Origin of the sequence: Paenibacillus sp. OK003, from assembly GCF_900109515.1 — a bacterium.
Classification (GTDB): domain Bacteria; phylum Bacillota; class Bacilli; order Paenibacillales; family Paenibacillaceae; genus Paenibacillus; species Paenibacillus marchantiae.
In genome coordinates this window covers 1-57,671 of record NZ_FOBD01000028.1, presented here as the reverse complement: position 1 = coordinate 57,671, position 57,671 = coordinate 1, and the positions used below count along the sequence as shown (strand labels likewise).

At 47.3% G+C, this 57,671-nt stretch carries 47 protein-coding genes, 1 tRNA gene and 2 other annotated features; of the genes, 46 read left to right on the top strand and 2 right to left on the bottom strand.

Going from position 1 to position 57,671, the window contains the following annotated elements:
• The first annotated feature begins 181 nt into the window (after window positions 1-181).
• Window positions 182-4,171, top strand: a complete 3,990-nt coding sequence (locus BMW94_RS28520) for a S8 family serine peptidase (RefSeq protein WP_091001995.1) — start codon at window positions 182-184, stop codon at window positions 4,169-4,171.
• A gap of 235 nt (window positions 4,172-4,406) precedes the next feature.
• On the opposite strand, the gene BMW94_RS28515 is transcribed toward BMW94_RS28520, so the two are convergent.
• Window positions 4,407-5,639 carry a CynX/NimT family MFS transporter gene (locus tag BMW94_RS28515; RefSeq protein ID WP_091001994.1) on the bottom strand — a complete coding sequence of 411 codons (1,233 nt, stop codon included), beginning with the start codon at window positions 5,637-5,639 and terminating at the stop codon, window positions 4,407-4,409.
• Between the two features lie 159 nt (window positions 5,640-5,798).
• Window positions 5,799-5,872 (bottom strand) — tRNA-Arg (locus tag BMW94_RS28510).
• Between the two features lie 325 nt (window positions 5,873-6,197).
• Here BMW94_RS28510 and BMW94_RS28505 point away from each other — a divergent pair.
• From BMW94_RS28505 to BMW94_RS28285, 45 genes are all read left to right on the top strand, one after another.
• On the top strand, window positions 6,198-7,040 hold the full coding sequence (locus tag BMW94_RS28505) for a hypothetical protein (protein WP_091001999.1): 843 nt from the start codon (window positions 6,198-6,200) through the stop codon (window positions 7,038-7,040).
• Between the two features lie 135 nt (window positions 7,041-7,175).
• Complete coding sequence (gene tig, locus BMW94_RS28500; protein ID WP_091001993.1) at window positions 7,176-8,516, top strand: trigger factor; 1,341 nt, start codon at window positions 7,176-7,178, stop codon at window positions 8,514-8,516.
• 376 nt (window positions 8,517-8,892) lie between these two features.
• On the top strand, window positions 8,893-9,483 hold the full coding sequence (gene clpP / locus BMW94_RS28495) for an ATP-dependent Clp endopeptidase proteolytic subunit ClpP (protein ID WP_091001992.1): 591 nt from the start codon (window positions 8,893-8,895) through the stop codon (window positions 9,481-9,483).
• Window positions 9,484-9,495: 12 nt separating this feature from the next.
• Window positions 9,496-10,749 (top strand): ATP-dependent protease ATP-binding subunit ClpX, encoded by a 1,254-nt coding sequence (gene clpX / locus BMW94_RS28490; protein ID WP_091001991.1) that lies wholly within the window; start codon window positions 9,496-9,498, stop codon window positions 10,747-10,749.
• A 123-nt stretch (window positions 10,750-10,872) separates the two neighbouring features.
• A complete protein-coding gene (gene ispG / locus BMW94_RS28485; protein WP_091001990.1) occupies window positions 10,873-11,970 on the top strand; it encodes a flavodoxin-dependent (E)-4-hydroxy-3-methylbut-2-enyl-diphosphate synthase in 1,098 nt (365 codons plus the stop codon).
• A gap of 169 nt (window positions 11,971-12,139) precedes the next feature.
• Window positions 12,140-13,897 carry an ATP-dependent protease LonB gene (lonB, locus tag BMW94_RS28480; protein WP_091001989.1) on the top strand — a complete coding sequence of 586 codons (1,758 nt, stop codon included), beginning with the start codon at window positions 12,140-12,142 and terminating at the stop codon, window positions 13,895-13,897.
• Between the two features lie 86 nt (window positions 13,898-13,983).
• Window positions 13,984-16,323 carry an endopeptidase La gene (lon, locus tag BMW94_RS28475; RefSeq protein WP_091001988.1) on the top strand — a complete coding sequence of 780 codons (2,340 nt, stop codon included), beginning with the start codon at window positions 13,984-13,986 and terminating at the stop codon, window positions 16,321-16,323.
• A gap of 156 nt (window positions 16,324-16,479) precedes the next feature.
• A complete protein-coding gene (yihA, locus tag BMW94_RS28470) occupies window positions 16,480-17,133 on the top strand; it encodes a ribosome biogenesis GTP-binding protein YihA/YsxC (protein WP_091001987.1) in 654 nt (217 codons plus the stop codon).
• Window positions 17,134-17,402: 269 nt separating this feature from the next.
• Complete coding sequence (locus BMW94_RS28465) at window positions 17,403-17,993, top strand: non-ribosomal peptide synthetase module (protein ID WP_091001986.1); 591 nt, start codon at window positions 17,403-17,405, stop codon at window positions 17,991-17,993.
• Between the two features lie 503 nt (window positions 17,994-18,496).
• Window positions 18,497-19,885 carry a glutamyl-tRNA reductase gene (gene hemA / locus BMW94_RS28460; RefSeq protein WP_091001985.1) on the top strand — a complete coding sequence of 463 codons (1,389 nt, stop codon included), beginning with the start codon at window positions 18,497-18,499 and terminating at the stop codon, window positions 19,883-19,885.
• 53 nt (window positions 19,886-19,938) lie between these two features.
• A complete protein-coding gene (ccsA, locus tag BMW94_RS28455) occupies window positions 19,939-20,727 on the top strand; it encodes a cytochrome c biogenesis protein CcsA (protein ID WP_091001998.1) in 789 nt (262 codons plus the stop codon).
• Window positions 20,728-20,731: 4 nt separating this feature from the next.
• Window positions 20,732-21,382: a precorrin-2 dehydrogenase/sirohydrochlorin ferrochelatase family protein gene (locus tag BMW94_RS28450; protein WP_091001984.1), complete on the top strand. Its 651-nt coding sequence runs from the start codon at window positions 20,732-20,734 to the stop codon at window positions 21,380-21,382.
• Window positions 21,383-21,384: 2 nt separating this feature from the next.
• Window positions 21,385-22,341, top strand: a complete 957-nt coding sequence (gene hemC, locus BMW94_RS28445; RefSeq protein ID WP_091001983.1) for a hydroxymethylbilane synthase — start codon at window positions 21,385-21,387, stop codon at window positions 22,339-22,341.
• Between the two features lie 4 nt (window positions 22,342-22,345).
• The gene (cobA, locus tag BMW94_RS28440; RefSeq protein ID WP_091001982.1) at window positions 22,346-23,908 is read left to right on the top strand and encodes a uroporphyrinogen-III C-methyltransferase; all 1,563 of its coding nucleotides are present in this window, start codon (window positions 22,346-22,348) and stop codon (window positions 23,906-23,908) included.
• Window positions 23,909-24,014: 106 nt separating this feature from the next.
• Window positions 24,015-25,016, top strand: a complete 1,002-nt coding sequence (gene hemB / locus BMW94_RS28435) for a porphobilinogen synthase (RefSeq protein WP_091001981.1) — start codon at window positions 24,015-24,017, stop codon at window positions 25,014-25,016.
• Window positions 25,017-25,038: 22 nt separating this feature from the next.
• On the top strand, window positions 25,039-26,343 hold the full coding sequence (gene hemL / locus BMW94_RS28430; protein WP_091001980.1) for a glutamate-1-semialdehyde 2,1-aminomutase: 1,305 nt from the start codon (window positions 25,039-25,041) through the stop codon (window positions 26,341-26,343).
• Window positions 26,340-27,245 (top strand): RluA family pseudouridine synthase, encoded by a 906-nt coding sequence (locus BMW94_RS28425; RefSeq protein ID WP_091001979.1) that lies wholly within the window; start codon window positions 26,340-26,342, stop codon window positions 27,243-27,245. The genes hemL and BMW94_RS28425 overlap by 4 nt, the downstream gene beginning before the upstream one ends.
• A 330-nt stretch (window positions 27,246-27,575) precedes the next feature.
• A complete protein-coding gene (locus BMW94_RS28420) occupies window positions 27,576-29,051 on the top strand; it encodes a LysM peptidoglycan-binding domain-containing protein (RefSeq protein ID WP_091001978.1) in 1,476 nt (491 codons plus the stop codon).
• 157 nt (window positions 29,052-29,208) lie between these two features.
• Window positions 29,209-29,488, top strand: a binding site (T-box leader).
• Window positions 29,489-29,546: 58 nt separating this feature from the next.
• Window positions 29,547-32,213, top strand: a complete 2,667-nt coding sequence (locus BMW94_RS28415; RefSeq protein WP_063568110.1) for a valine--tRNA ligase — start codon at window positions 29,547-29,549, stop codon at window positions 32,211-32,213.
• Window positions 32,214-32,290: 77 nt separating this feature from the next.
• Complete coding sequence (locus BMW94_RS28410) at window positions 32,291-33,667, top strand: bifunctional folylpolyglutamate synthase/dihydrofolate synthase (RefSeq protein WP_091001977.1); 1,377 nt, start codon at window positions 32,291-32,293, stop codon at window positions 33,665-33,667.
• 56 nt (window positions 33,668-33,723) lie between these two features.
• On the top strand, window positions 33,724-35,043 hold the full coding sequence (gene murC, locus BMW94_RS28405) for a UDP-N-acetylmuramate--L-alanine ligase (protein ID WP_254790401.1): 1,320 nt from the start codon (window positions 33,724-33,726) through the stop codon (window positions 35,041-35,043).
• A gap of 118 nt (window positions 35,044-35,161) precedes the next feature.
• On the top strand, window positions 35,162-36,361 hold the full coding sequence (locus BMW94_RS28400) for an SPOR domain-containing protein (protein ID WP_175480875.1): 1,200 nt from the start codon (window positions 35,162-35,164) through the stop codon (window positions 36,359-36,361).
• Window positions 36,362-36,506: 145 nt separating this feature from the next.
• A complete protein-coding gene (locus BMW94_RS28395; protein ID WP_091001974.1) occupies window positions 36,507-36,749 on the top strand; it encodes a DUF4321 domain-containing protein in 243 nt (80 codons plus the stop codon).
• A 92-nt stretch (window positions 36,750-36,841) separates the two neighbouring features.
• A complete protein-coding gene (locus tag BMW94_RS28390; protein ID WP_063568114.1) occupies window positions 36,842-37,453 on the top strand; it encodes a Maf family protein in 612 nt (203 codons plus the stop codon).
• A gap of 35 nt (window positions 37,454-37,488) precedes the next feature.
• Complete coding sequence (gene radC / locus BMW94_RS28385) at window positions 37,489-38,178, top strand: RadC family protein (protein ID WP_091001973.1); 690 nt, start codon at window positions 37,489-37,491, stop codon at window positions 38,176-38,178.
• Window positions 38,179-38,372: 194 nt separating this feature from the next.
• The gene (locus BMW94_RS28380; protein ID WP_090904373.1) at window positions 38,373-39,407 is read left to right on the top strand and encodes a rod shape-determining protein; all 1,035 of its coding nucleotides are present in this window, start codon (window positions 38,373-38,375) and stop codon (window positions 39,405-39,407) included.
• Between the two features lie 188 nt (window positions 39,408-39,595).
• Window positions 39,596-40,468, top strand: coding sequence for a rod shape-determining protein MreC (gene mreC, locus BMW94_RS28375; protein ID WP_091001972.1), 873 nt, complete (start codon window positions 39,596-39,598; stop codon window positions 40,466-40,468).
• Entirely contained in the window at window positions 40,468-41,001 is a 534-nt protein-coding gene (locus tag BMW94_RS28370; protein WP_091001971.1) for a rod shape-determining protein MreD, read from the top strand. The genes mreC and BMW94_RS28370 overlap by 1 nt, the downstream gene beginning before the upstream one ends.
• Window positions 41,002-41,074: 73 nt before the next feature.
• On the top strand, window positions 41,075-41,737 hold the full coding sequence (minC, locus tag BMW94_RS28365; protein WP_091001970.1) for a septum site-determining protein MinC: 663 nt from the start codon (window positions 41,075-41,077) through the stop codon (window positions 41,735-41,737).
• Between the two features lie 3 nt (window positions 41,738-41,740).
• Window positions 41,741-42,535, top strand: a complete 795-nt coding sequence (gene minD, locus BMW94_RS28360) for a septum site-determining protein MinD (protein WP_091001969.1) — start codon at window positions 41,741-41,743, stop codon at window positions 42,533-42,535.
• 226 nt (window positions 42,536-42,761) lie between these two features.
• Window positions 42,762-43,646, top strand: coding sequence for a M23 family metallopeptidase (locus BMW94_RS28355; RefSeq protein WP_175480874.1), 885 nt, complete (start codon window positions 42,762-42,764; stop codon window positions 43,644-43,646).
• A complete protein-coding gene (locus BMW94_RS28350) occupies window positions 43,639-44,499 on the top strand; it encodes a M50 family metallopeptidase (protein WP_091001967.1) in 861 nt (286 codons plus the stop codon). The genes BMW94_RS28355 and BMW94_RS28350 overlap by 8 nt, the downstream gene beginning before the upstream one ends.
• A 105-nt stretch (window positions 44,500-44,604) precedes the next feature.
• Window positions 44,605-45,855 (top strand): Rne/Rng family ribonuclease, encoded by a 1,251-nt coding sequence (locus BMW94_RS28345; protein WP_091001966.1) that lies wholly within the window; start codon window positions 44,605-44,607, stop codon window positions 45,853-45,855.
• A 56-nt stretch (window positions 45,856-45,911) separates the two neighbouring features.
• Window positions 45,912-45,996: a sequence feature (ribosomal protein L21 leader region), on the top strand.
• Window positions 45,997-46,010: 14 nt separating this feature from the next.
• Entirely contained in the window at window positions 46,011-46,322 is a 312-nt protein-coding gene (rplU, locus tag BMW94_RS28340) for a 50S ribosomal protein L21 (protein WP_062328098.1), read from the top strand.
• Between the two features lie 13 nt (window positions 46,323-46,335).
• Complete coding sequence (locus tag BMW94_RS28335) at window positions 46,336-46,665, top strand: ribosomal-processing cysteine protease Prp (protein WP_079347324.1); 330 nt, start codon at window positions 46,336-46,338, stop codon at window positions 46,663-46,665.
• Between the two features lie 23 nt (window positions 46,666-46,688).
• Window positions 46,689-47,000: a 50S ribosomal protein L27 gene (gene rpmA / locus BMW94_RS28330; RefSeq protein ID WP_024633959.1), complete on the top strand. Its 312-nt coding sequence runs from the start codon at window positions 46,689-46,691 to the stop codon at window positions 46,998-47,000.
• A gap of 151 nt (window positions 47,001-47,151) precedes the next feature.
• Window positions 47,152-47,889, top strand: a complete 738-nt coding sequence (locus BMW94_RS28325) for a Spo0B domain-containing protein (protein ID WP_091001965.1) — start codon at window positions 47,152-47,154, stop codon at window positions 47,887-47,889.
• A 17-nt stretch (window positions 47,890-47,906) separates the two neighbouring features.
• Window positions 47,907-49,217, top strand: coding sequence for a GTPase ObgE (obgE, locus tag BMW94_RS28320; protein ID WP_091001964.1), 1,311 nt, complete (start codon window positions 47,907-47,909; stop codon window positions 49,215-49,217).
• A gap of 228 nt (window positions 49,218-49,445) precedes the next feature.
• Window positions 49,446-49,883 (top strand): ACT domain-containing protein, encoded by a 438-nt coding sequence (locus tag BMW94_RS28315; protein WP_024633956.1) that lies wholly within the window; start codon window positions 49,446-49,448, stop codon window positions 49,881-49,883.
• A 95-nt stretch (window positions 49,884-49,978) separates the two neighbouring features.
• Window positions 49,979-51,265: a homoserine dehydrogenase gene (locus tag BMW94_RS28310; RefSeq protein ID WP_091001963.1), complete on the top strand. Its 1,287-nt coding sequence runs from the start codon at window positions 49,979-49,981 to the stop codon at window positions 51,263-51,265.
• A 119-nt stretch (window positions 51,266-51,384) separates the two neighbouring features.
• Entirely contained in the window at window positions 51,385-52,455 is a 1,071-nt protein-coding gene (gene thrC, locus BMW94_RS28305) for a threonine synthase (RefSeq protein WP_091001962.1), read from the top strand.
• Window positions 52,452-53,420, top strand: coding sequence for a homoserine kinase (thrB, locus tag BMW94_RS28300; protein WP_091001961.1), 969 nt, complete (start codon window positions 52,452-52,454; stop codon window positions 53,418-53,420). The genes thrC and thrB overlap by 4 nt, the downstream gene beginning before the upstream one ends.
• Entirely contained in the window at window positions 53,417-54,298 is an 882-nt protein-coding gene (gene pheA / locus BMW94_RS28295; protein ID WP_091001960.1) for a prephenate dehydratase, read from the top strand. Before thrB ends, pheA begins: the two co-directional genes overlap by 4 nt.
• A gap of 138 nt (window positions 54,299-54,436) precedes the next feature.
• Window positions 54,437-55,321 carry a branched-chain-amino-acid transaminase gene (ilvE, locus tag BMW94_RS28290; protein WP_091001997.1) on the top strand — a complete coding sequence of 295 codons (885 nt, stop codon included), beginning with the start codon at window positions 54,437-54,439 and terminating at the stop codon, window positions 55,319-55,321.
• Window positions 55,322-55,515: 194 nt separating this feature from the next.
• On the top strand, window positions 55,516-57,141 hold the full coding sequence (locus BMW94_RS28285) for a LysM peptidoglycan-binding domain-containing protein (protein WP_091001959.1): 1,626 nt from the start codon (window positions 55,516-55,518) through the stop codon (window positions 57,139-57,141).
• Window positions 57,142-57,671: the final 530 nt, after the last annotated feature.

Below are 57,671 nucleotides of genomic sequence, written 5' to 3'. Positions count from 1 at the left end.
ATTTTGATATCATATTTGTAATTATTTAGAAGGAAAATGTGCTATTTTAGTAGAATAATTTACCAAGGGTCAATCTTCTTGCAGATAGGGCGGTGAGTTGTCACAGGTATTGCAGTACTTGTCATAGCAGGACCCAAGCAATTGGTGAGGTATTTTTATATTGAGAAGGAGGGGCATAGCCTTGAATAAACGATTGATATCCATATTGTTAAGTATCCTAATGACTTTTTCTATCATCATGCCAGCGGCCGGAGCCGCTCCTGTAAGTGTCCAGCTTGAGAATTCGCTAAGCAAGGCCGAAGCCACACAATGGAGAGAGATTCTTGCCCAGCGGGAAGGAAAGCTTGCAGCAGATCCATTTTTGGACAAGAGCTTGGAAGGTCTTGGGGGAGAGAAAACAAGAGTAATTGTTGAGCTCTCCAATAAACCAGTTGCTGTTGCGCAAGGCGAATCTACCCTCTCAGGAAAATCTTTTACCTCCTCTATGGAAACAAAGGCTGTGACACAAGTCGAACAACAACAACAGTCATTTGTACATAGCCTCACTCAGAATAAAATCAAACACGAAGTATTGGAAAATTACGCATATGCCCTCAATGGTGTAGCCATCGAACTTAAGGGTAACCAATTGGGACAGTTGCTTCGCATACCGGGCGTAGTCAGTGTATACCCTGACCTTGAAATTACCGTAGCCCCGGAAACAGATGAAGTAAACCCTTATATGAAAGATACTGCACCATTTATTGGCGCCCCTGAAGTATGGAATCTGGGATACAAAGGAAAAGGTGTCAAAGTTGGTGTTATTGATACGGGAATCGATTATGAGCATCCTAATTTGCAAGAAGCCTACAAAGGTGGATGGGATTTCGTAGGAAATGACAATGATCCTTACGAAACGACGCATGAAGAATGGAAGGCTTCGGGTCAACCGGAATTCAATGAAACCGGAAGCGCGTATTATACTTCCCATGGTACTCACGTAGCGGGTACAATTGCAGCTCGTGAAGCAGGAGAATACGGCATTGTCGGGGTTGCTCCCGAAGCTGATATCTATGCCTATCGTGTTCTTGGACCCTATGGCAGTGGACAAACCTCATGGGTACTAGGGGGAATTGATCGTTCCGTTGCTGATGGTATGGACGTAATCAATCTCTCGCTGGGTAACGCTGCCAATGATCCGAGTTATATTACGTCGGTTGCTCTTAACAATGCTATGTTGTCTGGCGTGACAGCAGTTGTGGCGAGTGGTAACAGTGGTCCTAACCGCTATACATTGGGCTCCCCAGGGGCATCGGCTATGGCCATCACTGTAGGTAACTCCACAGGTCCTAGCCAAACCATTACAGCCAACACTCATTTCTGGATTGGTGAGGAAGGTAAAGGTATACTTCCTGAAGAACAACCTGTCCCCGAAGTTGAGCCATCTCCTGAACTGGGAACAGCACCGGGTACGGATACGTCTGAAGTTCCGGCTCAAGGCGAACCATCAGCGACATCGGAAGACGCGACAAGCGAAGAAGCTTCATCAACAAACGAAGCGGCATTGTCTGGAACAGCGTCTGCTGATGCTACAGCTTTAGATGTGGAAGCCAGCCAATCCGAAGAGGGTGTTCAACCAGCATCACCTTCGGCACCAGTCGAAACCTCTCCAGAGGTTGCACCTGTGAAAGAAGAGCCTGCTACTGCTCCAACTGGAACAGAGCCAAATCCACAGGCTGTTACTGAGTCGGTGTACCGACTTGATGTGATGGGCTGGAGCCTGTCGGCAGATCCGGAATCCGTTTTGACAGATCAATATGGGCTGGTATTTGCAGGGTTGGGTAAAGCGACCGACTTTGAAGGCAAGGATTTTACAGGCAAAGTGGCTTTTGTTCAGCGCGGTGAGCTGGCATTTGTGGAGAAAGTAGCCAATGCCAAAGCTGCTGGTGCAGTTGCTATTATCGTATATAACAATATTCCAGGCCCGATCGGCGTAAGTTTGGGAGATAATTTTGAACTTATTCCAACCTTGAGCATGTCGAAGGAAGATGGAGAAAGTATCAAGGCTGAACTGGATGCCGGTCAACGTGTTGAAGTAAGCTTCAGTGACTTTATTAAAGGTCAAACGGCTGGCGATGAAATGAATGCATCCAGCTCCCGCGGACCAGCCAAGGTGACTCTGGATATCAAACCGGATGTAGTTGCACCGGGTACCAGCATTCTCTCTACAGTTCCTGCCTATGGCAAGGACGAGCCTGGAGCAGATTATTCACAGGCTTATGATCGTAAATCAGGTACAAGTATGGCTACACCGCATGTTGCTGGACTGGTTGCCCTGTTGATTGAGAAGCACAGTGACTGGACACCTTTTGATATCAAAGTTGCACTCATGAACAATAGTAAAGTTCTCGACACGACAAAATACGATGTGTTTGATCAAGGTGCAGGACGTATTCAAGCAGTAAAAACGATTGATCCTGCTGCATTTGTTAAAGTATTGGACGTTACGAAATACACAGAGAATGGCGTGGCTGTCGAGAAGCCTAATGTTACAGGTAGTGTCAATTTCGGCAACTTCCTGAGCACGGACGAAAAAACCATCAGCAAAACGATCAAAGTGGAGTCGCTGAATGGCAGTGGTGGAAACTACACTGTAAGCGTGAATCCAACACGTACGGTACCTGGTGTATCCGTTGCGGTGGACAAGAGCTCTTTTACACTGAATGGTGAGGAAGAGTTGCAGGTTACCATTACAGTTCCAAAAGGTGTTACTGCGGTAACAGAAGCGCAAGGATACCTTCAGTTGTCTAATGGAACGGACATATTTACGGTTCCGTATGTCGCACATTTCAACCTTACCCTGGCAGGCGTTAAATACATTGAGACTGTCAAAGGTACAGAGAAGAACCCGTTCCATTATCCATTGAAGTCGGATGGTACCCTGGATACACTTAATGTAGCTATGGAATTCTATAATCCGATGAATTTTGCCCTTATTGAGATCTTTGATGGCCTTAACCCTGAGGGGGGCTATTATGGTGATGGATATATTGGATCTATTTTTGGGAACTACTACAATTTCGCTGCCAACACAAGATATACTCTGGCTTGGGATGGACAGTATGCTGACTACACTACCGACGAGGTAACGACTATTCCAGATGGTCTTTATACGGTTGACATCACTACAATCGGTGTGGATGGCAAAACGTATATCGAAGATACTTCTCCATTCTTGGTGAAAAAAGCAGCGCCGGTTGTAACAGCACCGGATAAGTTGGAATTCAAGCAAGATGAATCTGTTGTTATTGATGGCAGCGTGGAGGATTTGTACTTCCGTGTTGCTCCTTCACTTAAAGAGAACTGGAACATTGAGTTTGATCCAGCGGCTGCCTTGAAAGCAACGTACGTCCTGAAAAAAGAGGATGGTTCGATTTACAAGGAGGGTGTATTTGAAGTAAAACCTGATGGTAGCTTCACACTTCCTTTAGAAGGCATCCAAGCAGGTGAATATGCTGTTGAACTTACGGTAAAAGACCAACAAGGGCTTTCTGGTAAGGCCACTACGGCTCTGAGTTTGAAATCCAAGGAGACTGAGCCGGAAACTCCAGCTGTCAAAGCGCCTGGAACACCTGTGTTGTCTCATAATAATTGGGTTGGTAATGGCCTGAGCGAAGGCTCATATATCGTTACCATGAACCTGTGGTGGGGCGAGAACGCCACCAGCTACAAGCTTTATGAGGACGGGGTTTTGATCGATACGCAGAAGTTGACCTACAATGCGCCTCTGGCACAGTTTGCCCAAACGAAGATCACTGGCAAAGCCAATGGCGCCTATACGTACGTAGCCGAGCTAACGAACGATAAAGGGACCACGCGGAGTCAGACACTGACAGTCAAGGTTACCAACGCATCGCCAGGCAAAGCAGTTCTCTCTCAAGACAACTGGGATGGCGACGGCAATTATAAGGTTACTATGAACTTGTGGTGGGGAACCAATGCCACGGAATACCGGCTCTACGAAAATGATAAGTTGATCGACACCCAAGCACTCAAGGCGGTTACGCCTAATGCGCAAAGTGCTGTTACTTCGCTGACTGGGCGCACTTCCGGCACGTATACGTACCGGGCTGAGTTAATCAACGCAGCTGGTGTCACCAGCACGGACAAGATCACGGTAAAAGTGAAGTAAGTTCTTCGGTACTAAATAATTGAAGGAATTGTTATTCGCATATGCGGTCTTCATCCTGAACTCACAGGATGGAGGCCGTTTTATTATTTTTTTGCCTCGTAAATGGATGACTACTCTTGGTCCTGTTAAGTTGTGAATTGAATATAGTTCGCATGAAAGTGCGTCATAAATAAAACGCCCCCTTAGAAAGACGGGTTTTGTTAGCCTGTCACTCATGAGGGGAGCGTAAATTAATCTAACCGATCACTCGATTCTTGCTGGCATTTATACCTGCGATCAGTAATACAATGGCAAGGAGAACCTGTACCAGCAGTGGAAGGGTCCATCCTTGTGTCCAATCATGAAGCACGCCGAACAGCAACGGTCCGACGGCCGCCAGCATGTATCCAAAGGATTGAGCCATACCTGAAAGTCCCGCAGCCTGTCTTGCATCGGACGTACGCAGTACAAAAAACATGGTTACAAGTCCGAACGAAGCCCCGGCTCCAACACCAGCCAAAGCAACACCGACGGTTACGAGAGAGGAAATGCCGCTTAAAAGGAATGCATATCCCAGAATCAGACAAGAGCCTGTGATTGCTGTCAACTTACGTTGATCCTTCATTCGTCCAGCCAGAATGGGAACGATGAACGTTACCGGAACACTAACCATTTGCATCAGAGACAACATCCAGCCCGCTGAAGAGGAACTGAAACCCTGATCAGATAGAACCTCAGGCAGCCAGGTAATTGTCGTGTAAAAAATTAAAGATTGCAATCCCATGAATAGTGTGACATGCCAGGCTAAGGAAGATGTGATTAGACGAACCGGCTTCGCTTCTGTTCTCGAAGACACGTAAACTTCGGCGCGACGCCCAGAACGGACATGAGGCAGCCAGAGAATGAGGGCCAGAATAGACAATATAGCCCACATGCCCAGTGAAGCGTGCCATCCCATGGAGGTTAAGCCTGCCGCGGGAACACTGATTCCTGAGGCGATAGCGCCCCATATATTCATGGACACGGAATAGAGGCCGGTAACGAGCCCTACTCGCAATGGGAAATCTCGCTTGATTAGACTGGGCAGCAATACGTTGCTCAGGGCAATGCCGCATCCAAGGATCGCTGTTCCTATGAAGAGAACGGGAACAGAGGGCATAAACCGGAGGGCTACACCTATGGTCACAAGAATTATGGCAGTTAACAGGGCGGTTTCTAGTCCGAATCTTCGCGCCAGTTTTGGAGCAAACGGAGAAATTGCCGCGAAGGCAAGTAAAGGGAGAGAGGTAAGCAAGCCTGCCATTGTATGACTTATTCCGGTATCTGTACGAATTAGTTCCACAATTGGACCTGTTGCCGTAATAGGTGAACGCATGGTCGCTGCAATAACGATAATGCCTGCCAGCAAAAGCCCAAGTTTCATGGATGCTGACGATGAATTATCGACTGCAGAGCGGTCAGGTGAGTTTTGGTGTAAAGATGAGGGCATGGTATGGTAAATCTCCTATAGTTTATTTGTCTAATATGTATACATTGATACATACCTATACACAAACAAGCATAACATCCCGTGTCAACATCAGCCGATTAACGTATTCAATCATCCTAGAACGCAAAAAAAGCTTCCCGAAGGAAGCTTTCTTTATTACGTCCCAGGAGGGATTCGAACCCCCGACCGACGCCTTAGAAGGGCGTTGCTCTATCCAGCTGAGCTACTGAGACATGAAATTTTTCAAGCAAAATTGATTTTATCATAAATAATGATGAATATCAAACATTTTATTTTAAACTATTTTTCGTATATGATATTTGGCGGCAGTAACGTTTTTTTCATTATATTTAAGGTTATGTTAGAATATCAGAAGAACTCAAAAAATAGATCGACTTTCGTTTAATATACATCTATTTATGGTTGATTGCGACTGGAGATTCAGGATACAGAGGAGGTGCTCCTATTAAGGAATCCACGACCCCGGAAACCGAGCACAGTAACAATATCGTGCTGTTTCCTAAGACGCTGGACTATTACCAGATTCAATTGACGGTTATGCTAGAAAATGAACGATATGGTGAAGCGATGGATCTGCTTCGCTTTTTGCTGCAATGCCAAGGGCAGGAAGAACGGCATTACGATGAATGGCGAGCATTACTCGAATGGCTTGAAGCTGCTTTCCCTCATTTTGGGGAAGATTTACCCGTGGTGCACGAAGAGCGTGAAGAAGAGGAAATCAGTGAAGAGGACATGGCCCGCCAACATGCCCGCTCTAAGCTTGAGCAGGATGATGGCTATGCGGATAAACTGCTTCGTACCGTGATGGAGGAACCTTTATCTGAACAAACCATGCTGGCGCTGGAGCAGCTTGCGTATCTCGATCGGCCAGAAATTGATGATTCGCTTACCGGTTGGCTCCAAGACAAGACACTGCATCCCTTGCTTCAGTTCCGTGTGCTTCAGACATTACGCCGCCGAGGTGTCCATGGCATTATTACATTTACTCGTGGGGAAGAGCCGGTTGAAGTGGAGATTGATACTGTTCCGCTTAGACCCGAGGATTTCCCGATTCAGATTGTTCAGATTCTGGAAAGAGTTGCAGATCAGACGGAGGTTCATGAACCTACGCTCTTTTATTTTGCACAAGAACTGTGGATTCAATATGTCATGGCCGTGTACGGAACCCGTGATTATATGTCGATGCTGGAAGAAAATGATTCCATGACAGACATATGGGCAGCCGCTCTACATATGACCGTTGCAGACAGTCTGGGCGGTTCCCATGACGAGGAAGATACTCGCTCAATGTATGCTGTGACAGGGGCGATGCGCTTTCGTCTGGAGCAAGCATATCGATCGATGAAGCAGTTTGTTTCGGCGGGTTTGGACGGTCAATAGGAGCCGGAAACGTTTTCCTCAAACCGTATCAAGGGATTCCCCTTGAAAAAGAATCTAATCTTGTTTATACTAAAATGGTTATTTTGTACGTGATTGCCTACGTGAACATGCGAATTTTGGAGGGGAAAGTATACAATGAAAGCAACTTGGGAAAAGATAGAGAAGAACCTTGGGGTTCTTGAGGTTGAAGTGGGTGCAGATCGTGTAACTGCAGCACTCGACAAAGCTTTTAATAAAGTCGTTAAACAAGCAAACGTACCTGGATTCCGTAAAGGTAAAGTTCCACGTCCAATTTTCGAAGCTCGTTTTGGTGTGGAAAGCCTGTATCAAGAAGCAATCGACATTTTGCTTCCTGAAGCTTACACAGAAGCAATCGACCAAACGGATATCTTCCCGGTTGATCGTCCTGATGTAGATATCGAACAATTCGCTAAAGGACAAGTATTCAAGTTCAAAGCGAAAGTAACCGTTAAACCTGAAGTTACACTGGGTGACTACAAAGGCGTTGAAGTTGCTGTAGCCAAACATGAAGTAACGGATGTAGAAGTGACTGAAGAGCTCGAGCGTCTTCAACAACGTCACGCAGAACTCGTTGTGATCGACGAAGGTTCTGCACAAAACGGCGATGTTGCTGTAATCGACTTTGACGGTTCCGTTGATGGTGTACCGTTCGAAGGCGGACAAGCTGAGCGTTATTCCCTGGAACTTGGTTCCAACACATTCATCCCAGGATTTGAAGAGCAGGTTGTGGGTCTTTCCACAGGCGACTTCAAAGACGTTGAAGTAACTTTCCCAGAGAGCTACCATGCAGCTGAACTGGCTGGCAAACAAGCGGTATTCAAAGTGAAAGTACATGAAATCAAACGTAAACAGCTTCCTGAATTGGATGACGAGTTTGCAAAAGATGTTAGTGAATTCGATACGCTTGAAGAGTACAAAGCTGATCTGAAAAAACAATTGGAATCCCGTAAAGCAGACGAAGCCAAAGCAGCTCAAGAAAATGCTGTTGTAGAAAAAGTGGCTGAAAATGCTGAAGTGGACATTCCTTCTGCAATGGTTGACAGCGAAGTACAAAACATGATGCGTGATTTCGACAACCGTCTGCGCAACCAAGGTATGAACCTGGAAATGTTCCTGAGCTTCTCCGGTCAAACACAAGCTGACCTGAGAGGACAAATGCAGGAAGATGCTTCCAAACGTGTTCGTAACAACTTGGTTCTTGAAGCAGTTGGTAAAGCGGAAAACATCGAAGTGTCTGACGAAGAAGTTAACCAAGAACTCGAAAAAATGGCTGAGTCTTACAAGCGTCCTGCTGAAGAGATTCGTGGCATTCTCGAGGGTAATGGTTCCCTGGACAGCCTTCGTGACGAAGTGAAACTGCGTAAAACGATCGATGTTCTCGTTGAGAACAGTAAAGTCGTTGAAGCTGTTGAAGCTCCAGCTGAAGAAGTTGCTGCAGAAGCTGACGAAAAATAAGACAAGCTGTTATGTAATGAACAGCTGAATAAACGATAAGGCACGTGAATCATTGCGTGCCTTATTTTTAAATTATGGCATCCATTTTATAGAGGATTCAGTAATAATATGGATGGGGTTTGCTGCGGTATTGGTTATGCATATCCAATGTGCTATGGTTCTCCTGCAAATAAAAAAAGGTGAAACGGCATAGGATTGCTCCGATTTGCACATACATAGAAAACATGGTTAAATATGATCAGGCAAAAAAGTAAACTCACGCTGTCTTGACACCACTTGTGAAAAATGACATTGTCACAGGAACGTGTTAGAATGAATTTGGGTTTGCTTTACAGGTAGCCTATGTCTAATTACATGTAGAAAAGAGGTTGGTCTCATGAGTCTGGTGCCAATGGTTGTAGAACAAACCAATCGAGGCGAGCGTTCTTACGATATATATTCGCGTTTGCTGAAGGATCGCATTATCTTTCTAACCAGTGCGATTGATGACGATGTAGCCAATCTTGTCATAGCGCAGCTTTTGTTTTTGGCAGCCGACGATCCTGAGAAGGATATCAGCTTGTACATTAATTCACCTGGTGGTTCTGTCACCGCAGGGATGGGTATATACGATACGATGCAATATATCAAGCCGGATGTATCGACCATTTGCGTAGGTATGGCAGCAAGCATGGGCTCGTTATTGCTGACAGCTGGTGCTCCTGGCAAACGATACGCGCTGACTAACAGCGAAGTGATGATTCATCAGCCGCTTGGCGGCGTTCAAGGACAGGCTGCGGATATCAAAATTCACGCAGAATGGATTATTAAAACACGTCAAAAACTGAATCAAATATACGTCGATCGTACAGGTCAGCCCCTTGAGAAAATCGAGCGGGACACAGACCGTGACTTTTTCATGAGTGCTGAAGAAGCCAAAGCGTACGGCATTATTGACCAGGTGCTCAGCAGACCGATCAATTCCTAAAGGGGTGGTTTCATGTTTAAATTTAACGATGAGAAAGGGCAATTGAAATGCTCTTTTTGCGGTAAATCTCAGGAACAGGTGCGCAAGCTGGTCGCTGGACCGGGCGTTTACATTTGTGATGAATGTATCGAACTGTGCACTGAAATCGTAGAGGAAGAGCTCGGTCATGACGAAGAACTGGACCTCAAAGATATTCCAAAACCGAAAGAAATCCGCGACATTCTTGACCAGTACGTCATTGGACAGGATCAGGCGAAGAAATCTTTGTCTGTAGCGGTTTACAATCACTATAAACGGATCAATACTCAAAGCAAGATTGAGGACGTTGAATTGCAAAAAAGTAACATTTTGCTGTTAGGACCTACGGGTTCTGGTAAAACGTTGCTGGCGCAAACGATGGCCAAAATCCTTAATGTTCCTTTTGCTATTGCTGATGCAACGTCATTGACGGAAGCAGGTTATGTCGGTGAAGATGTAGAGAACATTCTGCTCAAGCTGATTCAAGCTGCTGATTATGATGTGGAAAAAGCAGAGCGCGGCATTATTTATATCGATGAAATTGATAAAGTAGCGCGTAAATCCGAGAACCCATCCATTACACGTGATGTATCGGGCGAAGGTGTTCAACAGGCGCTCCTGAAAATTCTGGAAGGAACTGTAGCTTCTGTACCACCACAAGGTGGTCGTAAGCATCCACATCAGGAATTCATCCAGATTGATACCACGAACATCTTGTTCATTTGTGGCGGTGCCTTCGACGGCCTGGAGCAAATGATCAAACGCCGGATCGGTAAAAAAGTCATTGGCTTTAACACCGTTACGGAACAAAAAGATCTTAAACCAGGTGAATATCTGGGTATGGTATTGCCGGAAGACTTGCTGAAATTTGGTCTGATTCCGGAGTTTGTAGGTCGTTTGCCAGTTATCTCCACTTTGGAGCCGCTGGACGAAGACACATTGGTACGGATTCTTTCCGAGCCAAAAAATGCGCTTACGAAGCAGTACCAAAAACTGCTTGAGCTGGATAATGTGAATCTGGTGTTCGAACCAGGAGCATTGCTTGCGATTGCGAAGGAAGCCATTAAACGTAACACGGGTGCACGTGGACTGCGCGCAATTATCGAGGGCATTATGCTTGAGATTATGTACGAAGTGCCTTCCCGTGATGATGTTACGAACTGTGTCATTACCGAAGAGGTCGTTGAGAAGAGAGTCGTGCCTGAACTGAGTCAAACCAAGGACGACAAGCAGGAAGAAAGTGCCTAACTACAGGTGAACATTCCGTTTCAACACTGAAATATAGACTTGTCAGTTCTCCACTCCTGGCAGAAGGCGAATTCATGTCTCTGTCAGGGTGGAGCTTTGACGTTGTGGGGAGAGAAATCACTCATGTTTTTAAGACAAGATACACGACCCGTAAAAGTGGGGAACTTAACGATTGGTGGCAGCAACGAGGTCATCATCCAGAGCATGTGTACAACGAAAACGGCAGACGTTGAGGCAACCGTGGCAGAGATTTTGCGTTTGGAAGAAGCAGGCTGCCAAGTGGTGCGTGTAACGGTTAACAATGAGGAAGCTGCTGCGGCCATCAAGGAAATCAAAAAACGGATTCATATTCCGCTCGTAGCGGATATCCATTTTAATTATAAACTGGCTCTTCTAGCGATTGAGAACGGCATCGATAAAGTACGGATTAATCCCGGTAATATCGGCAAACGTTCCAAAGTAGAGGAAGTCGTCAAAGCGTGTAAAGAGAAGGGTATTCCGATTCGGATTGGGGTAAACGCGGGTTCTCTGGAAAACCATTTGCTTGAAAAATATGGTTATCCAACAGCTGATGCTATGGTAGAAAGTGCACTTTATCACATTGGTATTCTGGAAGAATTGGATTTTCATGATATTATCGTGTCTCTCAAAGCATCGGATGTACCGATGGCGATCGAGGCTTATTCCAAAGCGGCTGAGATCATCAAGTATCCGTTGCATCTGGGTATTACCGAGGCGGGTACGTTGTTCTCCGGTACAATTAAAAGTTCTGCCGGTATGGGTGCCTTGTTATCCATGGGCATTGGTTCAACGATGCGGATATCGCTTAGTGCGGACCCCGTTGAGGAGATCAAGGTTGCTCGTGACCTGCTCAAAACCTTTGGTCTGATTTCCAATGCAGCTACGCTGATTTCCTGCCCGACCTGTGGTCGTTTGGATATCGATCTGTTCTCCATTGCGAATGAAGTGGAAGAGTATATCTCCAAGCTCAAGGTGCCGATCAAAGTATCGGTGTTGGGTTGTGCCGTTAACGGTCCGGGTGAAGCGAAGGAAGCGGATATCGGTATTGCCGGTGCACGCGGAGAAGGCTTGTTGTTCCGTCATGGTAAAATGATCCGTAAAGTGCCGGAAGAAATCATGGTTGAGGAATTGAAAAAAGAGATCGACAAAATCGTGGAGTCCTATGAAGCAACAGGAGTTATTCCTGGCCGCTCGCACTGATTGATTTATATATCGTTTTGTACAGTCCGTCAGCAATGACGGGCTGTTTTTTTGTTCTCGAACATACAATTTCCTGATCACCCGTTTACGTCTCGGTGAAAAGGCTATACTACCAAGTATTAGCATGATCTCATATGAGAATAGGGACAGAACAGGAGGATGTGGAGACATGGGTGATTTAGGCATGGTCATAATGATGATTCAGTTATTTTTTGGTGTGGTGATCGGTTTGTATTTCTGGAATTTGCTTCGTGGACAGAAAACAAATCGCGGTGCGGTGGAGCGTGAATCCCGCAAGGAACTGGAGAAGCTGCGGAAGTTGCGCTCTATTTCACTCACCAAGCCTCTGGCAGAGAAGACACGTCCGGCAACCATTAATGATATTGTAGGGCAGAAAGACGGACTCCGCGCGCTTAAAGCCGCGCTATGCAGTGCTAATCCACAGCATGTCATTATATATGGACCCCCAGGGGTAGGTAAAACAGCTGCGGCAAGGGTGGTTTTGGAAGAAGCCAAAAAGAATCCGTCATCTCCCTTCAAGGCCGATGCCAAATTCACGGAACTCGACGCCACGACGGCGCGTTTTGATGAACGGGGTATTGCTGACCCTTTGATTGGTTCAGTACATGATCCGATCTACCAGGGAGCAGGAGCGATGGGCGTAGCAGGCATTCCTCAGCCGAAACCCGGTGCCGTTACAAAAGCGCATGGGGGAATGCTTTTTATTGATGAGATCGGTGAACTACATTCTATTCAGATGAATAAACTGCTGAAAGTATTGGAGGATCGCAAGGTCTTTTTGGAGAGTGCGTACTATAACTCGGAAGACACGCATACTCCTGCTTATATCCACGATATTTTTCAAAATGGTCTGCCAGCCGATTTTCGTCTGGTCGGAGCGACAACTCGATCGTCCCATGAACTGCCTCCAGCCTTGCGCTCGCGGTGCATGGAGGTCTATTTCCGTCCATTGCTGCCGGAAGAAATCGGGCAAATTGCGGAAGACGCTGTACAGAAAATCGGATTCAGTCCATGTCCAGAGGCAGTTGATGTGGTCAAGCGCTATGCAACCAACGGCCGTGAAGCAGTCAATATCATTCAGCTCGCTGCTGGGCTGGCCTTGACCGAAAAACGAGAAACGCTGCAGGCGTCGGATGTGGAATGGGTCGCTGGCAGCAGCCAGATTCAGCCCCGGCCAGATCGCAAGGTGCCTTTGCGGCCACAGATCGGTTTTGTGAATGGCTTGGCCGTATATGGACCGAATATGGGCACTATTCTGGAGATCGAAGTATCCGCTGTTCCGGCTCTTCGAGACCAGGGACGAATTAACATCACGGGAGTTGTGGATGAAGAAGAGATTGGAGGCGGTTCGCGCACACTCCGGCGAAAAAGCATGGCTAAAGGTTCGGTTGAAAATGTGATAACCGTATTAAAGGCCATGGGCATTCGTCCTAACGACTATGATTTACACGTCAACTTCCCAGGTGGAACGCCAATTGATGGTCCGTCTGCCGGAATTGCTATGGCCACAGCCATTACATCAGCCATCCAGGGGCGTCCGATTGATCATGAGACAGCGATGACTGGCGAGATCAGTATTCATGGCCGGGTAAAACCGATCGGCGGTGTACTCGCCAAAGTGGAGGCTGCATTCCAGGCGGGTGCAAAGACGGTCATTATTCCGGCAGAGAACTGGCAGTCCATTTTTGAAAATCTGGATGGCTTACGAGTTATCCCGGTCGATACCGTTGAAGACGTATTCCGAGAAGTATTTGACTGGGTACCTAATGAGGAGCAAGCCAAACCAATCAACCTTGCGGAGGATACAGCGACACCTGCACCGGAGATTTTTCCACCGGCATCCGCATCCTATTTACGTGCTGACTTGCCCCGTCCAGGACAGGTTACAGATTCGGGAAGCTGCTAAGCGCTTCCCTTCATTGGTTTTTTATGTGAACATTTGATAGAATAATGAATGACTACAACCTGAGAGCCATTGGAGGTGCGAAAGCGATGGGACCGAGCAAAGCGAAAGGTCGTCGTTTTCCTTTACTGCCTTTAAGAGGACTTCTCGTCTACCCGAGTATGGTACTGCATCTCGATGTGGGCCGGGAAAAATCGGTCAAGGCTTTAGAAAAAGCGATGGTAGAAGAACATTTGATTCTCCTATGTTCCCAAGCCGAGGTAAATATTGAAGAACCAACACAAGAGGACATTTTCAGAATCGGAACGGTTGCCAAGGTCAGACAGATGCTGAAGCTTCCAAACGGGACGATTCGTGTACTTGTGGAAGGCTTGGAACGGGCTGAAATTATTGAATATACGGACAACGAGGAATACTATGAAGTGCTGGCACAAGAGCTTCCTGAAGAGGAGAACAGTCATCCAGAAACGGATGCGCTGATGCGTACAGTTCTGAACCAGTTCGAAAATTATATTAATCTGTCCAAAAAGGTTACACCGGAGACACTTGCGGCTGTGTCCGATATTGAAGAACCAGGTCGCTTGGCCGATGTCATCACCAGTCACCTGTCCTTGAAGATCAAGGACAAACAGGAGATATTGGAGACCATCGACGTTCGTGAACGGCTGGAGAAGCTGCTGGACATCCTGAACAATGAGCGGGAAGTACTGGAGCTTGAACGCAAAATCAGCCAGCGTGTGAAGAAACAGATGGAGAAAACCCAGAAAGAATATTATCTGCGCGAGCAGATGAAGGCGATTCAGAAAGAGCTGGGTGAGAAAGAAGGCCGTGCCGGCGAGGTTGAGGAGCTCCGAAATCAGATGGAGGCTCTTGGCTTGCCGGACAAGGTGAAGGAAAAGGTTGAGAAAGAAATTGATCGACTGGAGAAAATGCCATCAAGTTCTGCCGAAGGCGGCGTTATTCGCAACTATGTGGATTGGCTGCTGGGACTGCCTTGGACGCAGATGACAGCCGACGATCTGGACATTCAGAAGGCTGAAGATGTGCTAAATGCAGATCACTACGGTTTGGAAAAACCGAAAGAACGTGTGCTTGAATATCTGGCTGTTCAGAAGCTGGTAAAAAAGCTTAAAGGACCGATCCTCTGTCTGGTTGGACCTCCAGGAGTCGGGAAAACGTCACTTGCCCGCTCCATCGCCAGATCGCTTGGACGCGAATTCGTCAGAATATCGCTGGGTGGCGTGCGAGATGAAGCAGAAATTCGCGGTCATCGTCGCACCTATGTGGGTGCAATGCCAGGCCGTATCATTCAGGGCATGAAGACGGCGGGTTCTCTTAATCCGGTTTTCCTGCTGGACGAGATTGATAAAATGGCTTCGGACTTCCGCGGAGATCCTTCCGCAGCATTGCTTGAAGTACTTGATCCCGAACAGAACAACACGTTTAGTGATCACTTTGTAGAGTTGCCGTTTGACTTATCTAACGTTATGTTTATTACAACCGCCAATACAGTGCATAACATTCCACGTCCACTTCTGGACCGGATGGAGATGCTCAATATTCCGGGGTACACCGAGCTAGAGAAGCTGCAAATCGCCAAAAACTATTTGCTGCCGAAACAGAAACAGGACCATGGCCTGGAAGAAGATCAGCTGAATATCGGGGATGACAGCTTGCTGCGTGTCATTCGTGAATATACACGAGAGTCCGGCGTGCGGAATTTGGAACAGCAGATGGCTTCATTATGCCGGAAAGCGGCCAAAAACGTCGTGTCTGGTGTGGAAGGTCAGATTAACATTACACCGGATGAAGTAAAGGATTATCTTGGTCCGGGTAAATTCCGCTATGGTATGGCCGAACTGGAAGACCAGATTGGTACGGTGACGGGACTAGCGTGGACTGAAGTGGGTGGAGATACCCTCGTGATCGAGGTTACCGTTGTACCTGGAACAGGCAAGCTGACGCTGACAGGTAAACTTGGCGATGTCATGAAGGAATCGGCTCAAGCGGCATTCAGCTACACCCGATCCAAAGCTGCACAGCTTGGCATTCCGTCTGACTTCCATGAGAAGAACGATATCCATATCCACGTTCCGGAAGGAGCCATTCCAAAGGATGGACCATCCGCCGGAATTACAATGGCGACTGCGTTGATCTCTGCTCTAACAAACAAACATGTCTCCAAAGACATTGCCATGACTGGCGAAATAACGCTGCGTGGCCGTGTGTTGCCGATCGGCGGACTTAAGGAAAAATCACTGGCGGCTCACCGCGCCGGTTACAAAAAAATATTATTGCCCAAGGATAACGAACGGGACCTGCGGGATATTCCGGACAGCATCAAAGAAGATGTGGAATTTGTTCCTGTAGCCCATATGGATCAGGTGCTGCAGCATGCGCTTGTGGAACAGGCAGGAATACCCCTGTAGTCCGTTTAACGAGGGATCGTATGAAGAGTAAACCGTTCTGCGGAAGCTTTGGCGTCCGCTGGAACGGTTTTTTTGGTATGATAGAACAATCCATGGCATAATACCAACAACAGCTCTAAGTAAGAGCACAGGAGTTCAAGAGAGGACAGATACATTATGAAAGTAAATCAATCCGAATTTATTATCAGTGCCGTTCGGCCTGAACAATACCCCGAGGACGGCCTGCCCGAGATTGCCTTGGCGGGACGATCCAATGTAGGGAAGTCATCTTTAATCAACCGTTTGATTAATCGCAAAAACTTGGCACGGACAAGTTCTACCCCTGGTAAGACACAGCAACTGAACTATTATAAGATCAATCAGGATCTCTACTTCGTCGATTTCCCGGGATATGGCTACGCTAAAGTTTCCAAAGAGCAACGCTTTGCCTGGGGCAAAATGATGGAGAAGTACTTGTTGGGACGCGAGGAATTGAAACTGGTCATGCAAATGGTGGATATGAGACATGAACCGTCCAAGGATGACATGATGATGAATGAATGGCTTCGCCATCATGGTTTACCTTTGGTTGTGGTAGCGACGAAGATGGACAAGATTCCAAAAACGCGTAGAGCCAAACATATTAAAGTCATCAAGGAAGCTTTGGATCTTCGCCCTGGTGATCTGTTTGTACCGTTTTCATCAGAAGAAGGTTTAGGGAAAGAAGAATTATGGGAGATCATCACCCGCTTTGCCGGAATCGGTCAAGCTTCAGCGGAAGAAGAGCCACAGGCTGAGGAAAATCACGAAGACCACGAAATTAACGGATAACCGGGGATTACGCCACACGTTGATGCAGGAAAGCGAGCAACTGGGGTGAATCTTTGATGAGATCAAGGTTTAATCCATATTTTATGGTTTTTCGTGAAAATTCATTGTTTTATTTTGGGGTGAAATAGCTATACGGTAGTGTATAATGAGTGTAGGTGCATTTGTGCCAACAGTACCAAAGTAGCTGCCTTGCCGACCTGAAGAATTTTGAGATCACTGCCGCATGTGCAGGAAGACAAAACAATCGGGAAAGAATTGAGGAGATTTTTATGGCTCAGCGATTAGCCACAGAGTATGTTAAAGCGACTTTGAAATTGTCAGAACCCCAGATGCATCAGTTTTTGCGCATGACAGAAGATGGCCGGATTCATCAACGTGTGAAGGTGATGGAGAATGGCTGCCAGGAAATTGTACTCGTGGATGTGAGTGGAGAAGAAGTTCATTTCCCTTTTGACCGTAGGGAAGGGTTTTACATCTGTGAGTTATCTTGCCGCCTGGTAAACCATTATCTGACGAACGTAGTCCGGAAGCTCTTTATGACCTTTAAGGGTGATGGCGTTGTTCATCGCATTTATGAGGAGTTCACCATGACGTATGTTTATACTCAGGGCGTTGTCCGTAAAATTGTGGAGCAGACCGGCGAGAATACCCGTGTCATCTACGAATACAAAAATACGTTGCTTGAATTGCAGCGTGTGTTCCAGGCTCGAGATATTGAACGCGAGATAAACCGGTTATACGCCGAGGTTGATTCGTTACTCGATACAAGAATGGATGCTTCTACTTCTGATCAACTCCAGCAGATTGATGAAAAGCTTGTGCGCCACCAGAAACGGCTGTTTGAGCTTGAAGCCTACTGACCCAAAAGAGTGAATTATACAAGTATCTAACTAACCATCCCCTAATGCTCTGATCTGGCACATTCCAGGCAGAAGCGAAAGGGGATTTCTTAATTTTGGGAGCTTGATGGGCACGGAATCTTTTGTTTTTTGATCTTCCTAAAAGAGGTTGCATTCCGTTTGATTAGATGTTATTTTTAATCTCTGTTCACATATCGGGATGGAACGAATAGGATTCCAAACCTGAATAGTCATGGAGTCATCCATGGCTATTTGTTTTATATGGAATTTTCATGAATCTTTATCATTAAAACAAGTATTTAACGCATAACGGTGAAGATTGGTGAGACACTACAATAAATGACAATGCATAAGATGATTTACATGGGGATTTCATAAACATTTCATAAAAATGGCCGGGTCATAGTATGGATGTGTGATATAATTAACCATGTCAATCATAAATGGATGAACATATGTAGAAAACACTTTGATTGGAAATTTATTAGGCAGGTGAACTTGCAATGCACATCGTTGTCGTTGGTTTGAATTATCGCACGGCGCCTGTAGAGGTTAGGGAACGATTCACATTTGCAGAAAAGGACTTGTCTGAAGCGCTGCAGCAGCTCAAGCTGACCAAGAGTGTATTGGAAGGTGTAATCGTAGCCACATGTAACCGTACCGAGTTGTATGTTGTGGTAGACCGTCTTCACATGTGTGGTTATTTTATTCGGACGTTCATGGAACAATGGTTTAATGTTCCACGGGAAGAATTTACGCAACACTTATATATATATGAAGATGATCAAGCTATGCGCCATTTGTTCCGTGTCATTTGTGGACTGGACTCCATGGTTATTGGCGAGACTCAAATTCTTGGACAGGTGAAACAGGCTTTTTTCAAAGCGCAGGAAGAGAAAGCTACGGGGACCTGGTTTAACATGCTGTTCAAACAGGCTGTTACATTGGGCAAACGAGCACATTCAGAGACCTCGATCGGAGAGAGTGCGGTATCTGTAAGTTATGCTGCTGTTGAACTAGGCAAGCGTATTTTTGGTATGTTTACGGATAAGAAGGTGCTGATTCTGGGTGCTGGCAAAATGAGTGAACTTACGGTAAAACATCTGTATACCAACGGAGCCTCCGAAGTCATTGTGGCGAATCGGACACTTGCGCGAGCTGAGGAATTGGCAGCGAAGTTTCGGGGGACACCTTGTACGATGGAACAGGCGCTGGAGCGGCTGAACGAGGTTGATATTGTCATCAGTTCGACAGGGGCCGAAAGATATGTACTGGATGCCACTGTTGTTCGGGAGAGCATGAAACGTCGTCAATCGCGTCCACTGTTCCTGATTGATATTGCTGTTCCTCGAGATATCGATCCGGCGATTGGTGAGTTATCCAATGTATTCCTTTATGATATTGATGATTTGGAAGGAATCGTGGAGAGCAATTTGGAGATGCGTAAGGTAGAAGCTGCCAAGATCGAGAAAATGATTGAGCTTGAGATGGAAAATTATTATCAATGGCTCAAAACGTTGGGCGTTCGCCCTGTTATTCGGGCATTGCAGGAGAAAGGCGCTTCCATACATGAAGAAACGATGGATAGTCTGTTTAATAAATTGCCTGAACTGGATGAACATCAGCGTAAAGTTATCCGTCGTCTGACCAAAAGCATCGTGAATCAAATGACGACAGATCCGATTAACCGGATTAAGGAAATGGCTGGCACCAAGCACGGTGATGAAGCACTGCGCATGTTTACTCAGATCTTTGCTCTGGAGGATGCAGTAGAGGGGGCCGCTGAGAAAGTAAATCAGAGCGATGCCACGGCTCTGCGCAAACCGGATGCCGTTCATCTTAACGATTCCCGGCAAGACCCCGTGCCGGCTTATGCTCCGGCAGGCGTATAAGGCGGGTGAGCAGCTTGACCCTAGCTGAACAAATCTATGAAGCTTTAATCTATATGTATGCCCTGAGCCTACTGTTCTATTTCTCGGACTGCATTCGACGCAATGCGGGGGCGAAGCGGACAGGCACAGGGTTTCTTGTTGTTGTGTGGGTGCTTCAGGTGTTCCATGTCATTTTGCGTATGTTAACTGAAGGGCATTTCCCAATCTACACCACGTTTGATTTTTTATTTATATTTTCATTTAGCATCGTGCTAGTGTCTCTGGTGATGACTCGGATTCAGCGTTCCGAATTTGTCATTTTGTTGCTGAACGTGGTTGGTTTCTCGGTTACAGTGTTGAACCGGTTGTGGTTTACAGCAGGTGAGATATCTCTGCATAACTGGCAGACAGTGCATGGATTGCTTATTATGCATATCACCTTGGCCAATCTAGGTTTCGCGGCTCTAACAGTAGGTGCTGTATTTGCCATGTTATATCTGTTTTTGCACCGCAAGCTGAAGAATAAGAAATGGAATGATACTGTACGTCGACTGCCGAGTCTTGAAGTGATCGGCAAATATATGGATGGGGCTACACTGATTGGCACACCTCTCCTTGGTGTTTCTATCATGCTTGCCGTATTGTCCATTGTGGCCGAAACGCGCTGGAGCCTGCTCTTGGATCTCAAGGTTATTGCCACGGGGCTTGCCATCGCGATCTATGTGGGATACTTCGTTTTCAAGAGAAGAAAACAGTTCTCCACAGTTATTATGGCGAGATGGACGCTGATCGGATACGGCTTTGTCATTATCAGTTTTTTATCCAATGCGTATTCAGCGTTTCATCGTTGGACGGGAGAGTGAAGGGATGGAACGGTACACGCCAATATTTGTGGATATATCAGGGAAATCCTGCTGCGTGGTTGGAGGCGGACGTGTCGCTGAACGTAAAATAAAAGGTTTGCTTCATGCAGAAGCGCAAATCAAGGTAATTAGTCCGGAAGTGACGCCAACGTTACAACAATTGCATCATGATTCCCGAATTCAATGGCTGGCCCGGTCCTACCGCAATGGAGATTTGCGGGGGGCCTTTCTCGTATATGCAGCAACGGACCATAGTGAAGTGAACACAGCGGTTGTCCAAGAAGCTGAAGATGCGGGTATACTGGTTAATGACGCCATATCTTCTGAGCGAAGCACTTTTATTACACCAAGTGTGGTCAGGCGTGGCAGACTGAGCATTGCGATATCGACCGCTGGAGCAGGGCCGGTGGCCGCAGCAGAAATTCGTGACACCTTGGAACAGCAATTCGGAGATGAGTACGAGACATATATTGAATTTTTGTATCAGATGAGGATGGAAGTAAAGGCACGTGTATCTTCTCCAGGTGTCAGAGCTAAATTACTCCGTCGTTTAACCGAAATAAATGTACTGGAAAAGATCCGTGCAGGTCAGTTTGAGTGGTGGACCGAAGAACAAATTGGGGACTGGATATCCCATAATCAGGAGGACGTGTAGACATGCGGACAATTAAAGTGGGAAGCAGACAAAGCGCACTTGCTTTGACCCAGACAGGCCATGTAATTCAAGATTTACGTGATATTTGTGAGCGGGAAGGATTAGCTTTTGATTTTGAAGTACATAAAATTGTTACAAAAGGAGATTTGATTCTCGATGTAACCCTGTCCAAAGTCGGAGGCAAAGGACTGTTTGTCAAAGAGATTGAACAGGCGATGATGGATCGTACAATTGATATGGCTGTTCATAGTATGAAGGATATGCCTTCCGAGTTGCCAGAAGGGTTGACGAACGGTGCTGTTCCGCGCCGTGCGGATCCTCGTGACGCACTGATTTCGAATGGTGGACTCACTTTGGATCAATTGCCGGAAGGTGCAAGAGTGGGGACGAGCAGTCTGCGTCGATCCAGTCAATTGAAAGCATACCGTCCGGATTTGCAGCTCGAATCGCTTCGTGGCAACATTGATTCCCGTCTGCGCAAGCTGGAAACAGAAGGTCTGGACGCCATTATTTTGGCTGCCGCTGGTCTGTATCGAATGGGCTGGGAGGATCGGATTACGGAATATTTGTCAGAGGAAGCTTGTCTTCCCGCAGTAGGTCAGGGGGCACTCGGCATTGAATGCCGTGAAGATGATGCGGAGCTGCTCCACTTGTTGCAATTGTATAACCATCCCGAAACCGCATTTCCTGTGTTGGCTGAACGTCGCTTTCTTAGTGTATTGAATGGGGGCTGTCAGGTTCCGATTGGAGCTCATGCCGTATGGGTGCCGCAGCAAGATGCAGATTCCCCGAATGGACAAAACACGTTACAATTAACAGGTATGGTCGGCACGCCGGACGGCGGACTGATTCTTAAAGAAGCAATGACGGGCAAAGATCCGGTTCGTCTTGGAGAAGAAGTGGCTTGGAGATTGATTGAACGGGGAGCAGAGCAGATACTGGCAGAAGTTAGGGGATGAAGACATGGTGGGGAAGGTCTTTTTGGTTGGTGCAGGTCCAGGGGACGCCAAGCTGATTACGGTAAAAGGCTGGGAATCGATCGGTCGAGCGGATGCTGTCGTTTATGATCGATTGGCTAGTCCGAGATTACTCAAACAAATGAAGCCCGGCGCGGTTAAGATCTATGTGGGTAAACGGCCGGATCGACATACGATGAAGCAGGAAGAAATCAACCAGCTGTTGGTTGATCTCGCACTGGAAGGCAAGGTTGTGGTCCGGCTTAAAGGGGGAGACCCGACGATATTCGGACGCGTAGGTGAAGAGGCTGATCTGCTTCGCAAAAACGACGTTCCTTTTGAAATCGTACCTGGTGTAACCTCAGCAATAAGTGTACCTGCTTACGCTGGAATACCTGTGACCCACCGCGACTATGCTTCCTCTATTTCCATCATTACGGGGCATGAGAGTCCGGACAAGCTTGACCGCAGTATTCATTGGGATAAAGTGACGAATGCAACAGGCACACTGGTATTTATGATGGGCGTCTCCAAAATCGGCTATATCAGCGAACAGTTGATTCGTCACGGACGCCCGGCGCAAACACCGGTAGCATTGATTCGCTGGGGCACAAGAGCAGAGCAGGATACGATTACAGGCACGCTTGAAGATATCGAAGCAAAAGTGATCGCTGCGAACTTTCAACCACCCGCTGTCATTGTTGTTGGTGAAGTGGTGAACCAGCGCGAACAGTTGAAATGGGCGGAAGCACTGCCGCTGTTTGGCAAACGCATTTTGGTGACGCGAGCACGCAGTCAGGCTAGTGAATTGGTCAACCGGATCGAGGAACTTGGCGGCGAGCCTTACGAATTTCCGGTAATTGAGACCGTGATGCCATCAAGGGAGTCGGCACAGGAAAGTGTCAAACAGGCCTTTGGTGCGTTAAATACGTTTGACTGGGTATTTTTTACGAGTGTAAACGGAGTGGAATTCTTCTTCCGTCATTTGCAGCAACAGGGGAAAGATATTCGCTCCATTCATCAAGCGAGAGTTGCGGCGGTAGGGCCTTCCACTGGGGATGCTTTGCGTAAGTATGGTATCGTAGCGGAAGTCATCCAAGGACCATTTCAGGCCGAAGGTATGCTTGAAGCTTTTGAAAGTGAACTGAAGCAAGGCCAGAGGGTTCTTTTACCGCATGGAGATCTCGCACGCTCCTGGTTGCCTGAACAGTTGAGGGAGCGTGGGCTTCTGGTCACCGAGGCAATTATCTATGAAACCATTCTGGCTGGCGAGGATGACGATGAACTGCTGAAGCTGCTTGAAGAGGGCGGCATTCATGCGATGACCTTCACGAGTTCTTCCACCGTCACCAATTTCATGAGCATTCTGAAACGGATGGGATTGCAGGACCCCTTGCCTTTATTGAAAAATGTTGAAGTTGCGTGTATCGGGCCTGTTACAGCAAAGACGGCAGAAGCAGCAGGCTTGAAGGTCACAATGATGGCCGAAGAAGCAACCATTGAGAGTCTGATTTCTGTTTTATGTGAGTGGAAACGAAAGCCTGCTACAGAAGCTGCATTACCCCGTTAAACATATAATTGAACCGCAATCGATAGATGAAGCGTGCTGAATTCGTTACGATACCGGCGCGCTTCGATTTTTGCTCCACATCACTATTCAGGGAGGTTTCACACGTATGAGTTTTCCAATTATCCGGCATCGCCGTTTACGTCAATCCACAGGTATTCGCAATATGGTGAGAGAGACCCATTTGACTGTGGATGACTTTATTCAACCTATCTATGTTACTTATGGTGAAAATGTAAAATCCGAGATCAAATCCATGCCGGGCGTATTCCGCTTCTCGCTGGATCGCTTGCAGGAAGAAGTGAAGGAGATTGCCGATCTGGGTATTCCGGCTGTGCTCTTGTTCGGTATTCCCGAAACCAAAGACAGTGTAGGTTCATCGGGATTCGCAGAAGACGGCATTGTACAGGAAGCAACGAAGCTGATTAAGTCCTGGTATCCTGAGCTGCTGGTTGTTGCTGATACCTGTCTGTGTGAATTCACTGATCACGGTCATTGTGGCATGGTGCACACCGTTGAAGTGGACGGTCACATTTGCGGAGATGTGCTCAATGACGAATCACTGGAGCTGCTCGTAAAAACAGCGGTATCCCAGGCCAAAGCTGGAGCGGACATCATTGCACCATCCAATATGATGGATGGATTTGTCCAAGCGATCCGTGCCGGACTGGATGAGAATGGCTTCAGTCACATTCCAATCATGTCCTACTCCGTAAAATATGCGTCGGCATTCTATGGTCCATTCCGCGAAGCTGCGGATTCCACGCCACAATTCGGAGATCGCAAGTCGTATCAGATGGACCCGGCGAACGCTCGTGAAGCATTGCGTGAAGCCGAAACCGATGTGCTCGAAGGAGCGGACATGTTGATGGTGAAACCTTCATTGTCCTATCTGGATGTCATGCGTACAATCAAGGACAATTTTGATCTTCCACTGGTTGCTTACAACGTAAGTGGAGAGTATGCAATGGTAAAGGCAGCGGCGATTCAAGGGTGGATTGATGAGAAGAAAGTGGCCATGGAAATTCTGCTGAGTATGAAACGTGCGGGTGCAGATATGATTATTACGTACTACGGAAAAGACGCTTCACGCTGGTTGGCCGAGAAATAAATTTATATTAAGGAGGATGTTCATGACTGCACAACAAGGAACTCGTCGCAATGATGAGCGCTCACGCAGCGCATTTGAAGAAGCCAAGCAGTACATACCCGGGGGTGTGAACAGTCCCGTTCGGGCGTTCAAATCGGTGGGGCTTACCCCGATCTATGCAGAGCGCGGAGAAGGCTCCAAAATCTATGATATTGATGGCAATGTTTTTATTGATTATGTGGGATCCTGGGGTCCGCTCATTATGGGACATGCGCATCCTGACGTTGTAGAAGCTTTGCGTGAGACAGCCCTTAAAGGAACAAGTTTTGGTGCGCCAACATTGCTGGAGACCGAGATGGCAAAACTCGTCTGTGAGCGTGTGCCTTCGATCGATATTGTACGAATGGTGAATTCCGGTACGGAAGCAACCATGAGTGCGATTCGGCTGGCACGTGGTGTAACCGGACGCAGTAAAATTTTGAAGTTTGAAGGATCATACCACGGGCATGCCGACAGCTTGCTGATCAAAGCAGGATCTGGTGTAGCAACTCTGGGTCTGCCTGACAGCCCGGGTGTGCCTGAAGGTGTGGCTATCAATACGATTACGGTTCCGTACAATGACCTGGAGTCAGTGAAGCTTGCTTTTGAACGTTATGGTGAAGAACTGGCCGCCGTCATTGTGGAACCTGTTGCAGGTAATATGGGAGTTGTGCCACCCGTTTCGGGTTTCCTTGAAGGCCTGCGCAGTTTGACGTCTCAATACGGCAGTCTGCTCATTTTTGACGAAGTTATGACCGGTTTCCGTGTAGGGTTGAACTGTGCACAGGGACGATATGGCGTTACACCTGACCTGACTTGTCTGGGTAAAGTAATCGGTGGCGGGCTTCCGGTGGGCGCTTATGGCGGCAGACGTGATCTAATGGAACAGATTGCTCCAACCGGGCCGATCTATCAGGCAGGTACACTGAGCGGTAATCCGCTGGCTATGGCAGCAGGTTATACGACACTCAAATTGTTGACACCAGAGGTCTATGATCGTCTGGAGACACTGTCTGCACGCTTGCAGGCTGGGTTTGAAAAGAATGCAGCAGAGACAGGTGTAGCCATAACGATTAACCGTGTTGGTTCGATGGTATGTCCATTTTTCAGTGCTGTTCCGGTTACGAATTATGATATTGCCAAAGAAAGCAATCTCGATCAATTCCGTCGTTACTTTGCGGCCATGATTGATCAGGGTGTAAGTGTTGCACCTTCCCAATACGAAGGCATGTTTGTTTCTGGCGTGCATACGGAGCAGGATATTGACGATACGATCGAGGCGAATCGTAAAGCTCTTCAATCGCTATGACTATTAAAAGTTGGAAACGCCGCGGGGAATGGCTTGAGCTGATGCCAGGCAAAGTCGTAACAGGCAGTTCGGACAAACAGATGGCCGCAGAGCAGTGGCTATTGTCTGAGCTTCAGTTACCGGAGAAAATGTTGCGTCAGCTAAAGACGAACCAGGGCATACAACTGGCAGGGGACCGGCTTCGGCTGGCCCTTTTTGCGTCTCAGCCAATTGATGTTGAACCGCGTTGGGCGGATATCGATGTTTTGTATGAGGATGACTTCTGTCTGGTCGTGCATAAACCGGCCGGAATGAAGCTTCATCCCGATGGGAGCCGGGCGGATCAAGCGATTACACTGGATCATGCGGTGGCCTCCTATTACGAAATGAATGGGATTCAGGCGAATGTACGCCATGTTCATCGTCTGGACGAGGACACCACTGGACCTGTTTTATATGCCAAAAATGCTTTTGCCCTCGCCAAACTGGATGAAGCGATGCGGCGTAAAGACATTGGTCGCCATTACGTTGCCATTGCAGGGGGGCAACTATCCCGCGAACTTCACAAAATTGATGCTCCGATTGGCAAGGACAGGCATCACAAACAGCGCAGACGTGTCTCGGAAGGTGGTCAAGAAGCGGTTACTCATGTGGAGATCGTCGAAGTGTGGAAACGAGCAACCCTTGTACGATTGAAGCTGGATACAGGACGAACACACCAAATTCGGGTGCATCTGAGTTACGCGGGACATCCGCTTATTGGTGATGCCTTGTATGGAGGTAGAGCGGATGCCATTGGACGGCAAGCACTTCACGGAGAGATGCTTAAGTTTAGCCATCCGTTAACTGGAGCCATGATTGAATTGAATGATCCTTGGCCATCCGATTTCACACAATTGGCAGAGCGTGAAAAGGTGAATTAATAAATGATATAAAGCGAACTTTAATAGTTACACGAGAACGGAGAGGACAGAAATAACGTGAAGAAGCGAAGCGTTCGCCTTTATCCCCGGATTTTCCCTTTGAAGAAGGGAATCAAAAAAATCTGGGGATAACAGTGATCGGAAGGTTATTCTGTCATCGAAGTGGCTAGGTGCAACATTCTCTATTTCGCTTTATATAGCAAGGTTTTTCAAAAGGTGGCATGCTCATCTCATTCAAGGCATATAGATGGGGTAACGAAGGATTTGGACCATGGATCAGTCCCATGAGAAGGATCATGGTGAACATATGCCGAAAGGAGGACGCCACCTTTGTTGAATCAACCCTATGGTTTGCGGTTCGATATTTATGAGCGCGTTCATTTGTCAGAGGGAGTCCCTGCAATTGAGGAGCTGGAGGAAATTGAGTTATATCCCCGCATTCAGGTGATCGGTCAGGATGATCATGCAACATTACGAGGTCATCTTTTGCTAACAGGAGCGTATCGGGGCGAGAATGAGATCTCGGAGGAACTCAAACATTTTATTCCGGTGGAGATCACGGTACCCCTGAACCGGGTAAGATCGCTTGAGGATATTTCCATTGAGATCGAAAATTTTGATGTGGATCTGTTATCCGACCGAAGTCTGAACATTACTGGCGTATTGTCGCTTCGCGGTATTGAGGGCTTTCCGGTGGAGGAGCCGCAGGTCTGGTCAGCAGATGAGTTTACCGTTGTACATTCGCCCGACCCTCAGCAGGGCAACCGTTCCGCTGAAACAGAGCAGACAGGCAGCTATCCCAATGTATTTGCTCAGGAGTATCTGCTTCAACGGAGCGAAGAGGAGCTGCAGCAGGAACATCTATTTCAAGCTTCTCCCGAACCGTTTCAGTCCTGGCAGCAAGGGGATGGGAACGCGGAGCAAAACAAAATATCGTCTGAAAACGAAGAGTCCTCGTCCTTGAGGGACAAGGAGGAGGAAGCGCAAGCGAATGTGCTGTCCGATACGCCTTCTCCCGTTTCGTCTTTTTTGGCGGAGACAGCCGACAGGTTGGCTTCTTACCCTGAATCTGAGCCTTTACTTCCTTTGGCTGAAGAGTCGTCTGTCTGGTCCGAGCCTTCCGTCGAGACCTTACATACGAACTCAAGGAATTCGGAGCAGGCCGATTCCAAACTGGACCCGCAGCCTTCGGATGAACCGGCAGCACCGGACGTTTGGCATTTTGAATCTGCCCGATCTGAACCAAAGCAAGAGGAGCAGGCGGTTACAGATGTACCGACAGGTTCGCAGTCTGAGAACTGGCAGGATGTCTTCGCAGCATCTGAACCGGAAATTCCGGTGGAAAACACACCTCCTCTTGAAGCGGTGGAGACGAATGAGCCCGCTGAAAAAGAATCTTTTATCCCTGAACCTGTGGCTGAGACGGAAGACAAGCCGGAGCTCAAGGTTGCTTTTGGCAGCAAGAGAGAGTCTGCACCCAAACAGGAAGCGGGTGTAGGCATCTCCTCCTTGTTATCCTCTGGCAGAGTGACACGGGAGGCGGAAGCTGAACGGGAGCAAGAGGCACTTGCTGGAGTCCAGCAGCAAGAAGCATACCCGCCTGATGATGTAGAATGGAAGAACCTGTTCCTTGGCACTATTGTGGATCAGACTCCGTTCCGTAAGGTGAAATTATGCATTGTACAGCGTGAAGAGACGCTCGATACCATTGCAGACCGATATCAGTTAAGTACCCGAGAGCTCCAGTTGTATAACCGATTATCCGAACAGGTCGTGGAAGAAGGGCAGATTCTATACATCCCTTAACCTGAGACAGGTTCAATGTCCATTTTGACCCGTAATCCCTTGAGGATGACGGGTTTTTGCTTTGTCTGCCCTCAACCTGCATTGCAGCGCGCTTTATCCGCTGTTGTCAGGTTGACTATCGGGCACGGGCAGGGTATGATGTGTTTAGGTTTTTTGAAGAACAACGTGGATCGGGAGTAGTAGACAGTATGACCTTTCAGAGAGCGGGATTGTAGCGCTGGGAAATTCCGTAGGAACCAACTGATCGAAGTCGCCCGGGAGTTGCCTGTTTGAATACAAGGGATGAGTAACTTTAGTATCATTCATTCCTGTGGTAGGATAGGCCGGTCGCAGCCGTTATCTGCTTGAAGTGTCACGTAAGCACAGAAGGGGTAGTCTATCTTTCTATCTGCGTGAAACAAAGGTGGTACCGCGAAAGCTAACCTTTCGTCCTTTGATGGATGAAAGGTTTTTTTGTTTTTTGGCGATGATGAATAAGTAACGGAGGAATGACACATGTCTGAACAAAAAAATTCAGCTGCAACAGAAATGCCAACCACGTATGATCCGAAAGCTGCGGAGCAAAAATGGTATTCCACTTGGATGGAAAATGGATATTTCAAGGCAGGCCAGCGTAAAGATGCTGAACCTTATACGATTGTAATCCCACCCCCGAACGTAACCGGAATGCTCCATATCGGGCATGCGCTCGATTTCACACTGCAGGATATTCTGATTCGTACCAAGCGGATGCAGGGCTATGATGCACTGTGGCTACCGGGTTCGGACCATGCAGGTATTGCTACCCAAACCAAAGTGGAGCAGAAATTGCGTGAAGAAGGTCAGACTCGTTATGATCTGGGACGCGAAAAATTCTTGGAGAAGGTATGGGACTGGAAAGAGCAATACGCAACAACCATTCGTCAGCAATGGGGCAAAATGGGCTTGTCGCTCGACTACTCGCGTGAACGTTTTACGCTGGACGAAGGTCTATCCCAAGCTGTACGTAAAGTGTTTGTTCAACTGTATGAAAAAGGCCTCATTTATCGAGGCAAACGAATTATTAACTGGGACCCGGTGAACCGGACTGCACTGTCCGACATTGAGGTTGAATATAAAGAAGTTCAAGGTCACTTGTACCATCTGCGTTATCCGCTCAAAGACGGAAGTGGTTATGTCACAGTAGCGACAACTCGCCCGGAAACGATGCTCGGAGATACGGCAGTTGCTGTTCATCCGAAGGATGAGCGTTACGCAGACATGATTGGCAAAGTGCTTGTTCTGCCTATTATCGGACGCGAAATTCCGGTTATTGCAGATGAGTATGTAGATAAAGATTTCGGAAGCGGCGCCGTGAAAATTACGCCTGCTCATGATCCGAATGACTTTGAAGTGGGTCTTCGTCATGATCTGCCACAGATTACGGTGATGGATGAGACTGGTACGATGAATGCCGAAGCAGGCAAATATCAGGGACTGGATCGCAGCGATTGCCGTAAGCAGATTGTTGCAGACTTACAAGAACAGGGCGTATTGATCAACATCGAGGATCATACGCATCAGGTTGGACACAGCGAACGGACAGGAGCTGTCGTTGAGCCGTATTTGTCGACACAGTGGTTTGTTGAGATGAAGCCTCTCGCGGAGAAAGCGATTGAGAAGCAACAAAGCGGTGAAGGGGTTCATTTTGTTCCGGATCGTTTTGAGAAAACGTATCTGAACTGGATTGAAAATGTTCGCGACTGGTGTATCTCTCGTCAATTGTGGTGGGGTCATCGTATTCCTGCCTGGTATGATGAGGAGACTGGAGAAGTTATTGTATCTGCTGAAGATCCGACAACATTGCCAGAATACGCTGGACGCAAGCTGAGACAGGATGAAGATGTTCTGGATACATGGTTCAGCTCCGCTTTGTGGCCGTTCTCTACATTAGGCTGGCCGGAAGACACGGAAGATCTGAAACGTTATTACCCGACAAGTGTACTCGTAACAGGGTATGACATTATTTATTTCTGGGTGGCGCGCATGATCTTTACCGCTCTGGAGTTCACAGAAGAGGTTCCGTTCAAGGATGTGCTGATGCACGGTCTTGTTCGTGATGCTGACGGACGCAAGATGTCCAAATCGCTCGGCAATGGTGTTGATCCGTTGGATGTGATTGAGAAATATGGTGCGGATGCAATGCGTTACATGATCTCTACAAGCAGTACTCCGGGTCAGGATCTCCGTTTCCGCTGGGAGCGGGTTGAACAGGCTCGTAACTTTGCCAATAAAATCTGGAATGCATCGCGCTTCGCTCTAATGAATCTGGAAGGGTTCACCTATGAAGATCGTGATATTAGTGGAGACCTTGGAACAGCGGATTACTGGATTTTGCACCGCCTGAACGAAACTTCTCGTGATATTACGCGTCTAATCGAAGCATATGAATTTGGAGAAACAGGCCGTTTGCTGTATAACTTTATTTGGGATGACCTGTGTGACTGGTATATTGAATTTGCGAAGTTGTCCTTCTATGGAGAAGATCCGGTTGCCAAGAAGAAAACACAATCGGTGCTTGCTTATGTGCTGGATCAGACTATGCGCCTGATTCATCCGTTCATGCCGTACATTTCGGAAGAGATCTGGCAGCATCTGCCGCACGAAGGCGAGACGATTACGTTGGCTTCCTGGCCGGTGTATGACCCTGCACTGGAGAACCCAGAAGCGGTTGCCGAGATGAACCTGCTTATGGATACCATTCGTGCAGTACGAAACATCCGTGCAGAAGTAAACGTACCAATGAGCAAGAAAATTGAATTGATGGTGAAAGCGAACAACGCAGAGACATCCAGCATCATTGAACGCAATAGCCATTACATCAAACGTTTCTGTAATACATCCGAGTTCGACAGCGGCTTGGATCTGAGCTCACCGGATAAAGCAATGACTGCAGTCATTACTGGGGCTGAGCTGTATTTGCCGCTGGCGGGTCTTATTGATATTGATCAGGAAGTGGCTCGTCTGGAGAAAGAGTTGCAGAACCTTGAGGGCGAAGTACTCCGTGTGGAGAAAAAGCTGGCGAACGAAGGCTTTGTTGCCAAGGCTCCTGCCAAGGTTATCGAGGAAGAGCGCGCCAAGCAAGCGGATTATTCCGATAAACGGGATAAGGTGATTGCACGAATCAAGGAACTGAAAGGTTAATATATTCGGGTCGGATGGAGTGCTTATGCGCCATCCGGCCGCTTTTTTCAACCAAACTCAAACCGAAGGTGAATCATATGACGGAACTTAACGGGACAGAAATAGCATCTCCTTTACTTACCTATGACGAGGCCGTGAACTGGATCAATGGCCTTATTCCTTTTGGCATCCGACCTGGATTGGAACGAATCGAGGGATTGATGTCATGGCTCGGCAATCCTCACCAGCGTCTCAAATTTATTCATGTCGCGGGAACGAACGGCAAAGGTTCGACTTGCGCTTTTTTGACGTCAGTGCTTCTTCAGGCGGGATATGATGTTGGAACGTTCACATCCCCGTATATCACTAAATTTACAAACCGTTTTCAGTACAACGGTGAGGATATCCCAGAAGAAACGTTGCTCAAACTCTCGAACCGCCTGTATCCGTTGGTTCAAGAGATGGCTTCAACTCCCCTTGGATCACCTACGATGTTTGAGGTATCCACAGCACTCGCCCTTCTCTATTATGCGGAAGAGTGCTACCCGGACATTGTGGTATGGGAGACAGGGCTCGGGGGAAGGATGGACGTAACGAATATTGTTACACCCGTGGTATCGGTCATTACCAATATCGGTATGGACCATACGGATGTACTGGGAGATACGATTGAGGCGATTGCTGGAGAGAAGGCAGGTATTATTAAGGCGGGGGTACCCGTTGTTACCTGCGCCACGCAGCCAGAGGCTGTGAAGGTAATCCAGGAGACGGCAGAGCGGCTGCGTTCAACCGTGTATCTGGCGGGAGATCGTTTCTCCTATCATAGACTGGACAGTGATGAGAACGGACAATCTTTTCATTTTACAGGACCGTTCCGTGATCTGGACGCTCGTATTCGCATGCAGGGCGCACATCAATGCGATAATGCAGCGGGTGCACTTATGGTACTGGAGTTGCTTCGCCAATACATGGCATTTATGCTGGATGATGAAGATATTGCACTTGGACTGGAACATGCCTTCTGGGCAGGACGGTTCGAGAAAGTGGTTGATCAGCCCCGCATTGTTCTGGATGGAGCGCATAATCCGGAGGGGGCCGAATCACTGGCCAAGAGCATTATCGACGTATATCCTCACAACAAGTTAATTTTGATGATGGGCATGCTGGCGAATAAGCATCACGAAGCGTATTTGCAGCATATACTGCCACTAGTGGATACGCTGATCCTGACCGAGCCAGATTTCCGACGCAAGATGGCTGCAGCCGATTTGCTGCAACTCGTCGAACGGGTACGTCCCGCCATTGCGAAACCGGAGCTGGAAATCATCGTCGAGCCCGAATGGGCAAAGGCACTTGATCTATTGAAGTCACGGACGGAAGCGGAAGATCTGGGGGTGGTGTCCGGCACATTGTACCTGATTGCAGATGTGCGGGCAGCCCTTTTGCATCAAACCGATTCTGAAAAAGGTTGGTGAAAGTTTTGTTAAATACATCGGAACACGTTCATTTTATAGGGATTGGCGGATATGGCATGAGTGCCATCGCGAGAGTTATGCTTGAGATGGGATACACCGTTACCGGATCGGATGTCGCTTCACAGGAGTTGACCGAGAAGCTGGCAGCCAAGGGAGCGAAAATATATATCGGACATACGGCAGAGCACGTAAATGGGGCAGATCTGGTTGTCTACTCTACGGCAGCTCCGGCTGATAATGTGGAGCGGGTGGCAGCTGAAAAGCTGAACATTCCGATTCTGCATCGTGCCCAGATGCTCGCACGTTTGCTGAATGAGCGCAAAGGTGTAGCTGTAGCCGGGGCTCATGGCAAAACAACCACGTCATCCATGATTGCACTTGTTATGGATAAATGTGATACAGACCCGACATACATCATTGGTGGGGAAATCATGAACGTGGGTACCAACGCGAAGGCAGGCCAAGGCGACTGGGTCGTTGCTGAGGCAGACGAGAGCGACGGTTCATTTTTGCAGTATCACCCTTGGCTTGGTATTGTAACGAATATTGAAGCGGATCACCTTGAGAATTACAACAGTGATTTTGAGGAACTCAAAAAGGCTTATGTTCAGTTCCTGAGTCAGATTCGTCCAGAGGGCACGGCCATTGTATGTGCTGATGACGAGAATGTTCAAGCTATTTTGCCAGAGCTAAAATCACGTGTGACCACATACGGCATTGATTATGCTGCGGATTATACAGCAACAGATATCGTACTTGGTGACCGCCGAATTTCCTTTACGATGAGTCATCAGGGCAATGCTCTGGGTACGGTAGAGTTGTCAGTTCCAGGTAAACATAACGTTTATAATGCGATGGCTACGGTCATTACCTGTCTGGAAGCAGGTATTCCATTTGAGAAAATTACGGCTGCCATTATCCAGTTCCATGGAGCGAAACGCAGATTCCAGGTGCTGGGCGAGGCGAATGAAATGCTGATTATTGATGATTACGCTCATCACCCGACTGAGATTGAGGCTACGATCAGTGCGGCCAAAGCAACAGGGAAACGTATCATTGCGGTATTCCAGCCACAGCGTTACACACGTACGTTCTTCCTGCTTGATGCGTTCAGTCGAGCCTTCGCAGAAGCGGATGAGGTTCTCATTACCGATATCTATTCCCCTGCAGGTGAGAAGCAGATTGAAGGTGTGCATTCGGCCAAACTGGTTGAACTCATCGTTCAAAACAGTAATGCGTCTGCGCGTTATCTTCCGACAAAGGAAGAAGTTGTTGCAGATTTGCAGAACCGTCTTCAGCCAGGCGATCTTGTGCTCACGATGGGCGCAGGTGATATCTGGAAAGTTGGCGATACACTTGCCAAAGGGTTGAAATAAACACATTCATAAACCGTCTGACTTCATTTTGAAGCAGGCGGTTTTTTGCATGAAATGGAATGTTTCAGATTCTCTCTGCATATAGCTGTTATAAATGGGACAAAGGAGAGGGTACGGGGTGAGCAATGCTAGAATGACGTTTCGCTTTGGGGATAACGAGTCGGACAAGCCTGAAAACAAGGGGATACCCACATCCAGCACATTTGCAGCTTTGAGTGAAGAAATTCCGCACAGTCCAACGCCAACACCAACGCGGTTGAATTCAACGCCTTCATGGACACCAGAGGATATTCCCGGTGACTGGGGAGAGACGATACTGACAGGCTCCACTGTACCTGAACCTTACCAAAGAACGGACAAGGATTCGAAACTCGATGAGCCTGGATACAATTATAATCATCTTACTGCGTATCCGGGAGATGAGGACGATAACAGATCGGACGAGAATTATGGAGGTCATGATTGGCTTGCAGATAGTGAAAACTACTCTTATAAGCGAAATCGTCCCCCAAGGGGCTGGAAAATGATTGGTTCAGTAACGGGTGCGCTTGTAACCGGTGCCCTCTTCGGCATGGTTATTCTTTCTTTTTTTAATCGTGAAGGGGCCGTAGATCCTGGGAGCAAGATCCCTGCCAATCAGGCGGTATCGGCCGTAACAGGTCAGCAGGGAGTGGCAGGTTCGGAGCAGCAGCTCCAGGCAACAACTACAGGCGGCAGCTATTATGCACTGCAATATGGTGTATTCAGTTCTCCTGAACGCGCTGAACAGGCGAAGGTGGAGCTGTCCCAGGCAGGCATTGCCGCAGGCTCCGACCCGGAGGATGGTAATCGGGTGTATGCTGGCATTTCGGCTGACCGTGAGGAGGCCAAGCTGCTCAGCTCAAGGCTTAAGGCCGAAGGTGTGGAGCTGTACGTCAAGGAAATCGTCAACCCCGAAGTGAACCCGGCAGTATTCGGCGGAAAAGCAGAGGATGTGCAGCAATTCTTCGCAAGTGGATCGGCTTTAGTTGACCAACTGTCTACCCTCTCGATCCAGCAACTTGGTCAGTCTGTTCCAGAAGCCGTCTCAACCGAAACGATGACCTCATTACAGAACCAGCATCAGCTCTGGCTGACCGGTTTAAATAGTATTGCACCTGGCCTGAGTGCAGACGTGCAACCCTATGTATCGGCGATGGAAAAATCGATGGCCAGTGCGGTAACGGCAATTGCCGAATACAACAAAAATCCGGCTAATGTGCATATGTGGTCTGTACAGTCCGATCTGATGGAATATGTATTACAGCAAAAAAAATGGCTTGAAGCGATAAAACAGTAATCACCGCTTTCCCATAACACAGCCTTGAAATACCTATCCGGCAAGGAACTGGAAATAGTTCCCCTTGCCGGATTTGTGTTTGTATTGACGTACAAAACCCCGTATAATAATGTGGGTGTCAAAAAATGGCGAGGGAAGATCACCGATGAAAAAAAACTTCGGCATGTTATTGCTGTTTCTACTGCTCGGCTGGCTAGCCGGTGCGTGGATCGCCAAGGCACTGCAGCCTGTAAAGGCCGTTACCTTTCTAACGAAAGCCACGACCATTCGTTGGTCGCCGCAGGCTGATCTGGATATTATCAGTTATGATATTTCACTTCAATTTCAAATGAGCCTCCTGAGTCTGATCGGTATTATTGCTGCTGTATGGCTGTATCGCAGGTTATAGGAGAATGACGAATTTTGACGAAGAAACTAAAAAAATGATATCTACTAGCGTGATCCGACAGGATATCGCCGTAGCTTAAGGGGCCGGTTATTTTGGATAAAACACAACAGCGTCGTATTATTCTGGCTTCCACTTCGCCGCGGCGTAAAGAACTGATCGCATCACTCCATCTAGCTTTTGAAGTAATACCAAGTCACGCCGATGAAGATACACCGCCGGAATGGACTCCTGAACAGACGGTACAGGAGCTTGCGATGCGTAAGGCGCTTGCCGTTTATCGCGGGCTGGAAGGTCGCGAACAGGATGCTGTTATTGTTGGTAGTGACACTGTTGTCGTTCTGGATGGTGATATTCTCGGTAAACCCGTAGACGAGGCGGACGCTGAACGAATGTTATCTCGTCTACAGGGGCGTGTACACCGTGTTTTCACGGGAGTAGCTTGTATCGATGCAAGTAATGGACAATCCATGGTTCAATATCGACAGACTAATGTAACGATGAAGGAACTGTCTGAAGCTACGATTCGTGCGTATGTTCAGACTGGAGAGCCTTCGGATAAGGCAGGATCATATGCTATTCAGGGCATTGGTGCTTCATTGATAGAACGTGTTGAAGGATGTTATTTCAATGTGGTGGGCCTACCGTTGTCCTTGCTAAGCGACATGCTGGATGGATTCGGCGTACATGTATTGCCACGTACATGAAATTCCGCAATTGACGATCTGAAAAGAGGGAACATATGGAGTCGCCTCAATATATGATGCGCGACATCCCCCAGGAAGAACGCCCGAGAGAACGCATGATGGAATACGGGGCGGGCGCCTTAAGCCATGCTGAATTGCTGGCGATCTTACTTCGAACAGGTACAAGACAGGAATCCGCAGTGCATATGGCACAGCGGATTCTGACCGAAGCGGGTGGAATTCGCTCGTTGATGGATTTGAGCCTGGAAGAACTGAATGCGATGAAGGGTATTGGCATGGCCAAGGCTGTACAGCTGAAAGCCAGCATTGAGCTTGGTCATCGGATTGCGAAGAGCAGACTTACACAGTCAGCTTCAATCCGCACCCCTCGTGATGCGGCCGATATTCTTACCGAACAATTGCGTTACTTGCAGAAAGAACACTTTGTGTGTCTTTTCCTGAATACCAAAAACCACATTATTTCCCAGGAAACACTCTCCATGGGTAGCCTTAACGCTTCGATTGTACATCCGCGTGAAGTGTTCCGGGCTGCCATCAAATGCAGCAGCGCCTCTATTGTGTGCGCACACAACCATCCCAGTGGTGATCCTACGCCTAGTCCAGAGGACATCCAAATAACCAAAAGACTGATCGAGGCCGGCGCAATTGTTGGCATAGACGTGCTGGATCACATTATTATCGGAGATGGAACGTACGTAAGTTTGAAGGAGAAGGGCTTAGTATAATATAATGGTTGGCGTTGATGTTTTCCTATGAATGTTGACGGCGTTGTCCGTAGAAGATAGGTTCACTTTACAAATGCAAAACAAAGGCAATACAAAACAAATGCGAATATTAGCACCACCATGGTGGTGGGAATGAAAATGAAACGCTCTTGATTCACTGGGCGGCTATATGAGGCAGAAAAGGAGATTACATTATGTTTGGTGGTTTTAACAAAGATTTGGGGATTGACTTGGGGACAGCGAATACACTTGTTTATGTACGTGGAAAAGGAATTGTGGTACGGGAACCTTCCGTAGTTGCTATTCGGACTGATACCAAAACCATTGAGGCAGTAGGGGAATCTGCCAAAAAAATGATTGGACGTACACCTGGTAACATTCGTGCTATTCGTCCAATGAAAGACGGCGTTATTGCCGATTTCGATACAACAGCAACGATGATTAAATACTTTATTCGTCAGGCGCAGAAGCAGCGCTCCATGTTCCAGCGTCATCCTAACGTGATGGTATGTGTACCATCCGGGATTACTGCGGTAGAACAACGTGCGGTTGAAGATGCAACAAAACAAGCTGGTGCGCGTGAAGCCTACACAATTGAAGAGCCTTTTGCAGCTGCAATCGGTGCAGATCTGCCTGTATGGGAACCAACGGGTAGTATGGTTGTCGATATTGGTGGCGGTACAACGGAAGTGGCTGTCATCTCTCTCGGCGGGATTGTAACAAGTCGTTCGGTTCGTGTTGCTGGTGACGAGATGGATGAATCCGTGATTCAATACATTAAACGCCAGTATAATCTGATGATCGGTGAACGTACATCCGAGCAGTTGAAGATGGATATCGGATCAGCTATGCCGCTTGAGCAAGTGGAAACAATGGAAATTCGTGGACGCGACCTCGTTACAGGCCTGCCGAAGACGATTACGATTACTTCGGATGAAATCAGCGAAGCTCTGGCGGATACGGTGAATGCCATTGTTGAAGCTGTAAAAGTAACCTTGGAGAAATGTCCTCCTGAGCTGGCAGCAGATATTATGGACCGTGGTATTGTTCTCACAGGTGGCGGCGCATTGCTTCGTAATCTGGACAAGCTGCTTGCTGGTGAGACAGGAATGCCTGTGATCGTAGCAGAGAATCCGCTCGATTGCGTTGCAATCGGAACAGGTAAAGCGCTTGAGAATATTCATTTGTTCAAGAGCAGAAGCAGTTCGGCAGTTCGTTCCAAACGTTAATTGATATATGCCATCACTGGCTCGCTGATTGACCAAGGGGCATGATATCAACGAAGAGGACCCGGTTAACCCCGGGAGAGCTATTACCCGCATACCCGGGGAGAATCGGCTGATATTCTCGATGGGACTATAAGTCTGACAGTCTCCCCGCCGGGCATGGCTCGGAAGAGAATAATGGATGTTAGAGGGTGGTCGAACTGTTTAAACTGCTGGGTAACAAAAGACTTTTTGTTTTGCTGGTGGGCCTTGTTACATTTATCGCGTTAATGGGCTTTACGCTCGGTCCGCGAACCGCTCTATCCTGGCCGGAGAAATTCCTGAAGGATTCAGTCGGATTTGTACAATACGTATTTTACAAGCCCGCTTCTTCTGTAGCGGGCTTTTTCAAAGATTTGGCGAACATGCGTACGGTATATCAAGAAAATGAAGAGCTTCGTATTGCGATGGGGCACTATACCCGGGATCGGCTGAAATACAATGATATGGAGCAGGTGAACGAACAGCTCCAGAAAGCTCTCAATTTTACCGAAGAACAAAAGAATCGGTATAACTACGGTTCACGAATTGCTCAAGTCATTAGTGCCAACTCCGACCCGAACAGCAGAACGATTAATATCGACATTGGTGAAAATGCGGGAATCAAGGCCGGGATGGCTGTGACTTCGCAGGAGGGGCTGGTAGGGGTTGTCAGTCATGTCAGTTCATACACGTCAACGGTTAATCTGTTAACGTCCATGGACGCCAATGATCCTACTTCCAATGCCATTGCAGCTACAGCGGTTGGTAAAGAAAAAGTGTTTGGCATGATTGAGAGTTATGATCCAAAGTCTGGAATGCTCAAAATGACCAAGATCTCGGAAGATTCAGATATCAAAAAGGGTGATGAAATCATCTCCTCCGGGATTATCAACAATTTTCCAAAGTACATGCGTATCGGAGAAGTGAAGAGTGTTGAGAAAAGTGAATATGGTTTAACACAAACAGCTACAATTAAGCCATATGCAAGCTTTCTGGACTGGAAAGAGCTGATTGTGATTATCCCGCCTGAGGTAAAAGAGTAATGGTGACGCGCAAGCAAGTCTTGTTTCTGTTGCTGTTCGTTTTGTTCATTGCGGAAGGAACGATCCTTCCGCTGCTCATTCCTTCGGCCTGGCAAATGCGTATTTCTGCCAACCTGGTCTACATCGTGATTTTGTTTATTGCTGTATATCATCATCGGCACACGGCGTTGGTGCTTGGCATATGTTTTGGACTATTGCACGATGTCGTATTCTACGGGGAAATGATTGGACCATACGGATTCTCGATGGGATTATCGGCATATATGATGGGACTTATTTTTCAAGCGCCGCGCGCACCACTGCCGGTTATGGTTTCCGTCGTCCTTTTGGGAAGTCTGCTGAATGACACCATGTTATTCTTTCTTTACAAGCTCTTCCAACTCAATCATGTGACATTTGACTGGGCATTGCTTGAATACATGATTCCCAATTTGTTCATTCATTTTGTGTTCGCGCTAATCATTTATGTTCCTCTACGGAAACAACTGGAGCGGATTGGTAAGAGAAAGAGCAAAGCACAAGAAGCTTCTTGATACATTTATGGAGTGAGAAGCAGGAACTTGGGGACCCGGGCACGAAATGTAATGAGATGGGAGGGACAGGCTTATGACGGTAAAATCGAATCACGTAACGATTAAAGGCATCCGAGACGGCCTGGTTTTCCTGTTGGACGATCAATGTGAATTCGAGGAATTGCTCTACGAGCTCCGCTATAAGCTGGAACACAGCCATCAAAATATTTTAACCGGACCGATTGTTCATGTGGATATCAAACTGGGCAGCCGGGAAGTGACGGAGGACCAGAAAGAAGCAATTCTTGATATATTGAAACAAAAAGGGAATTTGCTCATTCGTTCCATCGATTCACCGGCCCTTAAACCACAGGTTAAAGGGCCGCCGCCGATTGTAACCATGTGTGGTATGGTACGTTCGGGTCAGGTGCTTCATCATGAAGGGAATCTGCTGTTTCTTGGTGATATCAATCCGGGGGGCACAGTAACGTGTACCGGAGATATATATGTTTTGGGTTCACTCAGAGGCATGGCTCATGCTGGAATTGGTGGGGACGAAGATTCGATCATTGCTGCTTCGGTGTTTGCACCAACGCAGCTGCGGATCGCTGACATCATCAGCCGTCCTCCCGATGAGTGGGAGAGCCGAGAGACCGGAATGGAATTTGCTTATTTACAGGACAATCAGATGCAGATCGACAAGATGAGCAATATCGTTCGGTTGCGCCGAGATTTTAATGTGTTTAAAGGAGTGTAGCTCATGGGAGAGGCGATCGTGATCACTTCGGGTAAAGGCGGCGTGGGTAAAACAACCACCTCGGCAAACATCGGGACAGCGCTGGCGCTGCTCGGCAAAAAGGTTTGTCTGGTAGATACCGATATCGGCCTTCGTAATCTGGATGTCGTGATGGGACTCGAAAACCGGATCATTTATGATCTGTGCGACGTTGCAGACGGCCGCTGCCGACTGAATCAGGCTTTGGTCAAAGATAAACGTTTCGAAGAATTATATATGCTGCCTGCAGCACAAACGAGAGATAAGAACTCTGTGTCACCAGAACAGGTGAAGGATATTATTCTCGAATTAAAAAAAGATTTTGAATACGTCATTATTGATTGTCCAGCCGGAATTGAGCAGGGGTTCAAAAATGCGGTTGCAGGAGCTGACCAGGCGATTGTGGTCACTACACCAGAAAATGCGGCTGTCCGTGATGCGGACCGTGTCATTGGTTTGCTGGAAAGTTCACACATTCACTCACCAAAACTGGTCGTGAACCGTATCCGTAACAATATGGTCAAATCAGGTGACATGCTCGACATTGACGGCATTTTACAAGTACTTAATATTGATCTGATCGGGATCGTTCCTGATGATGAGCTTGTCATCAAGGCAGCCAACTCGGGAGAGCCTACAGTAATGAATCCGGATTCACTTGCGGCCATTGCCTATCGTAATATTGCCCGTCGTATTCTGGGAGATACCGTTCCTCTGATGCAATTGGAGCAAAAAAAGGGTGCTTTCACACGTTTTAAGAAGTTTTTTGGAATGGGTTAACTCGCTCTTTCTCATCACATTCATGTATGACAGCCGTGGCCCTCAAGCCCGGCTTTTTGAATATTATGGAGCCTTTTATTAAAGGCGTCTTGTATAGAACGGGATATGTACTTCACAATAGGACTCCACGTTGTGGGGTTATTTTTGCTTCCAGCCGAAGCTTGTTCATATTATGAACGAGCCCCTCATAGGATGTAGTAAACAAGCCTCGGCGGGAGGACATTCCATGAATACGAAACTCAGAATCAAGCAGAGAAGAGAAGAGCGCATTCGGCGGTTAATGGATGGTGCTACGGAAGAAATTATGCAGCAGCGAGAATCGGGCTCGGTATCCGATAAGCGTACATCTGCGCAACGTAATCCGTTCTCGTCTATGGATATACAAGAAAATCCACGAACGGCAAGATCTTCGCTGGCAGAACAGGAAAGGGATCCGGAGTGGCTGTGGAAAAAAGAGAACGGGCATTATGGTCCTGGCGGCCATCCACGCTTCAATCTGATGAAGTCATTCGTAGGTCGAACGGTGGTTAGCATATTGTTATTCGGCGGAGTCTGGGGCTTGTTCCAGTTGAACACCTCGTGGACAACACCTGCCAAAACCGTGATCGCCGATGTGCTGCATCGGGATATGGATTTTGCCTATGCCGCTGCCTGGTACGAAAAGCATTTTGGCGGAACGCCATCATTCCTGCCCGTTCTTGGACATACCACCGATCCTGTGAATGTCTCGGGTATCCGACACCTGCTCGGCAAACCGATCTCGGGCACCATCGTTCAGCCTTTTGCACTGAGCATGAAAGGCATTGAGATTGTTCCCGAAGCTGGCGGTACAGGACTTGTTCAAGTAGTCAGTTCAGATGCTGGGCGAGTACTTCAAGTACTGGATGATCCGGAAAATGGGACAACGGTTGTAATCCAGCACTCGGGTCAAGTTACAGCCATATACGGACGCTTGAACGAAAGTGAAGTCCAGGTGAATGATTGGGTTGAAGCAGGTGACGCGGTCGGCAGCCTAAAGGAGACCGGAAATGATCAACCTGCCACATTATATTTTGCGGTAAAAGAGGGCGAGCAGTACGTAGACCCAGCGGAAGTGGTTGCCCTTGATTAGGTTATGGGGTGTGCGTATCTCGTTTCATCCTTTTTTTGTGATTATCATGATGGCTTCCCTGTTGACCGGGAACTTTATTGAACTCATCACGCTGTTTGCCATCGTTTTTATTCATGAATGTGGACATGCTGCAGCGGCAGCCCTTCTGGGCTGCCGTGTCCTTTCGATACAGATGCTTCCTTTTGGCGGTGTCGCCGTTATTGAGGATGCAGGAAATATAACAGCCCGTCGGGAGATCATTATCGCTTTGGCAGGGCCTTTTCAAAATATGCTCATGGTTGGAGTTGTTTTATTGCTGAAATACGTGAACCTGGGAGACCCACTTTTTTTGGATTATATTATACAGGGGAATCTGCTGATTGCCCTATTTAACCTGCTACCGGTGTTGCCGTTAGATGGTGGTAAAATTGTACAGGCACTCGTTAGTCTTGCTGCTCCTTACTATACGACATTATTGTGGACTTACAGAATCAGTATTCTGTGTAGCGCAGGAGTTATCTTGGTTGCCATCGGTCGCTGGTTTACCGGTGATTACGGGCTGCCTTTAAATATTCTGTTGATCGGAATTTTTCTGTTCTATTCCAATGTGACCGATTACCGAAATATTCCCTACCGGTTTATCCGATTTCTGATGAATCGTGAAAGTGCATTCACCCGTCATGCAGCTACAGGCAGTTTGGCGCAGCCGATAATCTCATTTCCGGCGAAACCTTTGGAGCCTATTTTGCGTCTATTAAAGAGAGAAAGATACCATATGATATATGTGATGAATAGACAGGGAAGAATCATGGCCGTTTTGCCTGAGCAGCGAATCATCGGTTCTTATTTCAAACAAGACACGGATAAGTTGTAGCAACTTGGTGGATTTGTCCTGAATTGGGTTAATACATGTACAATGAGTATGGCAAAGATACAGAATGGATGTGGATGAATTGAATAGTCTTCTAGAGGTGAAGCCATGAAACAAATGATTGTACATAATGAACATAACCTCATGCAAATGGCGCTTCTGGAAGAAGGCAAAGCTGTAGAATTCATGGCAGAGCGAACACGCGAGCGTGGACTGCTGGGTTCGTATTTCAAAGGACGGGTAGTGAACGTGTTACCAGGTATGCAAGCTGCTTTTGTGGATATCGGTCAGAAAAAGAATGCTTTTCTGTATGTGGACGATGTATTGCATCCCAATCTGGAGAAACAACCCAAAGTGAAGCCTTCAATTTCGGAGCTGCTTCGTCCAGGTCAGGATGTAATCGTCCAAGTCCTGAAGGAGCCAGTAGGAAGCAAGGGAGCCCGGGTGACAACTCATTATTCGCTGCCGGGGCGCTGGCTTGTCTACATGCCTTTAGCGGATTATGTAGCCGTCTCCAAGAAAATTGCCCGTGAGGGGGATCGATCCCGCCTCAAGACGTTGGGTGAACAACTGAGACGGGACGAAGAGGGGCTTATCATACGAACCGTATCCGGAGAGGAACAGAGGGAAGCCATTCAATCCGACCTGGAAACATTACGTGAGCAGTGGCGTCTGATTCGTGAAAAAGCGGATAGTTTGCCTTCACCAAGCCTGCTGCATCGGGATCACGGTATGGTTCAGCGGATCATTCGTGATGTGTATACGCCTGGCAGCGATGAAGTCATTACGGATAATGAAGCACAAGCCCGTGAATTGAGTGCATTGCTGGAGGAAATCTGTCCAGGCCATCAACCTAAAGTACAGGTGTATAGGGGAGAAGAGTCAATTTTTGCTGCTTATCGTGTGCAGGAGCAGTTGAACAAGGATTTTGCCCGCAAGGTATGGCTGCCTGGAGGTGGATATATTGTCATTGATCATACCGAGGCACTCACTGTAGTTGATGTCAATACAGGCAAGTACACAGGAGCTGGCGGTGACAGTCTGGAAGAGACCGTAACGGAAACGAACATGCAGGCAGCGGTTGAGATTGCCCGTTTAATGCGTCTGCGGGATATCGGCGGCATGATTATTGTGGACTTCATTGATATGGAGGAAGCAATGAACCGGCATGAAGTTGCGGTAACGCTGGAAAATGAACTCAAGAAGGATCGAACCAAGGCTTTTGTAATGGGTTGGACCAAGCTGGGGTTGCTCGAACTTACCCGTAAGAAGGTACGGGAAGAGAGCACGCTCCCTTACGTGGAGCCGTGTTCTTCCTGTCATGGGACAGGTAAAAGATATATTTCGCCGTTGCATTGATTTTTAGTATAGTTGGTGGTATAATCATCAGGTATGTGTTTAGCCTATTGGTCTTGCACATGCTGTAACCGCACTGGCCGGGTACAAGAACAGTTCCGCAAGGATACTGTCACCTGAGACCGGGCGAGTCTGAGACATGAGGAGGTGCAAGGCAAATGTACGCAATTATTGAAACAGGTGGCAAACAGTACAAAGTCCAAGAGGGCGATGTTCTGTTCATCGAGAAATTGACTGCGAACGATGGCGAAAGCGTAACGTTCGACCGTGTCCTGGCTGTATCTAACGATCAAGGTTTGACAGCAGGTACACCATTGGTTTCCGGAGCAACTGTAACGGCTAAAGTGGAGAAACATGGCAAAGGACAAAAGGTTGTTGTATACAAATACAAACCTAAAAAGAACTACCATGTGAAGCAAGGTCACCGTCAACCGTATACAAAAGTAACTATCGAAGCAATCAAAGCGTAAGAAGGTGCGATAAGTGATTATCGTTCAAGTCTTTCGTAATGATGACGGGAGCATCGATCGTTTCTCCATCAAAGGGCATGCTAATTTTGCCAAGCGAGGAGAAGACATCGTATGTGCCGGGGTATCTGCTGTTACAGTGGGTACGGTGAACTCGATTGAAACACTGACTGGTGTCGAAATGGACGCCAAGATGAAGAATGGCTTTTTAAGCGCTTCTTTACCGGTGTTGGAGAAAGACGGAACCTGGTCCCAGGTACAATTGCTACTCGAATCCATGGTGCTTATGCTCACTGATATTGCAGAGTCATACGGAAAGTATATTCAGATAGAGCAAGTCAAATAATTAAAGAAGGAGGACAACCAATCATGTTGAAATTAAATCTTCAGTTATTCGCATCGAAAAAAGGTGTAGGTTCCACGAAGAATGGTCGTGACAGTAACGCACAACGCCTTGGCGTTAAACGTGCTGACGGTCAAACAGTAACTGGTGGTAGCATTCTCGTTCGCCAACGCGGAACGAAAATTCACCCAGGTACTAACGTGGGTATCGGTAAAGATGACACTTTGTTTGCGAAAGTTGACGGCGTTGTGAAATTCGAACGTTGGGGACGCGATCGTAAAAAAGTAAGCATCTACCCTGTGAATGTTGCTCCAGTAGCAGCTGCAGTAGAAGCATAATATCGGCATTCCGCCTAAGGAGCCTTCGGCATTTTTGCCGGAGGCTTTTTGTATTTATAGGTTATTCGATAATGAACTGGCAGAAAAGACATGTTATACTTGGTTACGGTGGGGATTAAACCAACCGAGTTTTGTAGAACGGGGAGAAGCCATGAAATCTTGGAAAAGAGTGCCCTGGATTGCGGCATGTTCACTTCTGATTCCTTTGGTTTTCGTTATGCTGTATCCAGTAGTTATATCAATTGCTGTATACGCATTGTGGTCCGTCGCGGTGCTTTTTGTTTCTGTGAATGTGATGAAGAGACAAGCAGAGGCGGAACGCAGAACCATCATACAATCTATGGAAAAGACAGCAATTGCATCACTAAATCATCATAGGCATGATTGGATGAACGATCTTCAGGTATTGTATGGATATCTTAGACTGGGCAAACTTGATAAATCAGTGCAATGTGTGGAAAGAATAGTAGAGCGGGTTAACGAAGAAAGCCGAATCTCCAGATTGGGTATTCCTTCACTCGTATTTTATCTTCAATCTTTCCGGACCAGTGGAGTCGCTCTGGAATTGCATGTGGTCGTAGAGGAAGAGTTACAGCTTAGTGCTCTGGTCTCTCCCGAGGATGGCGAGTCGCTTACGGGGGCGATTGCCGATGCGATTCGAGCCTATCAATATGGCGGCGGCCGGTCGTCTTGGGGAGAGGTTCGCAAACTGACCTTGAACTTCGGACAGGATCACGGAGATGTGGTTGTCCGGCTGGATGGGGATCAAACACCCGATCCGGAAACATTGCGGCAGCTCAATGCCGTACTCAAAGGAAAAAAAGTCAGAACGGAGCAGCTTCCGTCTGAGGATACGTTTATACAATTCAGAATGCCTTGCGGAATATAGGAAGAAGGGGTTAACCAATGTTTGTAGATAAAGCGAAGATTTATGTGAAAGCCGGAGACGGAGGAGACGGAATTATTTCGTTTCGTCGTGAGAAGTATGTACCAAACGGCGGACCTGCCGGGGGTGATGGAGGTAGAGGAGCTGACATCATTTTCCGTGTGGATGAAGGTCTGCGTACGTTGATGGATTTCCGTTACCAGCGTCACTTCAAGGCTCCTCGTGGTGAGAAGGGACGTAATAAAAGCCAGCATGGCGCGAACGCTGAGAACATGATTGTACGCATTCCACCTGGAACCGTGATTTTGGATGAAGACAGTGGAGAAGTACTGGCTGATTTGACACGTCATGGTCAACAGGTTGTTGTTGCTCGTGGCGGCCGAGGCGGCCGGGGAAACATTCGTTTTGCCACGGCTAACAATCCAGCGCCAGAACTGGCCGAAAATGGCGAAGAAGGTCAAGAACGTTACATCGTACTTGAGCTTAAGGTCATGGCAGATGTCGGTTTGGTTGGTTTCCCAAGTGTGGGAAAATCTACACTGTTGTCTGTTGTTTCGGCAGCCAAGCCAAAGATTGGAGCGTATCATTTTACAACCATTACACCTAACCTGGGTGTTGTTGGTGTGGGTGAAGGTCGCAGCTTTGTTATGGCCGACTTGCCTGGTCTGATTGAAGGTGCTCATGAAGGTATTGGACTTGGACATGAGTTCTTGCGTCACGTAGAACGTACACGTATTATCGTTCATGTTGTTGACATGTCTGGTTCAGAAGGACGTGATCCGTTCGAAGACTGGCAGAAAATCAACGAGGAACTCAAATTGTACAATCCTGTCCTCGCTGAGAGACCACAGGTTGTAGCAGCTAATAAAATGGACATGCCGGATTCCGAAGCTAATCTGGAAGAGTTTTTGCAGAAGGCTCGTGAAGTTCAACCGGATATTGAAGTGATGCCTATTTCGTCTCTGACACGGAAAGGGATTCAAGAGCTCCTGTATCGTGCGGCTGATCTGCTGGATCAAATTCCCGACGAGCCAGTGGTTGAAGAAGTTGCTGACTTATCCGAACGCAAAGTATACAGCTTGGACAAAAAAGAGGACGATGGTTTCCGTATTGTACGGGAGAATGAAATCTTCGTTGTCGAGAGTGCCAAGATTGAACGTATGATGAAACGGATGCAGCTGAATTCGCATGAAGCTATTCTCAAACTGGCGCGTACATTGCGTCATATGGGTGTGGATGCGGAACTGCGTAAACGCGGAGCTGAAGAGGGCACCATTGTGCGTATTGGCGAGTTTGAGTTCGAATTTGTGGAAGGCAGCAGCTATTATTAAGATAGCAGGCCGCAGTACGGATAGTGGTTAAAACATAAACGCAGAGAAGTGGGAGATTACCCGCTGCTCTGTGTTTTTTTTATTTTTCCTTACCTGCGCGTGGGATAAACTTGTATACTGTTAGGAATAGTTTTTCAAAAATAGGCATGTAATGTATTGCCCTTTTGGATTAGATACTTTATAATGTCCACTATATGAATACATGAGTCTTTGAGGAGAGGACGTTCTGTGAATGAACGCTATTACTTAGTACGGGAAGACATTTTACCAGAGGCTGTGGTGAAGACCATGCAGGTAAAAGAACTGCTGGCTTCCGGGGATGTCAAAACAGTTCATGAGGCCGTTGAACAGGTTGGATTAAGCCGAAGTGCTTTTTATAAATACAAGGATGGCATCCATTTGATCAATCAGCTTGAACGGGAGAGAATTGTAACGATCTCCATTGATTTGGAGCATCAGTCAGGAATATTGTCTCGTGTGCTCGGACATGTAGCTGGTTATGGAGCCAACGTGCTTACCATTAATCAAAGTATCCCGCTCCAGGGAAGGGCCAACGTTGTCATTTCAGTGGAGACGTCACATCTTCATGGGGAAATTGGAGAAATGCTCGATCGGATGCAGGATATGCCTGGGGTTCGACGCACCCGCATTGTAGGCCAAGGTTAATTAGACGTTATCGTAAAACGTTTAGGAATAAGTTTGTATGTATGGTTAATTCGTACAGGGGTGAAGGAGAAAAAGACATTGGGGGTAGGTCGTTAGTGAAACCGGTAAAAGTGGGATTGTTGGGCCTGGGTACGGTGGGTACTGGGGTCGTTCGCATTTTGGAAGGAAATCAGGAGGATCTGAGCAGTCAGGTTGGATCACCTATCGTTATAGAGAAGATTGCAGTGAAGAATACAGAGAAGGATCGTGTCATTGCCGTAGACCGTGCGAAGCTCACTGAAGATCCTTGGGAAGTCATTCGTCACCCGGATATTGATGTTATCGTGGAAGTTATGGGCGGTATTGATCAGACCAAAGAGTACATCCTTGAAGCACTGGAGCGGGGCAAACATATCGTTACAGCAAATAAAGATCTGATGGCTCTGCACGGTACCGAGATTTTGGCCAAGGCACAGGAAAAGCAATGTGATGTATTCTACGAAGCGAGTGTGGCTGGGGGCATTCCGATCATCAGAACGCTGATTGAAGGTTTCTCATCCGACCGGATTACCCGCATTATGGGGATTGTGAACGGAACAACGAACTTTATTTTGACCAAAATGAGCCAGGAAGGCGCCTCATATGAAGAGGTTCTGGCCGAGGCTCAAGCACTCGGATACGCAGAAACCGATCCAACTTCGGATGTCGAAGGGCTCGATGCAGCTCGCAAAATGGCGATTCTGGGCACTTTGGGCTTCCGCACCAATGTGGAACTGAAAGACGTGACCGTTAAGGGGATTACATCTGTAACCCGTGAAGATATTACGTATGCCAAAAGACTCGGTTACGAGATGAAGCTGCTGGGTATCGCAGATCGTCAGGATGATGAGATCACCATTAGTGTTCAGCCGACGATGGTAAGACAGAATCATCCGATTGCATCCGTCAATGGGGTGTTCAATGCTGTATATGTACATGGCGAAGCTGTAGGTGAGACAATGTTCTACGGTGCGGGTGCAGGCGAGCTTCCGACGGCAACTTCTGTAGTCGCAGATATCGTGGCTGTGATCAAAAACCTGAAGCTGGGCGTGAATGGCCTCAAGGCGATTGTACCTTATAAACAGAAGCGCCTGCAAAGTGACGAGCACATAATGTCAAAAAACTTTATTTTGCTGCATGTGGATGACAAGGCAGGGGTACTGGCGCAAATTACACAAATCTTCGCTGAATACGAAGTCAGCCTGGCTTCAGTTATGCAACAGCCGAACGAGCACAACCCGGATGCTGAGATCATTATCGTTACGCATAACGCTAGCAAGGCGAGCATGGATAAAGTATTGAAACACTTTGAATCCCTTGCCGTCATTCGTCGCATTAAGAGTGTGTACCGGGTAGAAGGATAATACGTCCCTAAATTCCGGTTTAAATGTTCAGGTTTAATTCCAAGTTTAAGGTACACGTTTAACCATATAGATGTATGCAATCATATTCGGATTATTAACGACAAAGGAGTTTACCCACAATGAGATATCAAGGATTACTGCAAACGTATAAAGAGCACCTTCCGGTTAATGAAAACACGCCCCTGCTTACGCTTCACGAAGGAAATACGCCCCTGGTTCATGCGGAGAATCTGTCCGAGGAACTTGGTTTAAATTTATATTTCAAATATGAAGGTCTGAATCCGACAGGTTCATTTAAAGACCGCGGAATGGTTATGGCTGTTGCTAAAGCGGTGGAAGAAGGCAGCCGCACGATCATGTGTGCATCGACAGGCAATACTTCAGCGGCAGCAGCAGCCTATGCGGCTCGTGCTGGTCTGAATTGTATTGTATTGATCCCAAATAACAACATTGCACTGGGTAAACTGGCTCAAGCCATGATCTATGGAGCTAAAGTGATTGCGATTAATGGCAACTTTGACCGTGCATTGGAAATTGTGCGTGAGATTACAGCCAAACATCCAATTACGCTCGTGAACTCCGTGAATCCGTTCCGGATTGAAGGACAGAAAACGGCTGCATTTGAAGTGATTGAGCAGCTTGGTCAGGCACCTGATGTACTGGCAATTCCGGTGGGTAACGCAGGGAACATCTCGGCTTACTGGAAAGGGTTCAAAGAGTATAAAGAAGCAGGCAAATCGAACTCCCTGCCTCGTATGGTCGGTTTTGAAGCGGAAGGCTCCATGGCGATTGTCAAAGGTGAACCAATTCTTGAGCCTGAAACCGTAGCAACGGCTATTCGAATTGGTAATCCAGCAAGTTGGAAAACCGCTGTAGCTGCAGCTGAAGAATCTGGCGGACAGATTAATTATGTAACTGACGAAGAAATTCTGACAGCCTATCGTACGATCGCCGCGCGTGAAGGGATTTTTGCTGAACCTGCATCCGCTGCTTCCGTTGCTGGTGTATACAAACTGAAGAGTGAAGGATACTTTAAAGGCGGAGAAACTGTGGTTTGTGTACTGACAGGACATGGTCTCAAAGATCCTAATATTGCAATCAAAACGGTAGCGACCGAGCCGCTTGTTGTGGAAGATTCCGAAGAAGCGGTTATGGCGGCAATTGCACAGCTGGAGCAACAATCCGTATGAGTTTGCAGCAAAGGGTAATCGTTAAGGTACCTGCAAGTACAGCCAATCTTGGTCCAGGGTTTGATACCCTGGGCATGGCGTTGTCTCTGTATGCATGGCTTGAGATGAAACCTGCAGAGCAGACAACATTCCATTTACATGGAGATCATCTGACGGGTCTGCCAACAGATAAATCCAATCTAATATATGAAGTTGCACAGATGGTGTTCAACGAAGCTGGAATCTCCGTGCCGGAGTTGGAGATTTCCATGTATTCCGATATTCCGCTTACTCGGGGACTGGGAAGCAGTGCATCCGCCATCGTGGGTGCGTTGGCTGCTGCTAATGCATTAATTGGCACTCCGTTATCTGATGCGAAGCTTCTGGACATGGCTACGTCGCTGGAGAAACATCCGGATAATGTAGGAGCTTCGCTATATGGAGGTATCATTACAGCGGCGTGGGATGGCAGTCGGGTAGACCATATTCGCATTGAGCCGCATCAGGATTTGCAAACCTTGGTCATCGTACCGGACTTTGAGTTGTCCACTTCGAAAGCAAGAAATGTAATTCCGCAGCAGTTCGACAAGTCTGATGTCATTCACAACATAAGCAGATCATCCTTACTCGTTGCGGCTTTGGCAAGTGGGAGATTGGACATGATTCAAAAGGCGATGTCTGATCGGATTCATCAACCCTACAGGGCATCATTGGTACCCGGTATGGCTGAGATCTTGGAACATGCAGTCGGTCATGGAGCTCTGGGGGCTGCATTGAGTGGAGCTGGACCTACCGTTTTGACGTTGGTAGATCGTCATGATACTCGTAAGCTCGAACTGGAGCAATATTTGATAGACACAATGAGCCGGGAAGGCATCACTGCATCTGCATTATGGTTAGATCCGGATCTGGACGGTGTTACCGTACTGCCTGATCAAGATGAAAGTCCTTTTATGGACAGACTTAAAGGGGAAGTTAACGCATGAAACGAATTGCAGTATTACCTGAAGGTTCAGTCTCCCATGAAGCAGTAGATTTTCTGTTTAATGGGGAACCTTTGGAATTGCTTCATTCCAAGCTGATTTCTGATGTTTTTCGGGCTACGGATAGTGGAAAGTCCCAGTATAGTGTTATACCCATTGAGAATACGATTGAAGGCTCGGTTAGTTTGCATATGGACTGGCTGGTTAACGAAGTCGATATTCCGATGCAAGCAGAATGGGTTTATCCATCCATTCAGAATGTCATCGGACATGGGTCCGAGTTCAGGACAGAGAGTGGTGAATATGACTTCGGGAAAATTACGAAGATCATGTCCCATCCCGTAGCGATTCCGCAGTGTCAAAATTTTATTCGCTTGCATTCTCCTGGAGCAGAACTTGAAGGTGTGAACAGTACAGCGGAAGCTGTAGAAATTGTTAAAAAAAATCCTGGAAAAGGCTGGGTCGCGATTGGCACCAGGCTGGCTGCACAGAAGCATGGTTTGGACATTATGGCTGAACGGGTTACCGATCATGACAACAACTATACTCGTTTTGTGTTGATAGGCCATGAGCCTGTTCAGATACCACGAGAGCCTGATCATGTGAAAACCAGTTTGCTGGTTACATTGCCTGAAGATGCGCCGGGTGCATTGCATCAGGTGCTTTCGGCTTTTGCCTGGCGGAAGCTGAACTTGACGCGACTGGAATCTCGTCCAACGAAGAAAAGGTTGGGGAGTTATTATTTTTACATTGATGTTGAGGAAAGTGCAGATTCGGTATTGCTTACCGCAGCTATGGCTGAGATTGAGGCTTTGAATTGTCAGGTACGTGTTCTTGGCAGCTATCCGTGTTATACATATCCTTCGTCGAAAACGACCTGAATCAGGACGTACATTGGTGAAGGTTGTCATAAGACTGGGTAATGTGTGCAAGAACAGCTTGTCATTTGTTGTCCAATGAGCGAGATAAATGTAGTTTCGGAATCAGGGGATGGAAATTTTATGGAGGTGCAGTCATCGGTGTCAGAACAATGGATTTACTTGGATGGTCGATATGTGACCAAGGAGAATGCAACCGTTTCGGTATATGATCACGGATTTTTGTATGGAGACGGTATTTTCGAAGGTATTCGTATTTATAACGGTAACATTTTCAGATGCAAAGCGCATTTGGATCGTTTGTACGATTCAGCTAAATCCATCACTCTGAACATTCCGTTGTCTTATGATGAGATGCTGGAAGTGATGGCTGAAACGGTACGTCGCAATGATATGCGTAACGGTTATATTCGTCTGATCGTTTCACGTGGACCTGGTAACTTGGGTCTTGATCCGCTGCGCTGCCCTAAAGCGTCCGTTATTATCATTGTAGAGCAACTGGCGATCTATCCGGAGGAAGCGTATCTTACTGGGCTGAAAGCCGTGTCTGTATCGCAGCGCCGCAACATTCCTGATGCACTTAATCCAAAAATTAAATCATTGAACTATCTGAACAACATTCTTGTTAAAATTCAGTCTAACTACTCAGGTGCTGGTGAAGCGATTATGCTGAATTCCCAAGGTTACGTTACTGAGGGTTCAAGTGATAACATCTTCATCATCAAAAATGGTGTGGTTTATACGCCACCTTGTTATCTTGGTGCACTGGAGGGAATTACACGTCAGGCCATTATCGATCTGTGCGGTGAGCTGGATCTTGAATTAAAAGAAGTGCCATTTACGCTTCATGATGTGTACATTGCCGACGAAGTCTTTTTCACAGGAACAGCCGCCGAAGTTATTGCTGCTTATGAGGTGGACGGCAGAACGATTGGAACAGGTGTCGCAGGTCCTGTAACCTTGAGACTGCTGGAAGCATTCCGTCAAATTGTCGACAAAGACGGTTATAAAGTTTGGGAAGATTAAATGGAACGAACGGAATAGGGAAGCAGAAGATCCTTCTTGTCTCTGAAATTCAGCATACCTGGAGTATGCGGTTTTTGGGGCGGGAAGGATTTTTTTTGCATAGTTGATGTCATTGGCCCAATTTCTGCATAGGATGTAGTAACGGTATGGGCGAATGCACTGCCCAAGTATCACGTCTAGGAGGTTAGTTCCAAGTGAAAATACACATGGTGAAAAAAGGCGACACATTATATCTGCTGTCCCAAAAATATAATGTAGCGTTGGACAAAATTATCGCAGCTAATCCGCAAATTGCAAATCCCGACAAGTTGGAAATCGGCATGAAGGTCAAAATTCCTGCGGAGCCTGTAACACCAAAGCCGGAAGGCGTGTTGCACAGTCATAAGGTACAGCAAGGCGATTCATTGTGGAAATTGTCACAGGCTTGGGGAGTTCCGTTGAAAGATATGATCAATGCGAACCCGCAATTGAAAAATCCTAATGCTCTTCTTGTAGGGGAGACCGTGTACATTCCATCAGCGAATGCACCGGGAAATGCGGCTTCAGGGAATGGTGCATCATCCAATGTTGCACATGAGAAGCTGTCTCCTGAAGGGAAGGAATACACGGGAGTTAAAGAAGAAACGGCTCCAGTCGTACCAGTAACCCCAGTACCTGAACCAGCACCCGCACCGGAAGTCTCCAATTCGGTTCCAGCTCCTGTACCTGCAAATCCGGTCGTACCTAATATCAAGCCGGAGGTGGAAGTGTTACCACAGTTACCTGAAATTCCTGAAGAGAAGCCGCAGAAGGAAGCTCAGAAAAAAGAAAACACCAAATCGGAAGTGCAATTAAAACCGATAACTGAAGCGCCGACGTATACGATGCCTAATATCTCACCTGAAGTTCTGCCTTTACCTGTAATACCTAACAATACGAAATGGCCTACAGAGGTTGAGCCTGCGACTAAAGCTCCATGTGGTTGCGGCAGTAAAATGCTGCATGCTCCTGCCGAGCATCCATATGCCCAAGTTCCTGTACCTGCACAAGAGGTATACACAAGTCCACAAAACATGTATACGGCTGGGGCGAACGACAATGCTACATTCCCAGGTATACCTGAGGTGAGTCCTTACTCCATAGGCAATACATCCAACATGCCTTGGACCGGCGCGGAGTATAATCATAACAACGTTATGCCGAACGTATCTGCTGAGATGCAGAATAACTCGTATCCGATCGCTCCGTCGGGTCAAGTGAACAGCCCATACCCTCCATTTGCGGCCAATGAGCATATGAACCACCAACCGCCTCATATTTCTCCTTACTCTATGCTTCCGTACCCGCCATGCGGATGTGGCAACCATCATATGCCCAACCATCAATACGCATATCCCTCACATAACTACCAGAACCCAGCGTGGGGCACATACAATCCTTACGGGGTGCAACCGGAAATGACCACATCCACGATGCCTAATCAGCCATTGGAGTATGCCTATCAAAACCCATATCCAACTCAGAACATGGTGCCGCCGTCTCCGCTAGGTGCATTTGGTGAACTGTATCCTCCACAAGGTAAGGGGGAAGGCAAAAAGGGCGGACGTGACGAGGCTAACTTAAGCCAGTCCTCTGCAGAGAGTGAGGCTGAGTTCAATCTGGGAGCGAAGCCTAAACAAGCAGCCAAAACAGGAACTGCGAAACGCAGAACAGCCAAACCTGCTGCTAAAGCTAAATCTAAAGTATCTGTATCCGGGAAACAAACAAGAGAACGCACAGGCATAAGCACTAAACGTAGTTCTGACAGCAAAAAGCGTAGAAATCCCTGGATACAGCAATAACACTGTAAAGTAACTGATAAACTGTTAATCTTCAAAGGTCGACTCTGAGATGAGCCGGCCTTTTGAGTTTTGTATGAAGAGCAGGGTCATCCTACAACGGTATGGTAGAGTCTCGTTTATAGGTTTCTTTAGCATCAAGAAAGCCCATAAATGTGGAAGGGATTGTAAGGGGATAGAGCCTCAAATTCGCTATAGTTTTAGTGCGGTTATTGGGGGATTAGAATCTATTAAATGTTTTTTGAAAAAACTATTGCAATGGTTTCGTCAGTATGATATATTATTTAAGTCGCCGCTGAAACACAGTGCGGACAACGAAAAGAGTAACACAAACAAGTTTGATCTTTGAAAACTGAACAACGAGTGAGTAACGATCTTGCTTGCAAGATCGACGCTGAGAAATCTGTACATGTCTTCGGATTGTATGATTTCGAAGCGAAATAAATGAGATTTTTAATCTCGTCAGTTTCAAAATGAGCTTATCGCTCTTTTCAATACTTTATTGGAGAGTTTGATCCTGGCTCAGGACGAAC

What these genes read in the sequence shown, in the direction of transcription:
- lon (WP_091001988.1), top strand. Translation starts at nt 13,984, where the DNA reads ATGGGACCGAGCAAAGCGAAAGGTCGTCGTTTTCCTTTACTGCCTTTA.
- minD (WP_091001969.1), top strand. Translation starts at nt 41,741, where the DNA reads ATGGGAGAGGCGATCGTGATCACTTCGGGTAAAGGCGGCGTGGGTAAA.
- obgE (WP_091001964.1), top strand. Translation starts at nt 47,907, where the DNA reads ATGTTTGTAGATAAAGCGAAGATTTATGTGAAAGCCGGAGACGGAGGA.
- BMW94_RS28515 (WP_091001994.1), bottom strand. Translation starts at nt 5,639, where the DNA reads ATGCCCTCATCTTTACACCAAAACTCACCTGACCGCTCTGCAGTCGAT.
- BMW94_RS28505 (WP_091001999.1), top strand. Translation starts at nt 6,198, where the DNA reads ATGCTAGAAAATGAACGATATGGTGAAGCGATGGATCTGCTTCGCTTT.
- tig (WP_091001993.1), top strand. Translation starts at nt 7,176, where the DNA reads ATGAAAGCAACTTGGGAAAAGATAGAGAAGAACCTTGGGGTTCTTGAG.
- rpmA (WP_024633959.1), top strand. Translation starts at nt 46,689, where the DNA reads ATGTTGAAATTAAATCTTCAGTTATTCGCATCGAAAAAAGGTGTAGGT.
- yihA (WP_091001987.1), top strand. Translation starts at nt 16,480, where the DNA reads ATGAAAGTAAATCAATCCGAATTTATTATCAGTGCCGTTCGGCCTGAA.
- BMW94_RS28410 (WP_091001977.1), top strand. Translation starts at nt 32,291, where the DNA reads ATGACGGAACTTAACGGGACAGAAATAGCATCTCCTTTACTTACCTAT.
- clpX (WP_091001991.1), top strand. Translation starts at nt 9,496, where the DNA reads ATGTTTAAATTTAACGATGAGAAAGGGCAATTGAAATGCTCTTTTTGC.
- BMW94_RS28355 (WP_175480874.1), top strand. Translation starts at nt 42,762, where the DNA reads ATGAATACGAAACTCAGAATCAAGCAGAGAAGAGAAGAGCGCATTCGG.
- hemL (WP_091001980.1), top strand. Translation starts at nt 25,039, where the DNA reads ATGACTGCACAACAAGGAACTCGTCGCAATGATGAGCGCTCACGCAGC.
- BMW94_RS28415 (WP_063568110.1), top strand. Translation starts at nt 29,547, where the DNA reads ATGTCTGAACAAAAAAATTCAGCTGCAACAGAAATGCCAACCACGTAT.
- BMW94_RS28325 (WP_091001965.1), top strand. Translation starts at nt 47,152, where the DNA reads ATGAAATCTTGGAAAAGAGTGCCCTGGATTGCGGCATGTTCACTTCTG.
- cobA (WP_091001982.1), top strand. Translation starts at nt 22,346, where the DNA reads ATGGTGGGGAAGGTCTTTTTGGTTGGTGCAGGTCCAGGGGACGCCAAG.
- BMW94_RS28380 (WP_090904373.1), top strand. Translation starts at nt 38,373, where the DNA reads ATGTTTGGTGGTTTTAACAAAGATTTGGGGATTGACTTGGGGACAGCG.
- ispG (WP_091001990.1), top strand. Translation starts at nt 10,873, where the DNA reads ATGTTTTTAAGACAAGATACACGACCCGTAAAAGTGGGGAACTTAACG.
- lonB (WP_091001989.1), top strand. Translation starts at nt 12,140, where the DNA reads ATGGGTGATTTAGGCATGGTCATAATGATGATTCAGTTATTTTTTGGT.
- BMW94_RS28450 (WP_091001984.1), top strand. Translation starts at nt 20,732, where the DNA reads ATGGAACGGTACACGCCAATATTTGTGGATATATCAGGGAAATCCTGC.
- hemC (WP_091001983.1), top strand. Translation starts at nt 21,385, where the DNA reads ATGCGGACAATTAAAGTGGGAAGCAGACAAAGCGCACTTGCTTTGACC.
- minC (WP_091001970.1), top strand. Translation starts at nt 41,075, where the DNA reads ATGACGGTAAAATCGAATCACGTAACGATTAAAGGCATCCGAGACGGC.
- clpP (WP_091001992.1), top strand. Translation starts at nt 8,893, where the DNA reads ATGAGTCTGGTGCCAATGGTTGTAGAACAAACCAATCGAGGCGAGCGT.
- pheA (WP_091001960.1), top strand. Translation starts at nt 53,417, where the DNA reads ATGAAACGAATTGCAGTATTACCTGAAGGTTCAGTCTCCCATGAAGCA.
- ccsA (WP_091001998.1), top strand. Translation starts at nt 19,939, where the DNA reads ATGTATGCCCTGAGCCTACTGTTCTATTTCTCGGACTGCATTCGACGC.
- radC (WP_091001973.1), top strand. Translation starts at nt 37,489, where the DNA reads ATGGAGTCGCCTCAATATATGATGCGCGACATCCCCCAGGAAGAACGC.
- rplU (WP_062328098.1), top strand. Translation starts at nt 46,011, where the DNA reads ATGTACGCAATTATTGAAACAGGTGGCAAACAGTACAAAGTCCAAGAG.
- thrB (WP_091001961.1), top strand. Translation starts at nt 52,452, where the DNA reads ATGAGTTTGCAGCAAAGGGTAATCGTTAAGGTACCTGCAAGTACAGCC.
- BMW94_RS28370 (WP_091001971.1), top strand. Translation starts at nt 40,468, where the DNA reads ATGGTGACGCGCAAGCAAGTCTTGTTTCTGTTGCTGTTCGTTTTGTTC.
- hemA (WP_091001985.1), top strand. Translation starts at nt 18,497, where the DNA reads ATGCACATCGTTGTCGTTGGTTTGAATTATCGCACGGCGCCTGTAGAG.
- BMW94_RS28425 (WP_091001979.1), top strand. Translation starts at nt 26,340, where the DNA reads ATGACTATTAAAAGTTGGAAACGCCGCGGGGAATGGCTTGAGCTGATG.
- thrC (WP_091001962.1), top strand. Translation starts at nt 51,385, where the DNA reads ATGAGATATCAAGGATTACTGCAAACGTATAAAGAGCACCTTCCGGTT.
- hemB (WP_091001981.1), top strand. Translation starts at nt 24,015, where the DNA reads ATGAGTTTTCCAATTATCCGGCATCGCCGTTTACGTCAATCCACAGGT.
- BMW94_RS28465 (WP_091001986.1), top strand. Translation starts at nt 17,403, where the DNA reads ATGGCTCAGCGATTAGCCACAGAGTATGTTAAAGCGACTTTGAAATTG.
- BMW94_RS28345 (WP_091001966.1), top strand. Translation starts at nt 44,605, where the DNA reads ATGAAACAAATGATTGTACATAATGAACATAACCTCATGCAAATGGCG.
- BMW94_RS28395 (WP_091001974.1), top strand. Translation starts at nt 36,507, where the DNA reads ATGAAAAAAAACTTCGGCATGTTATTGCTGTTTCTACTGCTCGGCTGG.
- murC (WP_254790401.1), top strand. Translation starts at nt 33,724, where the DNA reads ATGAGTGCCATCGCGAGAGTTATGCTTGAGATGGGATACACCGTTACC.